This is a genomic window from Desulfovibrio sp. (genome assembly GCF_009712225.1).
In the GTDB taxonomy this organism is placed as follows: Bacteria; Desulfobacterota; Desulfovibrionia; order Desulfovibrionales; family Desulfovibrionaceae; genus Desulfovibrio.
Map to the genome: position 1 here is coordinate 433,700 of NZ_WASP01000003.1, position 57,671 is coordinate 491,370.

Genomic DNA, 57,671 nt, shown 5'->3' on the forward strand with positions numbered 1-57,671 from the left:
CCTCCCCCCCCCCCCCGCCGCGCCTTTTCTGCCGTCTTGCAAGCCAGGCTATCTACTATATTTTTCCTGTTTGAGAACAGATAGTTATTAAGATGTATAAATTAATACAAAAAAAATTTAATTTATTTCAGCGTGTTAAAAATTGAATTTGAAAAGTAATTTCATTTTTATTGACACAAATCTCTGCCTGTGCCAGTGTACCGCCATGCACATTCAGCCAAGCGGAGAAAAAAATATGGATCAACATCCTGTAGTTACCGATAACGCTGGACTTTCCCACCGATTCAGCCACGACAACCTGCACATATCCGTTTCATCCCGCTTCGACCCGCCTCAGGCCAACGCTCTCATTGAACTTCTTCAGTGCAATCAGGCAAGCTGCAAAAGAATTTTCATCGATGTACGGCACGTAGCCGATCCTCACCCCTCCGCTGTTGACGCCCTCAAAACATCTCTGCTGCTGGGCGGGCTCAGCACAGAGCGTATTGTTTTCAAGGGCAAGAGCGGCTTTGACATGGCCGTCACCGGCAACCGCGTGCTTATCGAACAAAAGAAAAAGCATGTGTGCAAGGGCAACTGCGCCAACTGCAAGTGCGGACACCACAAACATCACCACCACGCGGAAAACTGATCAACCGTTGTCACGGGGCCGCAGAAGCATCGGCAGGGTGCTTCTGCGGGCATGATCTGCCGCACGCATAAAAACGCGCGCAGTGGTCGGCTGTGGCCGCCACTGCCTGCGCACAACCCATTACGGAGGAGCAAGGAATGAGTGCAAAAGAAAGGAATGGTCTGAACCGCTTCAAAAAAATGTGCATGGTCACCCTGCTGGCAGCGGGCATGATCATGGGCGTGGCCGGGGGGGCCAGGGCTGTTGAATTCAAGGCCAAGGGCGAATGGCTCGTTGGCTTTGGCGTGGGTGACGGCAACCTCACCAAAAATACCAGAGACAACTCCGGCGCCAAGACCAAGACCAACAACGAAGATCAGTTTGGCGCTTCACAGCGTATTCGCCTGCAGCTTGATGCCGTGGCCTCCGAGGCCCTTTCCGGCACGGTGTTCTTTGAAATCGGCGATCAGCACTGGGGCAAGGCCGACGAGGGCGGCGCGCTTGGCGCGGATGGCCGCGTTGTGGAAGTGAAAAACGCCTACATCGACTGGCTGATTCCCCAGACCGAAGCCCGTCTGCGCATGGGCATTCAAACCACCACCCTGCCCAATGTGGCGGGCGGCTCTGCCGTGATGGATGCTGACGCCGCGGCCCTTACCGCCAACTACAAGTTCAACGACAACGTGGGCCTCACCTTTATGTGGGCACGCCCAGTCAACGACAACTTCAACGGCAGCTACATCGACCTGGCCAATAACAAGTCCAGCACGGAAAAAGCAAACTATCTCGACAACCTCGACCTGTTCATGCTTTCCATGCCCCTGCATTTTGACGGTGTGGATGTAACCCCCTGGGCCATGTACGGCATGCGCGGCAAAAACGCCCTGCGCGGCCTTGAGGCGGTGAACAATGCCGAGCCGTGGTCAACCAGCGACGGCAACCTTGGCCTCACCCTGCCCGGCCTTACCCCCGGCTTCAATTACGCCGGCAGCACGCCGCTTACGGCTTCGCCTACCAGCAAGCAGTACGGTTCGCTGTTCTGGGCGGGTTTGCCTGTCGCCCTCACCATGTTTGACCCGCTGAACATCGAATTTGACATCAACTATGGCTATTCCGAAGCCATGGGCCGCTTTGATGTGCTCAAGCGCGGCGAAGAAACCGTGCGCGGCAGCACTGGCCGTCAGGGCTGGCTGGCCAAGGCCCTTGTGGAATACAAGATGGACTGGGCCACCCCCGGCATCTTTGGCTGGTACGCCAGCGGCGACGACGGCAACGTAAAGAACGGCTCCGAACGCATGCCTTCCATTGCCGGTGCGGGCAACTTCACCTCATTCGTGGGCGACGGAAACCTTTCGTGGAGCCCGGTTGCCAATGCCTGCGACTGGAACATGAGCTATGCTGGCACGTGGGGCCTCGGCGCCCAGCTGAAAGACATGAGCTTTTTGGAAAATGTCACGCACACCTTCCGTTTGGCATACTGGGGCGGCACCAACTCGCCCTCCATGGTCAAATACATGAAGGAAGCCTCTTCGTGGCGTGAAGGCTACGGCGGCGACGGCCCCTACCTGACCACCAACGACGGTCTGCTGGAATTCAACCTCGTGAATACCTGGCAGGCATACGAAAACCTGAGCGTGAATCTTGAACTTGGCTACGTGGCCAACATGATCGACAAGGACACCTGGAAGAAGAACGGCTACAACAACGGCGCTGGCAACGGCAGCTTTGACAAGCAGGATGCCTGGAAAGCCCAGGTTGCCTTCCAGTACAGCTTCTAATCCAACATACCGTTAAACGCGCCGTTCCCCTTCCCGGCGCGTGCACTTCGCCGCTTCTGCCAGCCGGAAGCGGCGTTTTTTCATTGGTCCTGCTATTTACCGGCGGCATCCCAGGCAGCAAGGCCGCCTTCAAGGTAACTCACGTCAAATCCTTTGGCGGTCAACGCGGCATGCACCGACTTGCTCACCGAGCCCCCGCGCACACAATAGATGGCAACTGGTCTGTCTTTTGGCAGCTGCCCGGCCCACGCATCCACAGCTTCAGGATTATGCCACTCTGCCCCGGCAATGGTTCGCGGGTCTGCCTGATAGTCCACCTCGCGGCGCACATCGCATACCGTTGCGGATTTGCTGTCCAGCAGCGCCTGAAGTTCCTGCGGAGTAATTGTTTCACCCATATTGCCCCCTGCAGATCAAGATTGTTGGTTATTCAGACAAATTGCCACAACAGGCCAGCCAGCCCACTCAGGCTCACCAGAGCGTGCATGGAAAGCTTGAAGCGCACCAGAGCCACCAGCGAAACAAGCGCAATCACCACGGCAAAGGCGTCAAAACCTGTGGCGGGAAAAAACGTGTTCACCGCAAAAAACACACCAATCTTGAGTACCACGCCCACCACTGCGCCAGATATGCCCGTAAGCGCTGCGTTGAGCTTTTTGTTGGCGGTAATGGCCTCTATGTAGGGCGCACCGGCAAAAATGAACATGAAGCTGGGCAAAAAGGTGGTAAAAGTGGTGAGCAGACCGCCCACAATACCTGCTGTTAGCGGCGTGAGGTTGCCCGGCTGGTTCCAGGCGGTGATGAAGCCCACAAACTGCGTTACCATGATCAGCGGGCCGGGAGTTGTCTCTGCCAGGCCAAGGCCCAACAGCATTTCTTTTTCGGTCAGCCAGCCAAGGTTCACCGCATGCTCAATAATGTAGGCAAGCACCGCGTATGCCCCGCCAAAAGTCACAAAGGGGGCCTTGCTGAAAAAGATAGATATCTGGGAGAGAATGTCGCCCATGCCCCGCCAGGCAAATACCGGCACGATCACTGCCAGCCAGATCAGCACAAAAATGCCAACTACACGGAAAAGATGCGACAGCCGAGGCAGGTTGGTAAACGATTCCGGCCCTTCAACCATACATTCGTTTGTGCCCGGCTTTTTCTGACAAAAAATGTCTGGACGCAGCCTGCCAAGAATCACACCGGCCACACCGGCCAGCAAAACAATGGCGGGGAACGACACGCCAAAAAACTGCCCCAGCACAAACGAGCCGCCCGCAAACGCATACAGGGCCGGGTGCCTGAGCGATTTTTTTGAAAGCCGTATGAGCGCTTCAACGACAATGGCAACCACTGCGGCGGCAATGCCGTGAAAAATTCCGGCCACAAGAGGTACCTGCCCCTTGGCGGCGGCCAGCCACGAGAGAAAGAGCATCAGGAACACCGAGGGCAGCAAAAAGCATATCCCGGCAATGGTTCCGCCCCAGTATCCGTTGAGCCGCCAGCCTATGTACACAGCCAGCTGGTGCGCCTCTGGCCCCGGCAAAAGCATGCAGAAGTTGAGCGCCCGCAAAAAAACTTTTTCGCTGATCCAGGCCCTGCCGTCCACCAGATTTTTGTGCATCATGGCGATCTGCCCTGCCGGGCCGCCAAAATTGATGAACCCCAGCTTGAACCAGTACAGAAATGCGTCCCGCAATGAGACCTGAGGCGTGGGGTCGTTTTCGCTCATGAAATTTCCTTTGCCTGTCAGGCAGGTTCTACAGCAAACCCTCTGGCCGTCGCAAAATAGCGGCATCTGGAAACCTGAAAACACCTTACGTTCTGCGCAATGCCAGATCAATCCGGTTCTGGCACATTGCGTAAGAATACGGGGATTGCCAAAAAAACAAATACAGCCAGAAGGGGAAAACTCACCTGATACCCGGCCCAGCCAATGAGCAGGCCCGCGCAGATTGAACCTGATGCGTGTCCGACATCAAAGATTGTTCCAAACGCACCCATGGCCGAACCAAACCGCTGGTCACGGCACATATCTGCTACCAGAGCGGCAGAAGAAGATGTAACCAGAGCCTCACCCATGCCGAATACAAGACAGGCAGCCAGCAGGGGGAAAAAGTCATGCAGAAAGGGTATGGATGCAAGTGCCCCGCCGCACAGCAGCAAACCCACAACAATAAGCCCGCGCCTGCCGCGTGCGTCCGACATCCTGCCCAGCAGGGGTTTGCTGAGCATGGTTACAAATATCTGCACACCCCACAGCAGACCAGCCTGAAATTCCGACAAACCCACCGCCGTCACCGCATAGATGGGCAAAAAGGCCTCAAGAGCTCCCATGCCAAGGCGTTGCACCCCCTCAACAGCAGAAGCCGTAACCAGCCGCCGGTCAGAAAGCACCTGGCCAATTCCCTGGCGAAAGCGCTGCAGACCAGAGCCTGTCGCCCGCTCCGGTTCAGACGGTGCATCGTGCCCCAAGGTTTTAAGGCCCAGTAGCAGGGCTGCCATGCCAGAAACGGCACTGAGGGCAAAAACCATACGAAACTGCCACAGCACCGGCCCGCCGCCAGTACTCGCATCGAGCACCAAACCGCCAATGGGTGCGCCCAGCAAGGTTCCAATAATCCCCACCGACGAAAACCACGAAAGCAGCTCACCACGGCGCGAGCCAGCCACTTCGGCCACCACGGCCATGGCCACAGGGCCATAAATGGCGGTCGCAAGGCCGTGCAAAAAGCGCACAACAATAAGCGATTGGTATGAATCAATAAAAAAATAGGCAAGGGGTATGAGCCCAAACACTATCAGCCCCGCCAGCATGGTGCGCCTTCTGCCCACCACGTCTGAAAGTGCGCCAGCGGGAAGCTTGAACAATATGCCCGTAACAGTAGAAACCCCCACTGCCAGCCCCACTGCCTCAGGCGCGGCCCCCAAAAAAAGAGCAAAGAGCGGCAGCATGGGATTCTTGGTGAGGGCATACGAAAAGCGGGCAAGAAATGCCACCGTGCACAGATTGTTGAAATCCTTCATTACAGCCTCTCAGGGCGGCGCACTGGGCAGCCCCGTAAATGCTCACTAATGCTTGGGCGCAGATCGGTCAAAAAAAATGGATTTTCCGTAAAAGCCCACAGGGATGCCCATGACGACCTCTGCATCAATAAGGCCCAAGTGTTTTGCCGCTGCACCTACCCGCTGCTGTATACGGTTATCAAGATTAAGCAGACTGGCAGTTTTGGCCGCTGCAACCAGAGCCGCACCCACGTCCATCATGCGCAGGGCGCAGAAGGGGCCGGAGTAACCCATTTCTGTCTCATCCAGTTGCCTTTTGATCATAAATTCCGCACAGGTGGGGTAACCACATGCGCCGCAGTCATAGCCGCCGCAGGCACAGTTTTTCAGCCCCACGAGCAAGAGCGCCTGGCATTTTTCTATATTGTCGGCATCGCGCAGCCAAAAGGCCTCGTTGGTGCTTTTGGGCGCATGAGCCTTCATGGTCTGGGCGATCTTGTGCAGCTCCTCATCGTCATGAATAACGCCGATCTCCAGAAAATCCTTGCCGCCAGCCTTGGGGGCGGTTCGGGCAGAAGCGGCCATAAGCTGCGCAACATGGATTGCAGTATCTTTCATCTTACGCTCCTGTGGGTGAGGCTGGGGTGTACGAGGCAAGCAACGTGTCAAAAAACGCAAGGGCCAGCTCTGTGCGCAGATGGTCATCGTCATTGGCTGCAACCAGCCCGTCGAGCATGCGTTTGATGCCTGGGGTTTCAACCGGGGCGGCATCCAGTTCTTCAAGGTCAATAGCCTTTATGACCTTGCGCATTCTTTGAGGAATACGCGTAGTCAGGGCAAATGCCTCGGCAATAACCTCAAAAGTGATGAGCCCGCCCACATGCGTAAAATCGGCAGGCGACATATCAAAAGAAACAACGTCAGGTCCGCTGGGAACAGCATCCACATCTTGCAGAAACATGATGCTGGCCGCGGGATCTACGAACCTTTTGATCAGCCAGAATGATGCAAGCCTGTCTACATAGGGGTTGGCGCGGGTAACCCAGGTTCTTTGACGGTAGCACGCGACGTCTGCCCGCGGAACAACGGGATGCCCCCCCGCTGGCGCATGCAACGCCTCATCCAGCAATTTTTGCAGGCTTGCGCCCTTGCCACTGGGGAAAAAGTCGATGGTGCTTATGGCTTCCAGGCGCTTTTCAAGCTTGCGCAGCGAGGTCAGCCGCTCTGGTGAATCGAATTCTGCCACAACAGCGCGAATCTCTTCACCAAGGGCAAGATAGTCCTCGTCGCGCGCCCTGGTGAAAGTGGCAACCACTTGCGAATCGGCAATGTTCAGCAGACTGCCGTTGGCAATAACCAGCGATTCACCGCCCTGCTCGTCCGTCTCCTTGCCCATCCAGATGAGATGCTCCTGCATCTGCTGGTTGGCGGGCAGCACATAGATGGAATTTTTGATCTGCACAGCACCCAGGGCATTGAGTTTGCGCCATATTTTTACGCGAAACCCCTGAAGCCTGGACGGCACAGAGAATGAAAAGAAGAGCCATTTATTGTTATTCATATAACTTTTTTAGCTACAATCATAACATTGTCAACTGAAAAGTATGTTCGCATGCGCTTTCAAACTCTAAGCTTCCAGAATTTTGAAAAATAAAAGGCTGGTTACACCAAGGGTATAACCAGCCTTAAAAAGACAGAAACGGTTTGTCAGTCAGCGCTGCATGAGCGGCAATCGCGCCCTACAAGGCATCAGCCTCTGTATCGCGCACCACCTCAAAAATGGGCGGCAACACGCGTATGGCCTCGATAAGCTGATACAGCTGGGTGGCGTCGCGCACCTCCACGGTAATGCGCAGCTTGGCGCGGCCATCCACCTGATTGTCCATGTTGAGGCCAATAATGTTCACATTGTTGTGGGCCATCACTTCGGCAACCTTGGCCAGCACGCCCTGCTCGTTTTTGGCGATAATGAATATGCCAGCGGCGTAGGGCTTTTCTTCCATGCCGTCCCAGTGCACGGAAATAAGGCGCTCTGGCTCCATGTTTGCCACATTGGGACAGTCGGCGCGGTGCACGCTGATGCCAAGGCCACGGCTGATGTAGCCGATGATGGGATCACCCGGCACGGGATTGCAGCACTTGGCAAAGCGCATAAGCACGCCATCCACGCCAGATATGCCAACGCCCTCGCCCTTGCGCGAGGCGGCCTCCTTGCTTTCCTTTACCGTAGGCGCGGCCGGTTCGGCGGCGGTGGCGGCCTCTGGGTGCAGCACGGCATACAGCCGGTTGAGCACCTTGCGTGGTGTTGTGTGGGCATAGCCCACTGCGGCCACAAGGTCATCCACGCTGTCAAAATTCATTTCCTGGGCTACAATGGCCAGGTGTCCATCCTTGGTGGCCCTTGCCACGTTCAGGCTGACCTTGCGGCCTTCTTTTTCAAGCAGGTCGCGGCCAAGAGCCACAGCATGGGCGCGCTCTTCGGTGCGCAGGTAGTGCTGGATGCGGCTGCGCGCCTTGGCTGTCTTGACGATCTTGAGCCAGTCGCGGTTGGGATTGCGCGCCGGATCAGTAAGAATCTCGACAACATCACCGTTTTTCAGCTCTGTACCAAGAGGCATGAGACGGCCATTGATTTTTGCGCCGCTGCAGTGCTGGCCCACCTTGGTATGGATGATAAAGGCAAAGTCGAGGGGGGTTGCGCCTTCGGGCAGTTCCTTTACATCACCTGCGGGGGTGTAGACGTATACCTCGTCCTTGAACAGATCCATCTTGAGCGAATGCATGAATTCGCGTGAATCTGTCTCTTCACTCTGGCGCTCAAAAATTTCGCGCAGCCAGGCAAACTGCTCAAGGTCTTTGCTGTTGACACGGCCTTTTTCCTTGTACAGCCAGTGCGCGGCCACGCCGTGTTCGGCCTGCCGGTGCATGTCTTCGGTGCGTATCTGAATTTCAATACGCTCGCCTTCCGGCCCGATGACCGTTGTGTGCAAGCTCTGGTAGCCGTTGGTCTTGGGCATGGAAATATAGTCTTTGAAACGCCCGTGCACGGGCCGCCACTGCGAGTGCACAAGCCCCAGCACGGCGTAGCAGTCCTTGATATCCTTGACCAGCACGCGAAAAGCCATGATGTCGTGCATTTCATCCAGAGTCATGGACTGGGCCTGCATCTTTTTGTAGATGCTGTGCTTGTGCTTGATGCGCCCGTAAACCTGCCCCTCAATGCCGTTTGATTCCAGCAGATCCTGAATGAGCCCCACAACCTTGCTGATGATCTGCTTTTCAACCACCTGATGGTTGTCGAGCCAGTGGTCAATCTGGTTGTAGATGTCGGGGCGCATGTATTTGAAGCTCAGATCTTCCAGGTCACGTTTCATCACGTACAGACCCAGCCGGTTGGCCAGGGGCGCGTAGATGTCCATGGTTTCCTGGGCAATGCGCTTCTGCTTGTGGCTTTTCTGAAAATCAAGCGTGCGCATGTTGTGCAGGCGGTCGGCCAGCTTGACCATGAGAACCCGCATATCGTGGCTCATGGCCAGAATCATCTTGCGGATATTCTCTGCCTGGGCTTCTTCTTTATTTTCAAAGCTTATCTGGCTGATCTTGGTGACGCCGTCGACAATATCGGCCACTTCTTCGCCAAAATTCTCGTCCAGCTCTTCGATGGTGGCCTTGGTGTCTTCCACAGTGTCGTGCAGCAGACCGGCAGATATGGTGGGCTCGTCAAAGCCCATCTCGGCCAGAATACTGGCCACAGCCAGCGGGTGGGAAAGGTAAGGTTCGCCCGAGAGGCGGGTTTGACCCGCGTGGGCGGTGGCCGCAAACACATACGCCTTCTGGATCAGCTCCAGATCGGCGTTGGGGTTGCCTGCCGAAACCTTATCGAGAATTTCCTGAATACGAATCATGCGTAACGTCCACCCACAGCGTAAAATAATCTTTTCACCACTTCTGCAACTATGTTCCGACAAGAGCGGCCTTGTCAACGCTGCAAAGCGGCCAGTGGCACGAATACTGCCGCCCTGCGCCACACCGCAGCCGCCCGAAGGGAGCAGGGCATCCATCACGGCATGACGCGCACAGTCAGTTTGAGGGCCTTGCCCCGCAACGTGCGAAACAGGTTACTGATGACCAGAAATGGTCAGAAAAACTTAGGGTTGCATTTGAGATTTCTGCAATGCCTTGGGAATCCACCACTTTTCAAAATTATACATAATACCCGCCAAGGCAGGTTCTATGCCCTGAAAACGCCTCTGCACCACCGGCAGGGCGTAGGGCACAAACAAAAAGCAGTACGGCTGTTCGGCGTCAAAAATTTCCTGAATCCGATAATACAGCTCGGCCCTTTTTTTCTGGTCTGGCGTTGACTGCGCCTCTTCAAGCAGCTTGTCCACTTCTGGGTTGCGATAGTGCGTAAAATTCAGGCCGCCCTCAAAGGTCTGCGACGAATGCCACACGGAATAGAGATCCGGGTCCTGCGGAATTGTCCAGCCCAGCAGCACGGCGTCAAAGCGCCCCTTGTTGACAAATTCGCGGATAAAGGCCGCCCACTCCACCGTGCGGATGCGCACGTCGATGCCGATTGCCTTTAACTGCGACTGCATTACTGTGGCGGTAAGAATGCGCTGTTCGTTGCCCTGGTTGGTCAAAATGGTAAAGGCCAGAGGCAGGCCGTCGCGGTCAAGCATGCCGTCACCATTGTGGTCGGCAAAGCCCGCCTCTGCCAGCAGAGCGCGGGCCGCGGCAACATTTTGCGGCATGGGCTTGAGGCCCGGATGGTACGGCCACGAACCGGGCTTGAACGGCCCAAAGGCCGGAACCCCCTGCCCCAGCAGCACGCCGTTGATGATGCCCTCGCGGTCTATTGCCATGGAAATGGCACGCCGCACGCGCACATCCTTGAAGAACGGATGCTCAAGATTGAAACCAAGAAAAATATACACAGACGACAAGTACCGGAATTTGTGAAACCGGTTCTGCCATTCCTGGCCAGAGGTTTGCCGCAGGTATTGCAGGGGCGAAAGATCCATCACATCCAGCCTGCCTGCCCGCGTTTCCATAAACATGGTGGCATTGTCGGGTATGATTCTGTACACCACCTCGTTGATGTGGGGCTTGCCCGCAAAGTAGGTGGGTGAGGCCTCAAACACCATACGGCTACCCGCCTCCCACGACTTGAGACGGTACGGCCCGGCCCCCATGGGCTTGCGGGCAAAGGGCGTGGAGCGGATGTTCTGCCCCTCAAGAATATGCTTGGGCAGGATGGGGTTCATCCACGTTGAAACGGCCCGGGCAAAAAAATGTTCGTACTGCACCTCAAAGGTATAGCGGTCGATGACGCGCAGTTCCTTGATGCGCAAAAAATCTTCGGCATAGGGGCTGCCCGTGGCCGGGTCTGCCGCCAGCTTGCAGGTAAAGGCCACGTCTTCGGCTGTCAGCTCCTGCCCGTCCTCCCACAAAATACCCTTGCGCAGGGTAAAGCGCATGCGGCGGCCTTCGTCCTCCATGCTCCATGATTCTGCAGCCCAGGGCTCTGGCTGCAGATCCTTGTTGTAGCGCAGGGGCGATACGTACAAGAGCTCAGCCACTTCGTGCGAGGCCGAATCGGACGTGAGGTAGGGAATAAGGTTTGAAGCCTCGCCAATGGTGCCGAAAAATATGCTGCCGCCGTCGGCAGGCGGACCAGCCTGGGCTGTGTTTTTTTGCGGCGCATCCACAGCCGATTCTTCAGGCAGGTCGCCAGGAATGGCAGCGCAAAGGGCGGGCAGAGCCCAAAGGCTTAGACACGCACACAAGATAATGCCAAAAAAATTTACATTTTTTGCGCAAAAAACCCTGTCACGGCAGTATGATATTGAGTCCAACATATTGATTGCGCGCTCAAAATTTATTTTTTTCATAAAAGTCATGCTTCATATTGCTTTCGCCCCCCAACCTGTGCTATTTATCGCAAACGTCATAACATCTCTCCGTTTCTGGAATTTTCCAGAAATTTCAACGGAGTATTTTGGGGAACCCATGAGTCGATCTGAACAGAGCGTCGTTCGCGAAATGTGCCAAGCTTTTCTGCACGATAGCGTGCCGGAATATATTCGCGACGCCGCCTACTATATCCTGTCCGAAGGTGAGGTGCAAAAAATAAATATTCAGGAGGGCGAGACCTGGGACGTACAAGGCGTTATCCAGGGCGATGACCTGCAGGTCTACACGCCAAGCCTGAGCCTCACCATCACGGACCGCAGCACCCGCCATCAGTGCAACTGCTCTGACGCGTTCACTGGCATTTGCCGCCATGTGGCCGCTCTGGCATTACGCCTGGTGGAAGAACTGCGCAAGGAACAGGGTGACCCGGAAGAAACACCGCCCCCCAGCACTGACTGGAAACAGAGCTTTCGCAACTTTTTTTCCACAGACATGGAGCCCGAACCGGGTCGCCACTATCTCATATTTCGCTTTGAACCGGAACAGGGCCGCCTGCTGGTTTCCTTTTTTCGTGGCAGGCAGAACAAATCGGGCCTTTCAAGTGTTCACAACGAGGTAACGCTCGAGCAGATCATCCAGAACCCCGACTGGTGCGAATTTTCGCCCCAGTTGCCGCACGTTGCCCGCCAGATAGGCCAGCACCTTGATTATTACGGCCACCGCGTTGAAATTCCTCAGGGTCTGACCTCGTGGTTTTTCTGGTCTGTGCGCAAGGAATATTATCTGCTGTGGAAGGATACGGACAAACCCTGCCGTATTGAAAGCACACCCTTTGCCCTCAAGCTCAAGCCCATTCTCGATGATGCGGGCTTTCGCTTTGAGGTGCTGCTCAAGCGCGAGGGTCGGCCCCCCCTGCCCATTCGCGCCGGCCGCAGCAATCCCAGCGACCGCAACCAGCCCGAAAGCACCTCGCCAGAAGACGCGCCCATCACCTTTCATGGGCAAATGCCCCTGTGGGTGTGCTATCAGCACAACTTCTACCCGGTGCAGACGGGCCTTTACCCCTCGCTGGTGCGCAACCTCATTTACGAACGCCCGGTTGTGCCACACGAAGAAATTTCCGAATTCCTCGACCGCGTGTGGACCCGTCTGCCCGCCTCAGAGCTCTACGAACCTCAGCAGTTCCTCAAGCTCATGGAGCCGGTCTTCCAGCCTGCCACCTACAATCCCAAGCTCTTTCTTGATGAAGAAGGCAGCCTGCTGACGCTGGAAATCGACAACATCTACGAAACCCGCCACGGCGAATTTACGCTCAACGGGCCCAACCCCGACTTCCAGACAGGCAGTTATTCGTACGACGGGCAGACCTATCTGGTGCGCCGCCATCAGGACGAAGAAGCCCTGCTGATGAACGAACTGAGCGGTATGGATTTTCAGGCCCGTTCAAGCAAGCTGTGGTTCCTTGAACCGGAAGAAGCCATTGCCTTCCTGCTCGATTCATACCCCAAGCTGATCGAAACCTACCGCGTCTACGGCGAAAAAGCCCTCTCGCGCTACAAGGTGCGCACGGCTTCTTCCAACATCACGGCGCAGGTTGTGAGCAACGAAAAGGAAAAGTGGTTTTCGCTCGACATCAACGTGGAGTACGAAGGCCAAAGCCTGCCCCTGGAAAAAATATGGAAGGCATGGACACGCGGCAAGCGCTATGTGCAGCTGAAAGACGGCTCGTACACCAGCCTGCCCGAAGAATGGCTGGAAAAGCTCTCTCACAAGCTCACGGCCCTTGGGCTCGACCCCTCCAAGCCCCCGCAGCAAAAGTTCAAGCAGTTTGAAGCCCCGGTGCTCGACAGTCTGCTTGAAGACCTGCCCGGCGCGGCCACAGACTCGTTCTGGAACAACCTGCGCGAAAAAATCCGCTCGTTCCGCGAGGTGCGGCCCATTGCACCGCCCAAGGCGCTCAATGCCAACCTGCGTAGCTATCAGGTTCAGGGCCTTTCGTACCTCAACTTCCTTTCGGAATACGGGTTTGGCGGTATTCTAGCCGACGAAATGGGCCTTGGCAAAACCGTGCAGACCCTGGCCTTTATCCAGCACATGATAGATGTGCACCACGAAGGGCCCAACCTTATCGTGGTGCCCACCTCGGTGCTGCCCAACTGGGAACGCGAAGCAGAAAAGTTTGTGCCCGGCCTCAAGCGCCTGACCATTTACGGCACACGCCGTGAGGGAATGTTCAAACACATTTCAAGCTCAGACCTCATCATTACCACCTACGCACTTTTGCGGCGCGACCTGGAGGAAATGGAGAAGTATGAGTTCAACACCGTTATTCTTGACGAAGCCCAGAACATCAAGAATCCCAACACCATCACAGCCCGCGCCGTGCGCCGTATCAATGCCCGCATGCGCCTGTGCCTTTCGGGCACGCCCATCGAAAACAACCTTTTCGAGCTGTGGTCTCTGTTCGAGTTTCTCATGCCGGGCTTTCTGGGTTCGCAGCACGCCTTCCAGCGTGGCATTGTCAAACCAATCAAGGACGGCGACGCCGAAACCCTCGACTACCTGCGCACGCGCGTGCGCCCCTTTATTCTGCGACGTACCAAGGCAGAGGTTGCCAAAGACCTGCCGCCCAAGGTGGAGAGCGTTACCTGCTGCGCGCTGGAAGACGCGCAGGCCGAGCTGTATTCGGCCCTGGCCCGCAAGCTGCGTGCCCAGGTTCTGGCCGATGTGGACGAAAAAGGCCTTGCAAAAAGCCAGATGTCCATTCTCGACGCCCTGCTCAAGCTGCGCCAGATCTGCTGCCACCCGCGCCTGCTCAAGCTCGACATGCCCGGCTTCTCCAACAACCTGCCTTCGGGCAAGTTTGACGCATTCAAAGACATGGTTATGGAAATTGTGGAAGGCGGCCACAAGGTGCTGGTATTCTCGCAGTTTGTGCAGATGCTGCAGATCATCAAGCAGTGGCTTGAATTTTCGCAGGTACCCTTCTGCTACCTCGACGGCGCAAGCAAAGACCGCTTCGAGCAGGTGGACAGGTTCAACAATACCCCGGAAATTCCCATCTTCCTTATCTCGCTCAAGGCTGGCGGCACGGGCCTCAACCTGACCTCGGCAGACTACGTCATCCACTACGACCCGTGGTGGAACCCCGCCGTGGAAAGTCAGGCCACTGACCGTACCCACCGTATCGGTCAGACGCGACAGGTCTTTTCGTACAAGCTCATCTGCCAGAATACGGTGGAAGAAAAGATACTCAAGCTGCAGGAAGCCAAGCGTGGCGTGGCCGAGGCGATTATTCCCGGTCAGGACACCTGGAAGTCGCTTACGCGCGAAGATCTGGAAATGCTCTTCGAAGTGTAGCACGCAGCGCTGCCATACTATACCAACAGCAGGGCCCTCTGGCGACAGGGGGCCCTGCTTGCGTCTGGGACACGCGATGATGGGGCGTAAAAAAACCGCCCACGAGGGGCGGTTTGAAAACAGACAAAACAGCAATGAACTTTCGGCGCTATGAAAGTACTGCCTTGGCCTCGGCCACACGGGCTTCTTCCTCCCGCCCAAGCTTGCGCAGGGCGCGGGCAAGTGCCTGCCATGCCTCTGGCCTGTCATGCAGACCGGCGCTCTTGCGGGCCAGTAGTTCTGCCATGGCGGGGTCTTCGTTGCTGTCCAGATAGATATTGGCCAGCATGAGCATGGATGCAGCATCCTGTGGATTGCGCACAAGGGCCTCGTGCAGCAGTTCGCGGGCCTCGCTGCCCTTGCGCTGACGCACCGCAACCCGGGCCAGATGCCTGCGGGCGAGGCTGGGCGCGCCGGGGCGCGCGTCCTCAAGGGCGGCGGCCTTTTCATAAAAACGCTTGGCCTCGGCTCTTCTGCCGCCCAATTCACACAGCTGCCCCAGCCGGATGTGGGCAAACTGGTGTTCGGGCGAAATTTTTACGCACTGGCGGTAGTACTGCGCTGCAGCCCGCTTTTCACCCAGCCCCTGACAGACGGTTCCAAGATTGTAATAAATCTGCTCGGCCAGAGCGGTATCCGGCCCGTGACGCAGTGCTTCCATGAAGTGCCGCCGCGCCTCGTGCTGCCGCCCCAGCGCCGCCATGCACACCCCCAGAGAATTCCAGGCCATGGCATTGGCCTCGTCGGCCAGCAGGGCGAGCTTGTATTCCTCCACCGCGCCAAAAACATCGCCGAGACTGTAACGCCGGTCAGCGCTGATGTTGAACGCCAGCGAATTGCACACCCCAACCTTGGGATCAGGCAGGAGCAGGGCATATTCCAGCGCCTTGAGAGCGCATTCGGGCATTTCTGCACGGCTGTACTGAAGGAGGGGATAGCCCGCGAGCCCGGCGGCAGCCAGAATACCCCGGCTGTTCAGCTCGTTGCACACATCCTGGTACAGGGAAACAAGAGTCTGGGCGTCCACGTCGGGATGAAAAAATACCAGACTGTTGCTGCCGTAACGGCCTGCCAGGGGCTGTGGGTGCCCTGTCGCCGAGCCTTCGGGCTGGCCGGCCTGCATCTTTTCCAGCGCCTTATCCTGGGCCGCACGCCAGATGCCCAGTGCGGTTTCCACAAGCCCCTGCAGGCTGGTGACATCGTGGGCAGCATCCAACGGGGCTGCCGCTGCCTGCTGGCCCTCTGTGTTGCCCGGTTCAAGACGCAGCAAACACAGGGCGAAGCGGCTGCGCCGTTCTGCCTCAATGCCAAAGCGGTTCAAAAAGTCGCCGTGGCCACACAGGCCTCCCACGCATTCAGGCTGCGGTTGTGCCTTGCCTGTGGCGGCACCGTCTGCCCGCGCTCTTCCGCCTGTTGCCACGGGCATGCGCCCGCCAGAAAATTCCTGTTCGTCAAGGTCGGGGCTCAGCACCGGGGTTTCACCAAGCAGGGTAAGCCTGTCGCCCACTTCGGGCTGGCAGGTCACATCCTCAAGGTGCAGGGCCTCGGCCACAGAATCCGTATCGCGCGTGTGCAGCAGAACCAGCTCGCCCTTGTAGCGCGCCGCGCCGCTCTCGGTTCTGCCCCACAGGGCAAAACGCATGCCTTCGCGGGCCTTGGCCTGACGCCCGATACTCAGGCGCAAACGCCCCAACGGCAGGATTTCAAGCACCATACCACCCTCTTGCAGAATGCGCGCAAAGGGCATGATGCGGCTTTCCACGGCATCGGCGCCTTCTGCCTCCTGCCCCGCCACATTGGCGGCCATGCGTGCGCGGTCCATGCACATGCGCGCCTGATCGTACATGGCAAGGTGCAGCTCCGTGCCGCGCATATCCTGAGGGTACAGCGCGTGCCCGGCACACAGCCGGGGGTGTACCACCTTGGTCATCACGGGATAAGGCATGCGCACCGCTTCCATACGCGTAAGGGCGGCCCGGGCCAGCTTGTGGCACGCGCCGCGACCACTGGCTGGGAAAAGCAGAGCTATCTCCCACCGGCCAACGCGGGCGGCCAGCACGTCCGAGGGCAGAGCCTCGCGGCAGGCGTCGGCCAGAGCCTTGAAATACGCTTCGGCAAAGGCGTGACCGCCACGCCGTACGATGGAATCGCCGTTGCCAAGCCGCAACAGCACAAGCCCCATGCACAGCCAGTGCAGGGGGGCGGGGCCGCTTTCTTCCGCGTTGGGCTCTTCAAGATAGGCACGCAGTCGCTCGGCGGCGTTTTCCATATGGGCAAAAAGGGCCTGCTCGGTAGCAATGCCTGTCACCGAATCAGTGCGCATTGCCTTGGCCCTGGCGAGATTTTCCAGCCCCAGATCAACAATGGCGGGCAAAAATGGCAGCAGGGGGCGCGCTTCACGCGCCTTTACACCGTGCAGCATAAATACGCCCAGGAGGCGGTTTTCCCGCCGCAGCGGCAGCAGCAGTCTGCGCTCGCGCGTCAGAAGCTGCGGCTCTTCGGGCGCGCGGCTGGTGGGAAAATACAGGGCATGCCCTGAAAAAGACAAAAATGAAGACAGTTGCTCACACAACAGGCCTTCCATTTCCATGAGGTCTTCACGCGCAAGGTCGAGCGGCGGACGGTTTTTTTGCATCTTTAAATTGTAGTGTGGCACGCTCCGCTTGTCTAGAAAATTTCAAGACTGTGCGCGGGGCTTTTGCGCCCAGCGCGGGCCAGCCAAAAGCGCCTGCCATGAGAGCCCGCAATGACTGCACGCACCGGGCGCACCCCACCCGGCTTGATTTTGCCATCCTGTCCGGCTATCGCTCTTCAGGAAGGCAAAAAACTTTGCCACAAGGCCGTTACAGCCCTGGCACACTCTTGCCTGTAAAAAATATCCACGATAGACTATCCAAAGTCGAAATTAGTGCGTGTCATCACACAATACGCGCACCATATCGACAAACCAAAGGAATTTTTATGCCTGTTGCCACTTTTCCTCTCGGCCCCCTGCAAACCAACAGCTACCTTATCCACAGCGGCACGCAGGCCGTAGCCGTGGATGTGGGCGGCGATCCGGAACCCATGCTGGAATATCTGACCACGCACGGGCTCAAGCTGGCGGCCATATGCATTACCCACCGCCACTTTGACCACGTGTACGGCGTGGCGGAACTTCAGAAAGCAACAGGGGCACCCGTGTACATCAGCGCTGACGACGACTGCCTCGAAGGCACAGAATCAGCCCAGGGCGGCCTGTGGGGTTTCCCCTCGGTTACCCCTTACACAGCGCAGCCCATTGCAACGGGCAAAACCACCTTTGGCGGCATGGACTGCGAGGTTCTGGTCACTCCCGGGCACACACCGGGGGGTGTTTCGCTGTTTTTCCCTGCTGAAAACCTGGTCTTTACGGGCGACGCGCTGTTCTACCGCTCCATTGGCCGCACGGACTTTCCCGGCGGCGACCACGAGGGCCTGCTGCGCTCGGTTTCGCAGGTGCTCTTTGCCCTGCCCGAAGACACGGTCGTGTATCCCGGCCACGGGCCATCGACCACCATCGGCGACGAGAAAAAAAGTAACCCTTTCTGCGGTGAATTTACTCTATGAGCAAAATCCTTGTGCTTCAGTGCAGCCCGCACGCGGGCGGCGTGTCCGACTCTGTGGCCGACCTTTTTGCCAAAGGCATGTCCGAAGCGGGTGCAGACCTGCGCACTGTAGCATTGCGTGATTATGCAATTTCGCCTTGTACGGGTTGCGGGGCCTGTTTCAGACCGCCGCACAACTGCGTTCTGGCCGGGCGACCCCTTCCCGGCCAGAACGAAAGTTGCACCTTGCGGGACCAGACAGAGGAAGTTTTTCAGCTCATTGCAGAAGCCCAGCTGATCATGATTTCTTCCCCCATCTATTTTTACTTTCTGCCTGCGCACTTCAAGGCACTTATCGACAGAACCCAGCGCTTCTGGGCCCAAAAGGGCGGCGAGGAACGCATGCCCCTACCGCTCTCGCGCACCAAGCCCGTGCTTGTGGCCATGACCGCAGGCAGGCGGCGCGGCAACCTGCTTTTTTCGGGTTCGCTGCTTTCACTCAAGTATTTTCTGGCGCCGCTTGGTGCGGGTATTCGCGAAACTCGCCTGCTGCGCGGCCTTGAATCGCTCAAGGACCTGCACGAACGCCCCGCCGTCATGGCAGCCCTGCACGCCTGGGGGCATGACTGGGGTCACAGGCTTGCCACGGAAAATGGAATTGGAAGCTCGCAGGAATCCCCCATTTACGAGCTGCCCACGAGCGTTTCCCCGCTGCAGAATCCTGACAGCGCAAAGTCCTGACAGCACGGGATTGGCCGGGCTTGCACAGGCCGCATGACCGCCGTACAACCTTCGCATGGCAGGGCTCCTATCCACCATCATATTCAGCCTGACCAGCCTGCAAAGCAGGCTGGGGCTGGCCCAGAATCGTTGCGTGCACTGTCTGCGCCCGTTTTCTCCTGCATCCGGCACGAACTCTCCCGCACATTTTTTGGCAGGTACCATCGCGCGACCTTCTGCACATTGTGCTGCCGACGCTCTGCTCTGCCCCGCCTGCTCCGCCCTGCTTGCGCCCTATACAGGGCCGCGCTGCCCCCGCTGCGGGCTGCCACCGACAAACCCTCACGAGGGCAGCACCGTGTGCGGCGCGTGCCTGCAAAATCCCCCGCCATGGAGCTCCGTGGCTTTTCACGGTCTTTATCAGGATTCCCTGCGCCACACCCTGCTGCGCCTCAAGTTTGACGGCCACCTGTACCTGGCACCGCTGCTGGGGGGCTTCATGCTTGATTCCGTTGGCTGCCTGCCCTGGCCAGACCTGATAACCGCCGTTCCCCAGCATCCCGGCCATTTGCGGCACAGGGGCTACAATCAGGCGCACGAACTGGCAAAAGTCCTGCACAGAAATCTGGACGTGCCGCTGGCAACACAACTGCTCACGCGCCCCGTTCCCGGCAAGGAACAGGCTCGGCTGGGCGCTAAAGCGCGGCGCAGCAACGTGCAGCACAGCTTTAGCGCTTCACCTGCAGCCAGCGGCCTGCGCGTGTGGCTGGTGGACGATGTGATGACCACAGGCAGCACCATGGCCGCCGCCACCAGGGCACTACTGGCGGCGGGCGTCACGCGGGTGGATGCGGTTTTTGCTGCCAGAACACCCCGCAATACCCCAAATTAACCGGAAAAACGCAATTTTAGCGGCCATGTTGCGCAAGCACCACATGACAAGCACATACTCTTGAGCTATACACAGGACACATACAACAGCGCCTGCACGTTTTTTACGCGAAACAGGATATGCCAGCCCGCTCACGCGGGATGCGGGCGCAGCCAGGAGTTTTCATGCCCAGCGCACACCGAGCTTGTCATCTGGGGTTTTTTGAGCACAAAAATGCAGCTGTAGCCGCGCTATGGACATTTTTATCCTGCCTGATTTTTGCCGCCAGTGCACAGGCACAGGTTACCCTGCTCGTGCCGAGCCAACCCAGCGTTGAAGCTCCCGCCCCTCGCCCCAAGGCGGAAGCGCCTGCCAAGCGCGAGGAAAAAAAGGACGAAAAACGCCCGCAGGATGCCAAGGCCCCTGCCGCCAAGGCAGACCAGCCAGTTGATGCCGCCGCAAAGCAGCCGGAGCAACCCGCAGCGGAGCACAAACCCGCAGCCAATGGCGATGCCGCCCCGGCTGAAACGCCCACCAAGGCCGATCAGCCCGAAGCTGCGGCTCAGGCCCATGCCGAGCCGCAGATCGATGAAGAACTCGACGTTCTCATAACCATGATGCGCCCCTTCCAGTATGAAGGGCTGGTCATGGACATGCCCCAGATGTTCGCGGTGCTGCGCTACGACAGCGCAACCCCGGTCAAGGACGGTGTGGCCCAGCCCGAAAGGCGCGACCTCCTGGGTGATCTGGAAGAAATCCGGTATCTTAACCAGAAAGCCTGGGGGGCCAACGTGGCCCTCACCAAGCCGGGCCTCTACCAGTTTATCATCGAGGGCCGCCCTTGGTGGGATGCCGCCCACGGTCGCTATCTGCAGCACTATGTAAAGACCACCTTGCCGGTTTATGGGGTAGAACGTGGCTGGAGCCTGCCCGTGGGGCAGCGCTTTGAAATTGTGCCGCTTTCCCGTCCCTTTGGCCTTACCGCACCCGCCATCTTTTCGGGCACAGTGCTTATGGACGGCAAGCCGCTGGCTTCCGCCTCTGTACGTATGGCCCGCATAAATACGGAAAAACGCACCGTGCCCACCTCGTGGCACGAGGATATTGCCGCGCGCACCAACAACAAGGGCGAGTTTTCCTTTGTGCTCAACCAGCCCGGCTGGTGGTGCTGTATGGCAAGTATCCCCGGCGACCCGCTCAAAGGTCCCGATGGGCAGCCCAAACCCCTGCAAATGGGTGCGCTGTTCTGGCTGTATGTGGACAGTCTTTCCAGTGAGCCACGCAAGCGCTAGCTACAAAAAAAGTTGATTGAATTTCCCCGGCCATGAAAAAACGTGGCCGGGGATTTTTGTTTTTTGGGTCTGCCCGGCAGGGGCTGATTATTTTTACTGCCCTGCGGGCATGGGGTTTCGCCCTCCGGCGAAGTTTGGGACGCCTGTGCGGTGCGCGGCAAGGCGGGGCCGGTTATGGGGCTCCGCCCCCTTCGCGGCCCCCCTTGCATCCCCCCGAAGCACCCCAAAGAGCGTTTTCGATTGCCACAAAAAGGCGAGGGCACGCGTCTTTTGCTGCGGGAGCTTCCCTCACTCGCTTCCCTCACTCGCTTCGCTCGCTCAGGTGATCTCTCTCCGCGACGCGTAAATGCCAGAGTACTCTTTTGCTTCGGGCAAAGTCTGCTTCAGCCAACTACCGCCAACAAAACTGACCGTTAAAAAAGCATTACCCCGCTTACCAACCGCTTTTGCATTTCTGCTTTTCAGCGCCCGCCATCAGAGGCAGGTCGTGGGGTCACCTTCCTTAGACTCGCCAGAGCGGAGCGCAGGCGATGGCTGGTGTTGGGCGAATTTGCAAAATACGAATTTTTCGGTCTGGCAAGGCAAAATCCTGCTTTTGAGCCCAGCGCACTCATGTACGTGAGCATCAAAAACAGGATTTTAACGCCGTCAGGCCGAAAAATTCGGTTTGCGTAAATGCGGCTGACAGATTCTTGCCCCCGAAACAAAGTCAAACTCTTTTTGCCTCTTCAGCCTTCTCCTATCCGCGCCGCCGAACTTCCCCAGCCTTTTTACTTTCCATCCCCCAGCTTGGACAGCAAGGTCTTGCGGTTGATGCCCAGCCGCCGCGCCGCTTCGCTCTTGTTGCCGCCAACCTGTGCAAGAGTATCCATAACCGCCAGACGCTCAATCTCCTCAAGCGTCATATTGGCAAAATCCAGCCGTGTGGACGCGCTGCTTTCCGCCTCCTGTCCGCCAATGGTAGGCGGCAGCTCGCGTTCGCTGATATACTCGCCCACCAGCAAAACCACCGCCCGCTCCACGGCATTTTCCAGCTCGCGCACATTGCCGGGCCACGCGTGTTTCAGCAGACGATCCATGGAAGTGGGCGTAAATCCCTTCACCGTCTTGCCGTTGCGCTCTGCAAAAATCTTCATAAAGTGCATGGCAAGCAGGGGAATATCCTCACCCCGCTCCCTCAGCGGCGGCAACTGCAAGGCCACCACATTGAGGCGGTAGTACAAGTCCTGCCGAAAGCGCCCCTCCTCTACCTCGCGGGCAAGATCCTTGTTGGTGGCGGCCAGGATGCGCACGTCCACCCGCACGGTCTGGTCACCGCCCACGCGCTGCAGCTCACGTTCCTGAATGACGCGCAGCAGTTTGACCTGCATGGAAAGGGGTATCTCGCCAATTTCATCCAGAAAAATCGTTCCCTTGTCGGCCGCAAGAAAACGCCCCTCGCGGCGTTTTTCCGCCCCGGTAAACGCGCCCTTCTCGTGCCCGAACAGCTCCGATTCCAGCAGGGTTTCTGTGAGCGCGGCGCAGTTCACCGCCACATAGGGGCCGGTACGACGGTTGCTGTTGGCGTGGATAAGCCGGGCGACTACTTCCTTGCCAGTGCCGGATTCACCCGTAACAAGCACCGTGGCCTCAGAGGGCGCAATGGCCGAAACCATCTCCAGCACCTGCCGCATGGCCGGGCTTTGCCCTATGATGTTGCGGGCGTCTATGCCCTGTGCCAGCTCATGACGCAGGGTGCGCACCTCGTGCCGCAGGTTGGCGTGGTCGAGCGCGCGCTCCAGGGCAAGTTTGAGTGCATCAAAGGCCAGAGGCTTGGTAAGATAGTCGTAGGCCCCGGCCTTCAGCGCCTCCACGGCGCTGGAAACATCTGAATATGCCGTCATGATGAGAATGGGGATAGCGGGATTGTAGGCCTTGATGGCCCGCGTGGCCTCAATGCCGCTCATGCCACCCATGCGCACGTCCATGAGAATAAGATCAAAGGGGCGCTGACGGCAGAGCTCAAGCGCCTCTTCACCGCTGGCGGCTCCGGTGGGGGCGTACTCCCACTCTTCAAGCAGGGCACGCAGCATTTCCCGGTGGTTGCGATCGTCATCCACCACCAGCAACTGTATGGCGGTATTTGCAGTCATTATATTTCCTCAAAAAGCAGCCCGGCTCATGCGCCAGCGAGTGGCGCGAGCGTCAACGGGGCTGGCAGAATCCTTATTTTTTGCCTTCTACCGGCAGGGTGAGCGTAAATTCAGCGCCCTGCCCAGCGGCATTGCCCACGCTCACACGCCCGCCGTGCCCCTCGGCAATCTGGTAAACAATGGCGAGGCCAAGTCCTGTTCCAGACGGCTTGGTGGTAAAATAAGGCGTAAAGATGGAAGCCTGAATCTCTGGCGGAATGCCCGGCCCCGTGTCGGCCACGGTTATGCTGAACATGCCGTTGGGCAGGGTGCGAGCCGAAACGCGCAGCGTTCCGCCTTGGTCCATGGCCTGAACCGCGTTGAGAAAAAGGTTCAGCAGTGCCTGGGTAAGCCTTTCGGGGCTGATATTGACAGTGGGGAAGCCGGGCTCAATTTCCTGCACCACGGCAATGCCCTTGGCCTTGATATCGGCTTCGACGAGCCTGAGAGCGCGACCAAGGATCTCGGCCAGATCAGCCTGCACGGTTTCAAACGAACCGGGACGGGCAAAATCGAGCAATTCGGAAACCACGCGGTCGAGGCGCTCAACCTCGTCGATCATGCGCTGCGCGGCTTCTTCCTCTCGCCCGCCAAGGGGCATACGACGGGCAATGTACAGGGCAACACCCTTGATGGTGCTGAGCGGATTGCGGATTTCATGCGCCACACCCGCCGCAAGATGCCCAAGAGCGGCCAACCGGTCATTGCGCTGGGCATCGACCTGCAGGCGCTTCATTTCTGTAATGTCGCGCAGCACAAAAGCATTGCCCAGCAACACGCCGTCTTCATTGCGCATGGCCGCGCCGCCAAGGCTAATCACCAGTGGCTTTGCCCCGGCGACAGCAAGCGTCGTTTCCTGTTCAAGAATACGCGCCCCACCCGCCAGCTTGTCGGCCAGCGTTGCCCATTCCAGCCCCGGCAGCTCGTCCAACGGGCTGGGGCCACGGGTATCCGGTCTCCGGTTGCTTCCCGCGCTGTCGGCCTGAGATGTAGTGGCATCGGGCGCAACAGCAGTGGCAACTTCGTGGCGTTTTTTACCAAACATGCCAAGGGCCGTATCGTTGATCATGGCAATGCGCCCGGCAGGATCGCTGATCACAAGCCCCAGAGGCAGGCTGGCCACAACCTCTGCAGCCATGGCTTGCTGGTCGCGCAAAATACGCCGCCAGCGCCGGGTGTTATGCATCCAGAACAGTGAAATAAAACCCGCCAGACCTATGGCCGCGGCCAGCGCTGCGGAAAGTAGGTTATTACGGGAATCCTGGGCAAGAGCGTCTTCAAAGGGGCGCGCGTCAAAGCCAACAAGGGCAACACCCACTACCTGACGCGGCGCTTCCGGGCCGGGGCGGCCTGCAAGCGGGCCACGGGGCGGGGGGCCATCGGGAAAGGCATCGCGCGGGTCCGGTTCGTCCGGGCCGCCCATCATGCCCATCATGCCACCGCCCATTCCTCCCATCATGCCCAGGCCGTGGGGGCCGTGCCCCATGTGTTGCCCGTGGGGCCTGCTCAGCGGGGCAAAAGCCCGAAATACCTCAAAGACCTCTTGCCCGTCGCGATTGCGAACCCGCCACATGGGCCGGTCTGAAACCAGGGGCAGCGGCGGAATCTCCTGCGCCTGCACCACAATGGAGGGAGTGCCTGAATCACCCGAAAAATCTGAGGGGGCACCTGGAGGCGGCGGATTATCACCGCTTTGGGCCAAAATGGCACCGTTGGTGTCGGTAACGGCCATATAGAGAATACCGGGCTGCCGGGCTGTTTCCGACAGCAGAGGCCGCAGTCCAAGCACAGCGCCGGGGCTGAGGCGCAGCCCGGTACGGGTTCCGGCCTCAAGCGCCCAGATAAGAGCCTCAGCCCTGTCTGTAAGGTTATGGATCATAAAGGCCCGCTCGCGCTGGTTGCTGCGAACGGAAAGCCCCGCCAGGATGAGCCCGAGAATAAGGGCCACCCCCAGCAGCATCCAGGGCGAAAGCCCCATGCCCGACAAACGGCGGGACAAACGGCGGGTCATACGACGGAATGATGAAGAACGGGAAAGATTCATGGCAGGATCCTTAACGGCGCATCATCATAATTATGTATTTTTTACTCACTGCGCAAGCCCCCCGGTAAAAATTGGATAGCCCAATACGAGTCTGAGTAAAAAACGGACACTTTTCTATTACCCCACCACTGGCCCTTTTTCGCTAAAATTAAAATAAATAAATAATTTCATAGTATTACTATTTTTTGCAGCACTTGGCACGCCCTTTGCCTATACAGTTGCAAATGGCGCTGAACAAAACGCAGCAACCATCAGAAAAATAAACAACAACTGACGGCGCAACGTCATTTAGAGGAAACTGATATGTATGGCTGCGATATAGGAAGCGTAATGGGATGGGGAAACGGCATGACTCACCTTATATTCATGATCCTGATCGTTTCCCTTGCGGTTGTTTTTATCAGCAGAATAATGTCGCAACAAAAAAAGAACATGGACAGCACAGATTCCCTGTCCATACTTAAAAGACGACTCGTCTCGGGTGAAATCACGCTTGAGGAATACGAGAAACTCAAAAATGCCATCTGAGTGGCAAGGCCACGGATGACAACCGTCGAGGAGAATGTATGAGCACCCCCAAACTTGCCCTGATCTTTGCTTCACTGGCTCTGGCCCTTGCCTGGGCTGTAACAACCCCCGCCGCCAACGCGGCTGAAATACAGCCGCAGTCATCCTGGTGCGGCGGACAGCAGTCGGGCCCGCATGGCCCCCACGGGTACGGTTCCGGCCATTAATACACCCTGACAGTAGTGATCAGGCACAAACAGCAATCAAATTCATTCAAAACATAAAGGACACACATCATGAAGACTTCCAAGTTCGTCACCTCTGGCGCGGCTCTTACTCTTGCTATCTTTCTTGGTATCGCGGGCGTTGCTTCTGCCCAAAACGGCGATGGCCGTGGCCCCGCCAACATGGGCCCCGGAACGGGCATGGGTATGGGCATGGGACCCGGCATGGGCATGGGCATGACCAGTGAACAGATGACCGCCATGCAGCAGATCCATCAGAGCTTTGCAGAAAAAATGCAGCCCACCCTCCAGCAGCACCATATCAAGATGGCCGAGCTGAACAACCTCGCCGCCGCTGGCGTGAAGCCCGACGATGCTCGCGTCAAGGCCGCCCAGAAGGACCTGCGCGAAATCGACGCCAAGCTGTATTCCGCCCGCGCTGAAATGCTCAAGCAGATGTCTGACAAGGGTATCCCCTTCATGGGCGGTCACGGCATGGGCATGGGCCGGGGTATGGGTCACGGCATGGGGCATGGCATGGGCCACGGCATGATGGGCAACGGCATGATGGGCAACGGCGGCTGCCCCGGCATGGCTGGCATGACCGGCATGGCTGGCATGACCGGCATGGCTGGCATGACCGGCATGGATGGCTCCACAGGCAACGCCGCTCAGGCTGTCACCACCGGCAACAAGTAAGCACACACTTCCCCGGTGCGGCCAACTGCCAGGCCCGCGCCACAACGCCCCCGCAGCCTTGAGGTTACGGGGGCGTTTCTGCATGATGGCTGTAAAACGAAAAAACCGCCCGCTCCTGAAAAGCAGACGGCCTTGCCATTAACAAAAACCGCCGCGAAACCCTGATCTCGCGGCGGTTTTTTCTGGCGGCTAGCTGTTGTAGTCGCCCCTGTTAAACTTGAACTTTTCCGTCGCGGTCATCACGTCAAGCTCGTTGACCAGTGAATCAAGACCTTCATTCTGGCCGCGCACAGCAGCAGTGTTGGTCTTGAGTGCAGAAACCTGCCCGTCTATTCCCTGCAAGAGAGAATAGGCTTCGCGCAGTGATCCACTCTGCCCCGACGAGCCCAGGGCATTAACGTATGAATCCCACATATCCAGAGTACCAGAAGCCTGACTGAAGGCGCTTTGAATAACGTCTTCATCAATATCGGTCGATTCAGTCTGGGTGGTGCCCAGCATCATCTGGCTGATCATCGAAGCCTGCGAGGCCTGACCCGATGCAGAAGTGGGAAACGCTGAAGTTGCGACGGCATTTTCAAGGCCCAACTGTTCGGTCAGGGCCGCCTCAAAACCACTCCCCTGCGCTGATTGCGCACGGGATGTACTTGAGGTTTGGCTCTGCTGACGTAACAGCGCCTCAAGTTGATCGTTGGTAACTTTCATGTCGCCTCCAGGGTTGGCGTACTGCCGTTGCAGAAAATGTGCAAAAAACCTGCCACAACAGCACACTGCCGTAACAGACTGATTTTTCACAGCCCAGGCCAAAGCTGCGGGAAAAAATTTCCCTGCCCCTTTGCGGCGTTAGGCAAAATGTCTTGTCTATTGTGATGAAAAAAACTACCATTTAATCTAGGTGAAGGCAAAGGATAAGGCTGCAACACCATAATTACCACCCCTCTGCCAGCCCCCCATTCAGCCGGTCCGTTTATCAATCTGCCATCGAGGGGAACAGGAGTTTGCCATGAAGGAAATCAAGAAGATTCTTTGCGCGGTAGACCTTTCCGAACACAGCAAGGAAGTTGCCGAATACGCGGTGCTTCTTGCAAAGGGCCTCAAGGCCAGCGTGCTTGTTGTGTACACCGCCCCTTCCCTGAGCCAGTATGTGGGCTTCCACGTGCCGCCCAATACTATTGAAAACTTTGTGGGCGAAATTGTCACCGGCGCGGAAAAGTCCATGGAATCATTTGTGGCCGAAAACTTTGTGGGCGTCGAAGCCAAGGGGCAGGTGCTCATTGGCTATGCGGCAGAAGAAATTCTTAACCGCGCCCGCGAAGAAAAGGCTGAACTCATTGTCATGGGTACCCACGGACGCAAGGGCATCGACCGTATTCTGTTCGGTTCCGTTGCCGAAAAGGTCGTCAAGAACGCCGATATGCCCGTGCTGACGGTACGCCCCACCGAGGCGGCCGAATAGCACGCCAACCCCGACAGCGCACAGCCGCGCAACACACTGTTTTTTATCTTTTTTCAGCCAACAAGCCGTTGCAATGCAGCGGCTTGTTGGCTGAAACATATTAGTGTAAACAACCAAGCCATATTGCGCTCAAGCGCTGCCCTGAAGCTTCGCCCGCCGGGCGATACTGGTGGAGAAACCATGTCCGAGATCAGTGTGCGCCAGGAGATCATGGCCCTCAAGGCCTATGTTCCCGGCCTTTCCATTGCCGAAATCCAGGATAAGTACAACCTGCCCCAGGTCATCAAGATGGCCAGCAATGAAAACCCGCTTGGCATGCCGCCTCTGGCCCGCGAGGCCGTGGTGCGCCATGCGGCCGGGGCGTTTCGTTATCCGCAGGGGGGCAACCCCAGGCTGGCAAAGGCACTGGCCCGGCGACACGGCGTGGACGAACGCCGCGTTGTCATTGGCAACGGCTCGGACGAAATCATTGATCTGCTCATCCGCATTCTGGCAGTGCCCGGCACGCACAACATTGTGTGCTTCAACCCCTGTTTCAGCATCTACCCCATTCAGGGACGTATCTGCGGCATCGAAATACGGCGACAACCCCTTGAAAAGGATTTTTCGTTCGACTTTGCCGCACTGCTGGATCTTGTGGATGCAAACACACGCATTGTTTTTGTGACCACGCCAGACAATCCATCTGGCTACTGTCCGCCCCGCAAGGCTGTGGAAGACCTGGCCCGCGATCTGGCGCAGAAGGCCCCCGACTGCCTGCTGGTGGTGGACGAAGCCTATGTGGATTTTGCCGACGACGAAAAGGCGGCATCCATGATGGCGGACGGCATCATGCCGCACAACACGGCGTTTATGCGCACGTTTTCCAAGAGCCTTGGCCTTGCGGGCATGCGCGTGGGCTACGGCATTTTGCCCGACCACCTGGCCGATTATCTCTGGCGTGCGCGGCTGCCTTTTTCTGTCAATATTCTGGCAGAAGAAGCGGCTCTTGCTGCGCTGGAAGACCAGACATTTTATGATGCCACGCTTCAGGCCGTGCGCACTGGCCGCAAAGAGCTCTCTGACGGTTTGACCGCCCTGGGCTGCAAGGTATGGCCGAGCCAGGCAAACTTTTTGATGTTCGGCATGCCAGAGGGTGCGCCCACCGCTGCGGAATGTTTTGAGAACCTGCTCGCGCGGGGCATCATCATTCGTCCGCTCAAGAGCTACAGCCTGCCCGACCTGCTGCGCGTAAGCATTGGCAACGAGCAGGAAAACAGGGCCTTTCTTGCCGCCATGGCAGAAGTACTGGGGGCAAAGCCGGCCAAAGGCGGAGCAAAAGCATGAGCGCCAGACTGCCCGTAGTAACACTGGACGGCCCCGCAGGCGTGGGCAAGACCACCCTTGCGCGGCGCGTGGCCGAAGGCCTGGGCCTTTCCTACCTCGATACCGGTGCAATGTTTCGCTGCATGGCGCTCAAATTGGGTGCGGGTGCAGAAACCCTGCCCGAGGAAGAACTGCGCAGCCGTTGCGCGCAGTGGAAGTTTACCCTTTCGGGTTTTGGTCAGCAGTCCACCCTGTTCTGCAACGGCGAAGCCGTACGGGGCGAGGTGCGCACCGAGGCCGTGGGCATGCTTGCGGCCCGCATAGCCACCGTGCCCGTGGTACGCGAAATTCTGCGCGCCACACAGCGGGCCATTGGCGAGCAGTCGCCGCTGGTGGCCGAGGGCCGCGACATGGGAACCGTGGTTTTTCCCGAAGCACGCTTCAAGTTTTTTCTTGATGCCGCGCCAGAGGTACGAGCCATGCGTCGCCTGCACGACCTTGAAGCACGCGGGCAGAACGCCGACCTTGCAACCCTCACCGAGCAGATCCGCCAGCGCGATGCCCTTGACCGCAACCGTGCGGTGGCCCCGCTGCGCCCGGCGCAGGATTCGCTGATTATTGACACCTCGCACCTGGATATTGAAGGCGTGCTGGGCGTCATGCTGCACCACATAAATGTACATGGCGGAACGCAGAGCCTGCGCACCGCCTGATAATACCAGCCACCCATCATCTCAGGCCGGACCGTTTACACGGTTCGGCCTTTTTTTCTGCCGCCTGCCTGACCTCGTGCATCATTGCGCCGTGCGGCAAGATTTGCCTGCAGGGAAAATCCTGCCTCCAAACCGGCCCTGCCTGCCAAGGCTTTGGCACTTTGCAGGCCCACCGGGGCTTCTACGCCGCGCAAATTTTGCAATTTAGCCAATCACTGGGCTGAATTTATTGCACTCTTTTACTATTGGCACGCTCAGTGCATATAACTGGACAAGTCAGTGGCGCATACAGCGCTCGACCACAAACCAGCCTCAGTTGGGGAGGATACCATGAGCAATCAACTGGATTACGAAATCAATAAGGAATTGGGCGAGTGCTACCTTTTCATGGGTGACTTTGACAAGGCCGAAGAATACTACCGCAAGGCCGCCAGCAGCAACTCGCAGAGCGCGGCTCCCTTCCTGGGACTGGCCACTGTGGCCGTGCAGCGCTCCGACCTGGACAAGGCGCTGGTGCTGTACCAGAAGGCCGCCGCTGTGGAAGAAACCGACAAGGCTCTGTGCGGCATAGGTCTTGTGTACATGGAACAGGGCGAACACCAGCTGGCCTTTGACCACTTTGCCCTTGCCCTGAAGAAATCCAGGGAAAACATTGTGGCCCTGAACTGCCTTGTTCGCGAATCTTACCAGCTTGGCTGCGTTGAAAACGCGCTGCCCTATCTGGAAGACACCCTGAAGGCTGGCGTTGAAGCCGAGGCCGTGCGCGTTACCCTGGCTGGCTGCCTGATTTATCTGGGCCGCGCCGAAGAAGCCCGTCAGCACCTTGAAACGGTGCTGGGCGCCAACCCCACCAATATCAACGCCAAAGAACTTTTTGACACCATGGCTGCCTAAGTCTGCCGAGCAGACTGTAGCCTGTACATACTCCCCTCCCCACATGATTTTCCGGCCCCTGGCAGGTGTCGGTGGCCGGAAAATCATTCCATGAGGGAAGCCACGCGCCGCTGCCGCCATGGTTTGCCACTGGCAACCAGGCCCGGCGGCACGGAGCGACGGAAAAACCCCTGAAGCGATTCAGGGGTTTTTATGTTTGCGGCCGTATGCGCCACAATTACGGCGGCACGCCCGTGCCGCCGTCTTCAGGCCTAAAGCCTGTCGCGTATTTCATCGTAGCTTTCACGCAGTTTGACAACCTGCGGTTCGTTCAGGGCTTGCGTGCCGTAACGCGCCACTGCGCACATGAACAGCAGGGCTTCTTCTGCATCAGACATGCTGTTGCAGACGATGTCGTAGTATTCGGTCTTGTTGGCGGGGTCTATTTTTTTGGCGCTTTCTGCCGCCTGCCGAAAGGTTTTGATAAAGACCTCGCACCGCTCGTGGCGGTGTATACGCCGCCCAAAAACCGGCAGCAGCGGTGTTTCGGTCAAGGTTCCGGCAAGCACCCCTTCCACTTCTCTGACCAGCGCCTGCCCGGCCTCTGAGCTTCGCGCGTTGAGCGCGGGCACGTCACACAGGCATTCGCGCACCACCAAGCGTACATCAGCTATGGTAAGCCGGTGCTCTCGCGATTTTTTCAGTTCTTCCATCAACAGAAGAAACATGCGCTCCCGGTGGTACACCTGAGCGGCTTTTTTCTGTTTTTGCAGTTCCTTGCGCTGCTCGCGCATTTCGTCGTTCTGCATCTTGACTGTCACGATGATGCCCGCAAAGGCCAGACCGGAAAACAGCGTGTTGAGCACGCCAAACGAATCGCCAAACGTACCCGATTTGCTGAAATCATTCACAGTAAGAACAAGCATCAGGGCCGATGCGGCCCAGATAATTGTGACCAGCAGGGCTGCCTTGAGAAACAGCGACCACGTAACCCTGTCGGGTGTGGATTCTGCCCCGTTGGCATGACCATGCGACCCGTTGGCCGAATTCATTTTTTCGCTGTCAGCATCCTTAGCGCGCGGAGAGCGTGCCGCCATATGTAATCCTCCATGGTGACTGCGGCGTATGGTAGCGCCACAACCACAACATAGCCTCAAGCCCCGGCCTGCGCAAACCGGGGGCACAGGTCGGACGCGTTTGCCCCGGGCGCAGCCAGAGATGTTGACGAGCCAGACAGCAGCAGATAAGTGAATATGCTCCTGTGCAACCTCTTCCGGCCTGCCAAGCGCCTGCCCTTGCGACCGCCCACGGATTCCATCATGCAGATTCCTGTTCCTGTGAGTACTGTAGGATTACTGTTCTGCTCCAATCTTTTTATGACCTTTGCATGGTACGGCCACCTGCGGTACAGAAGCACGGCCCTGCCCATTGTTATCATCGCAAGCTGGGCCATTGCTTTCTTTGAATACGTCTTGCAGGTTCCTGCCAACAGGATAGGCTACGGCTATTTTTCTGCCGCAGAACTGAAAACCATTCAGGAAGTTATTTCGCTGACCGTCTTCATGGGGTTTTCGGCGTTCTGGCTGCATGAACCGCTGAAATGGAACCATCTGGTGGGCTTTGGGCTTATCGTGTTTGCAGCATGGGTTATATTCAAGGAGTGGTAGCGCGATGGATCTTGATTTCAGCCTGCTCACCTACGCCGTCGGCCTGGCTGCCGCATTTGGCGGCGGATTCATAGATTCCATTGCTGGCGGCGGCGGCCTTGTGACCATGCCCGCCCTGCTGCTCTGCGGCGTACCGCCGCACCAGTCGCTCGGCACCAACAAGGTCAGCGCCTGCCTTGGAACCTGTGTGGCCCTTGGCAACTTTGCGCGCAGTAACCTGGTGTTGTGGCGTGTGGCGCTCGCGGGCATCGTTTTTTCGCTTCTGGGATCATGGGCGGGCTCACGTCTGGCCCTGCTGCTTGACGCGGCGGTGCTGGGCAAAGTGCTGGTTGCCCTGCTGCCCATTGGCATGTGCGCCACACTGCTGCCGAAAAAGGAACACAAGCAAACGCCCCTGCCGCACTCCGGCCCGCGCTTCTGGATTCCCGTTGCCTTTGTCTGCCTTGTGATGGGCGGATACGACGGCTTTTTTGGCCCCGGTACCGGCAGCTTTCTGATTCTTGCCTTTCACTGGTTTTTGCGCATGGGACTTATGGAAGCATCGGCCACATCCAAGGTGCTCAACCTTGCCTCAAACTTTGCGGGAGCGGTTGTTTTCATCCTTAACGGCGTTGTGGTGTGGAGCCTGGCCCTGCCCATGGCGGCGGCCTGCTGTCTCGGCAACTGGCTGGGCAGCCGCATGGCCATACGCATCGGGCCCGCGGCGGTGCGCCGGTTTTTGACCGTATCGCTCAGTCTGCTGCTGGTTACCCTGGTGTGGCAGTATTTTCTCGCACCTACCCTGCGCTAGGTTGCGGTCCTCACACCCTTTCCATAAAAGCGAACTCCCCGGAATGTAACATTCCGGGGAGTTTTTATGTATTGGGCAGTTGCGGGTTAGCCGCGCTTCATTTCTGCAATCAGCTCACTCATGCGCTCTGCCTGACGGGCCAGCTCATTCACGGCGCGAGTGGCCTCGCCCATGGCCTGTGCCGTCTGTCCAGACATTTCGTTGACGCGCACGATAGACTCGTTGATCTCTTCGCTGGCTGCCGACTGCTGTTCACTGGCCGTGGCAATGGCGCGCACCTGATCGGCCGAGGCCTCGACCTTGCTCACAATTTCCTGCAAGGCATCACCAGACTGTTGAGCCAGATCGGTGGCGGTTTCAACCTCGACGAGGGCCTTTTCCATGGCCTGCACGCTCTGCCCCGCGCTGCCCTGAATGGCTGCAATGGCATTGCCCACATCGTTGGTGGAGGCCATGGTCTTTTCGGCCAGCTTGCGCACCTCGTCGGCCACCACGGCAAACCCGCGCCCGGCTTCACCAGCGCGTGCGGCCTCGATGGCAGCGTTGAGGGCCAGCAGGTTGGTCTGGTCGGCGATGTCCGAGATCACGTTCATGATCTGGGTAATTGCCTGTGCATGCTGGTTGAGCGTGGCCATGTCGTTTTTGAGCGCCATGGAAACCTTGTGCACCTGACCGATGCTCTGCAGGGATTTTTTCACTATGCCTGCGCCGCTTTCTGCATTGGCGCGGGTTTCGGCAGAAACGGCCGAGGCAGAAGAAGCATTGCGGGCCACTTCCTGCACTGTGGCGTTCATTTCATTCATGGCGGTGGCGGCTTCGGCCAGACGCTGTGAAGATTCCAGGGCGCTCCTGTCCGACTGCTCGATCTGCGCCGCAAGCTCGGTCGATGCGGCAGAAATGACGCTCACCACTTCTTCCAGCTGGCCAGCGGCGGCAAGCATGCCTTCACGCTTGGCGCTTTCGGCCTGACGGGCGGCTTCTTCCGCTCTGGCGGTGGCTTTTTCCGCTTCTTCTGTGGCCTGCTGGGCGGCCTGTGTTTTGTTCTCGCTTTCGTTCAGCAGATGCCGGATGCTCTCAACCATGCGGCGCATGCCCGCCGCAAGCGTGCTGAACTCATCTCCACGCTTTTCGGCAGCGTCAAACAGGGCGCGTTCCTTGTCATTGGTTTGCAGACGCCCGCCAGCAACAGCCTCGGCCACGCCAGAGATGCCACCAAGCATGCGCACAATGCCATGTGCGGAAATAAAAATCATGGTTCCCACAATAAGAGCGCAAACCAGGGTGAGCAGGCTGGCGTTGGTCAGCAGATCACTGATAGGCTTGAATATTTCGCCCCGGTCAAACTCCACGCAAATGATCCAGCCTTCGTGGGGCAGCGCCTTGTAATACAGGCCCTTACTTTCACCCTTGTCATTCACAAAACGGGTGCGGCCATCCTTTTCCTTGAGCAGCTGCGCCACCTGGGGCAGCTTGCTGTCGTCACGACCAAGTGTAGAGCTGTCTGGATGCAGAACAACGTGCCCGCTCATGTCGTACACATACACCAGGCCCTTTTGGCCAACCTTGATCTTGTCGGTGGTATTTTTGCTCAGAAGCTTGTTGTCTATGCCTGCTACGAGTACTGCCACTGTTTTGTTGTTCAGTATCAGAGGCATGGAAATAATGGTGGCGAGCTTGCCGGTAGTCGGGCTTTTGAGACCCACTACGCTGGGTTGGCCATCCTTGCTTTTCTGAAAATATTCGCGGTCAGAAAAATCGTCGCCGATGAACTTGCTTGGGCCTTGCTGGTCTTCCAGACGGTGCCCAAGAACCTTGCCGTCAACAGCGATTATTCCTGCATGGTAGACGGTCTCATTGCTGGTTACAAAGGATTCGAGGGCACGGTCTGATCTGGCGAACAGCGAACCTTCAAATGCCTCTTGTCTGCCCTGCGCGTAGGCCTCTACCTGATCCTTGATGCGCTGGTTTTCGGTCATGGTTTTCAGGCCCTGTTCAAGCCCGCTAAAAACAGCGTCCAGGCCAATGCTCTGACATTCGAGCAGTGCGCCCATGTCGGTAGCAATCTGCTCCCGCAGCATTTCTTCGGACATCTTGTAGCAAACCCCGGCCACAAGCATAAGCCCGACAATAGCGGGAGTCAGGATGGACAATCCCATCCTGGCTAGCAATCCAATTTTCATCACAACCCCTTTTGTGCGGCGTCAACGCACGTATGCTCTAAAGCTCTTCCCCTTTTGAAAATATAAACAACTTCAGCAGGCTCTGCGGACTCTACTGATCCGCCTACTTTATCGGCAGACATTCAGACTTCTATATATCAATTATACTTATTTTCACAAGTCATTAATAGAAAGATACTAGGAATACTTATCATATGATTTCAGTATGGTGTGCCCATTCCATGCCCATCAGCGCTTCTGATATCAGATATCCATGCAAAAAGATGTACGATTCGATGCCATTATGGAACCCCATACAAATCCGTATACATGAATATGCAGCCCTTATGACTTTGCGGCGGGATCATTTAAATCTGGCAGAGCTCCGCCTGCCACGGCCCACAAATACAGGCTGGCCACAGAACCATAGGGGCTGAAACGACGCCGGTACATCTCAAACCGCTCGCGGCTCACAACCTTGTGACGGTAGACCATGCGCAGGCCCCTGATAATGGCCAGATCACCAAAACTGAAAACATCTGGACGCTGAAGAGAAAAAAGCATGAGCATTTCCGCCGTCCAGACCCCAACCCCATCAAGTTTGCACAGCGCCATACTTACGCTCCCGTCGTCCATGTGCCGCAGGGTCTCCACATCCAGCTCGCCCTGCAACACCTTGCGGGCAGCACCCTTCATGTAGCCCACCTTGCGGAAGGAAAGCCCCAGCCGCTGCAGGGCTTCTGTCTCCATGCCGTCCACGGTAGCGGGGGTAACCCGGCCAAGGGCCTGCACCAGACGCCCCCAGATCGTTTGTTGAGCCTTGGTGGCTATCTGCTGCCCCACTATGGAGTGCATGAGGGCATCAAACAGGTCTGGTCGAACCTCGCGCCTGATGGGGCCGATGCGCTCAATCACGCTGGCCAGGCGCTTGTCCTTGCGGGCAAGGTAGTCGGTTTCCTTAGCTCCGTAGGCAAAATACTGGGGCATGAGGCCTCCTTCACAAAAGATTCAGCTGTAACCCTAGCGCAGAGCTGGCAATAAAAAAAGCCGCTGACGCGGCGTGGCAGACATAAAAAACGGCGCGAAACCCAAAGGATTTCGCGCCGCAAAGTGGTGCAGTAAGGACTAGTTCTTGAGGCTGTGGATGGGGGCAGGAATGCGCCCGCCAAGCCCGATGAAGTCGGTCGCATCGCCCTTGGGCACGGCCATAATGGCCGCCTTGCCCAGCAGGCCGCCAAAAGAAACCTCTTCGCCCACGCCCTTGCCGGGAACGGGAATGAGGCGCACGGCCGTGGTCTTGGTATTGATGACGCCAATGGCCATTTCGTCGGCAATGATGCCAGAGATGGTCGAAGCGGGCGTATCGCCGGGAATGGCTATCATGTCCAGGCCCACGGAGCACACGCTGGTCATGGCTTCGAGCTTTTCAAGGCTGAGCAGACCAGAGGTGGCGGCAGCCTCGATGCTGGAGTCTTCCGACACCGGAATGAACGCGCCGGAAAGGCCGCCCACAGAGGAAGAAGCAAAGGCACCGCCCTTCTTGACGGCATCGTTCAGCATGGCCAGCACGGCCGTAGTGCCGGGTGCGCCGATGCTCGAAAGGCCCATGCTCTGGAAAATTTCGCCCACAGAGTCGCCAACCGCGGGGGTGGGTGCCAGCGAGAGGTCGGCCACGCCAAAGGGCAGACCCAGACGGGTGGCAACTTCGGTACCGATCATTTCGCCCACGCGCGTAACCTTGTAGGCGGTACGCTTGATCACTTCGGCCATGTCCAGCAGGGTCAGAGGGCCGCCCTTGCCGTTGTGACCAGCCTCGCGGGCGCGGTCCAGGGCTTTTTTGACCACACCGGGGCCGGAAACGCCCACGTTGATGACCACATCGGGCTCGCCAACGCCAAGATAGGCGCCAGCCATGAAAGGAACATCCTGCGGAATGTTGGCAAAAACTACCAGCTTGGCGCAGCCAAGACCGCCACGGTCGGCGGTGGCATCGGCAACCTTGAGGATCTGCTGACCCATCAGGGCCACGGCGTCCATGTTGATGCCGCTGCGCGACGAGGCAACGTTGATGGAGGAGCAGATGCGGTCGGTTTCGGCCAGAGCCTGGGGCAATGCTTCAATAAGGGCGCGGTCGCCGTTGGCAAAGCCCTTTTCGACCAGGGCAGAAAAACCGCCCAGAAAATCGACGCCCGCTTCCTTGGCGGCTTCGTCAAGGGCCTTGCACACGCGCACCATGCCGTCGGGACCAAAGGGAGCGCCCACCACGGCAATGGGGCTGACGCTGATGCGCTTGTTCACCACGGGGATGCCGTACTTGTCGCCCACTTCGTTGCAGACGCGCACGAGCTGCGAGGCGTAACGGTTCAGCTTGGCCTTGACGTTGGCGGTAAAAAGCTCGAGGTCGTGGCTTACGCAGTCAAACAGGCTCACGCCGAGGGTGACGGTGCGCACGTCAAGATGCTCGTTGCGGAGCATGTTCAACGTGCTGATAACTTCGCGTTCTGAAAGCATGGAGGTCTTCCTGTATTTTCGGTCAGCTGCGGTCGCATGGCTGCGCTGTCCGGAAGGCGGTTTGTTCCCCGGCGCAATGACTGCGGCCAGGAATTGTGCATCTGGTCAAACCCGGTACGGCTGGTGCTCGACCCAACCGGGCTGTTGCCGCTGCGGCACATCGGTTCCGCGTTGCGCTGGTTGGTGCTGCCGCTACGGTATGTTCCTAAAAGGAATTGACCCGGTGCACGGCCTCAAAAATGTCGCGGTGCTGGGCGCTCACGCGCAGGCCGCTCTTCTGGCCTTCGCAATCAAGTTCGCGGCGCAAACGGCCCATGTCAACGCTGTTGGGAACCATGACCTCAAAAACAAAAAGCGCATGGTTGGTGCCACCCTCGCCCAGAATGGCCTTGAGGCTTTCGATGTTGACGCCGTGGCGCGCAAAAACGCGGCTCATGGCGGCGATCAGGCCGGGCTTGTCCGGGCCGTCTGCGGTAACCACAAAGGGTTCGCAGTGCAGGTCTGTGCCCCACTGGCCCTTGATGGCGGGGCGCACCAGAACGGAAAGATCCACCTTGGAGGCTTCAAGACCGGCGCTCAGCTTGGCGCGCAGACTTTCGGCATCGGTTTCGGGGGCGGCAACCACAAATATGGCCGCAAATTCGCCAGAAAGAATCGTCTGGGTCACTTCCTCGATGTTGCAGCCGCTTTCTTCAAGAATTCGGCTTACAGAGGCCACCACACCGGGGCAGTCGCGCCCCAGAAAGGAGGCTGTAAATTTTTGCATGACACTGTCCTTGAAAAAGCCACCAGCAGAATACTGGCGGCGGTTGTATCGTGTAAAAGAATTTTATACACGCAAACAGGGCAAAACTTCAAGTGGGCGAAGGAGCAGAATTTGCGCCTGCACTGCGCCTCTGCGGCCAAATAATTGAGATACCTGGGTGGGGTAATTTCTGCATTCAGCAAAGAAATGCTCTACGCGTATCTGCAACAGGCCATGTACGTGGCATGAGAGGCAATCTTGACGCCTATGCGCTAATGGCATACCGTAACGCTCCTTTCAGGTATGGGCCATTCAGGAGTCGTTAAGTGGATAATCGGGAAAAGAAAAACAGCAAGCCTGCCGTCAAGTTGGGTACAAAGTCGCAGCATGCGGGCTATTTTATGCCCATGCTGGAAAGTTTCGCCGCGCGCGAAGGTCTCAACGAAGTTGTAAAAAACCGCGTTGTCAAATCGTGCGATCTTTTGGACGCGGGCGTACCGCTTTTTCCCAACGACTTCCGCAAGGAACACGACGTCGCCTGGGTGCTGGACAAATTTGGCGAGCTTGAAGGCGAAGCCCTGGACAGCCAGGAAGACGTCTTCGCCATCGCGGGCCGCATAGTCTCCCTGCGTTCGTTCGGCAAGGTGGCCTTCTTCCATATTATGGACCAGAGTGGCCGCATCCAGTGCTATGCCTCGCGCGAGCACATGGACGAAGCCGGCTACATGGTGGTCAAAAAGCTCGATATCGGCGACATCGTGGGCGTTTCAGGCCACCTGTTCCGCACCAAGACGGGCGAACTCACCATTGCCTGCTGCAAAATCAAGCTAATTACGCGCTCCATGCGCCCCCTGCCCGAAAAATACCACGGGCTTACAGACATGGAAACGCGCTACCGCCAGCGCTACGTTGACCTTATCGTCACGCCCCGCGCGCGCGAAATTTTCTTTAAGCGCAGCCTGATCGTGCGCGAGTTTCGCCGTTTTATGGAAGACCACGGATTCATGGAAGTGGAAACACCCATGATGCAGCCCCTTGCGGGCGGCGCTGCGGCCAAGCCCTTTAAAACGCACCACAACGCGCTTGATCTGCCCCTGTTTTTGCGCATTGCGCCAGAGCTGTACCTCAAGCGCCTGCTTGTGGGCGGCTTTGAAAAGGTGTTTGAGCTCAACCGCAACTTCCGCAACGAAGGTATCGACACGCGCCACAACCCTGAATTCACCATGTGTGAATTTTACTGGGCCTACGCCACGTTTGAAGACCTCATGGACTTTACGGAACAGCTTTTTGCCCACATTGCCATGGCTGCCTGCGGCACCACCGTTGTGCCTTATCAGGGCGAGATGATTGACCTCACGCCCGGCAAGTGGACACGACTCAGCTTTTACGATTCGCTTACTCAGATCGGTGGGCACTCGCCGGAATTTTATAATGACTATGGCAAGGTCAAGGCCTACATCCGCTCGCGCGGTGAAAAGGCCGCCGACAGCGAAAGCCTGCAAAAGCTGCACGCCAAACTTTTTGATCTGGATGTGGAAGGCAAGCTTGTTCAGCCCCATTTTATTTATCACTACCCCACGGAAATTTCGCCGCTCTCGCGCCGTAACGACGAGCACCCCGAACTGACCGACCGCTTTGAGCTGTTTATGACGGGTCGCGAACTTTCCAATGCTTTTTCTGAGCTCAACGACCCTGTTGACCAGCGTCTGCGCTTTGAAGACCAGGTGCGTGAACGCGATGCTGGCGACGACGAAGCCCACAGCATGGACCAGGACTACCTGCGCGCCCTCGAATACGGCATGCCCCCGGCAGCAGGCCAGGGCATTGGCATCGACCGACTGGTGATGCTGCTGACCGACTGCGCTTCCATCCGCGAGGTCATTCTCTTCCCGCTGTTGCGGCCTGAGGTATAGCCACAGTCGGCAATATACAGCCACCCGCGAGTTACAATAACACAAGAAGCGCTGCCCTGGGGCAGCGCTTCTTTTTTTAAACAGCAACTATGATTTAAATTGCACGCACATTCAAATCAACACACATAGTTATGGCGTATCAAGGTTTATATTTTACGCTATTGCAAACAACATAACTTTATTTCAATATATATTTCTCACAAATCTAGCATATATTTAATTTTAAGCAGTTGTATTTTTAAATTATCAACAAAAAACTACAAAAATCTATTTACTATTTTGGATTAAGTATTCCTTACAAGCCAGCAGATTTCATAATCCAACAATTTCCGGTTGCATTTTTACACTACCTTGTTAAACAAAAATTTCTTTGCGATATGTAAAAAAACACCTAACATTAAAACAAATTCTGCCAAATGGCATATACTGTTACCAGCTTTTGCCGATAACACTACATGACCTGATAAGAATAAATAATACTTAGCTTACTTTAACGCTCTGATCGCATTGGAACATGGGGAACGCGAGGAGGTCTTTATGAAATTGGGGCTGCTGAGCAAAATGCTGCTGTCTATTCTGACTCCGGCAATTGCGGGCCTGCTGCTTGTGGCGGGCGTAAGCTACAAAATGTCTGAAGACATTCTGAGTGACCAGATAGTCAGCGATGCCAAGGCCCTCTTGCGTTGCCAAACCATTGGTCTGAACGCCATGCTAAACGTAATGGAAGAATCACTTTCCATGGTTGCCGCAGACAACCGGGTGCTTCTCTACCTTGATGCAGTCAACGACAAGATGCCCGAAGTCATGACGCGCACCCTTTTTGCAGATGCAGATGCCGCACTGAACAGCTTTGTGACGCTCAACTCAAAGTTTGAATTTTGCGGAATTGCAGGCCTTGAAGGCAAGGCCATAGCCCATCACCTTGCTGGAGAAAAAGGCCCCAGCAAATCAGTTGGGGTAAGCTTTACCGACCGCTTGTATTTTCAGCGCGGCATGCAGGGCCAAAAAACTGTTGTTGGCGTTGTGAGCAAAACTACTGGTAAAATTGCCACCATCATGGGCCTGCCCATCATACGAAACGGCAAACCTGCGGGCATAGTATGGTCTGGCGTTGACAACGAAGACATGGCCAAAACAACCACAAACCAGATTGATTTTGGCGCGCGCGGCGGTATATACGCCTACGACACCAAGGGTATAGTTATGCTGCACCGCGACCTCAAGGCCTTTGGCCGCGACGACAGCAAAAAGCCCTACATGGTCGAGGTGCTCAAAAACCCAGAGGGCATCGTCCACTTTGTTGGCGAAGACGGCCGCAATAAAACCATTTTTTACAAATCCATGCCCGAAGTGGGCTGGGTGCTTTGCCTCGAGATGGACCGGGACGAAGTGTATACAGCAACACGCGTGATGCTTGGCAACTCAATGATGCTGACCCTTGCCAGCGCACTGATTGTTGGGCTGATCATCATTCTTGCCGCACGTGCCATTGCACGGCTGCTCAGGGGCATTTCGGGCATAGCCGGAGCAGTGGCCGAGGGCCGCCTTGAGGCCAATGCCAGCGAAAAAGCGCTGCTGGACGCGGCCACCAAGCGCCACGACGAATTCAGCACGCTGGCCGCTGGCATGGAAAACATGATTGGCAACATCAAAAATCTGCTGGCCGAAAGCGAACAGAAAGCCAGAGACGCACAACAGGCGACCGAAGAGGCCCAAATTGCCACAACCCGTGCGGAAGAAGCGGCCCACAAGGCAGAAATCGCCAAGCGCGAAGGCATGCTGGCCGCTGCCGGGCAACTGGAAGAAGTAGTGGCCATCATTTCCACCGCCTCCAGCCAGCTGGCTTCACAGATTGCGCAGTCTGACGAAATTGCTGTCCAGTCGGCCCAACGCCTTGCCGAGGCAGCAACAGCCATGAATGAAATGAACTCCACCGTGCAGGAAGTGGCCCGCAACGCCTCGGCGGCATCTTCGGTTTCTGCAGAGACGCGCAGTAACGCTGAAAGCGGCGCAGGTATTGTTGAAAACGCCCTCAAGAGCATCGGGCAGGTACAAACCGTTTCGCTGGCTCTCAAGGACGACATGACCCGACTGAACCAGCATGCTCAGGCTATCACCCAGATCATGAACGTGATTTCGGACATCGCCGACCAGACCAACCTGCTTGCTCTCAACGCCGCCATTGAGGCTGCACGCGCAGGTGATGCGGGTCGCGGTTTTGCCGTGGTGGCCGACGAGGTACGCAAGCTGGCCGAAAAGACCATGGCTTCCACCCACGATGTGGGCAACGCCATTGCGGCGATTCAGCAAAGTGCGGCACAGAGCGTCGCCGCCATGGACAATGCCCTTGTGGAGGTCAACACCGCCACGGAGTTTGCGAGCCAGTCGGGCGCGGCCCTGAGGGATATTGTGAACAATGTGGAGGCCACCGCCGATCAGGTCAGCGCCATTGCCACGGCCAGTGAACAGCAGTCTGCCGCAAGCGAAGAGATCAACCACTCCATCGTGCAGGTAAACGCCATGTCAGGGCAAACGGCCCAGGCCATGGGCGAAGCCACAAAGGCCGTAGCCGATCTCGCCCAGCAGGCACGCCGACTTAGCGAACTCATTAACGCCATGAAGCACAGTTAGCCTGACGACGGCAGGCGCGCCCAAGCTCGCCGGTTGCCACGAGAACTGACTGAAAAACCGTCCCCCGGCAGGTTCCCCGAACCGCCGGGGGATTTTGCAAACAAAGCAGCCTCATGCCCAGCACACCGCCACCAGCACACACAAATCTGCACGCAATTTTGCCGCGGTTTTTCTGCCAGTTGCGCTCATGGACAATGCTGGCAGTACGTTGGACATCCCCCCCGCCGTTTCATACGCCAATCGGGCTGACAGAGGGCAGCTGCACCCTCGGTGGTGGCAAGGGCGGGCTCAGACAAATGCCGCAATATCTAAAATATCTCTTGAATATCCGGGCAAGGTGGGACAATATGCGGCAAATGTCATTCGAACTATTTGTCGCCCTGCGCTACCTCTTTTCGAGGCGAAAGCAGACATTCATTTACATCATATCCATCATGTCCATTCTGGGCGTGGCTATTGGCGTTGGCGCGCTGGTAGTGGTGCTTGGCGTATACAACGGCCTCACCACCGACATGCGCGACAAAATTCTGGGGGCCAATGCCCATGCCATTGTCATGTCCTATATTCCTTCGGCCTTTGAGAACCGCAGCGATCTGCTTGACCGCGTGCGTTCTGTCAAAGGAGTGACCGGAGCAACCCCCTTCATCTACACCGAGGTCATGCTCTCTGCCGGTGGCGGGGTTAAGGGCGTAGTGTTGCGCGGTATCGACCCGCAGTCGGCTCCTGCCGTGCTCTCCATGCTGCGCCAGATGCGCACGGGTACTGCCGCAGACCTTGAACGCGAAGGCACACCGGGGCTCATTATTGGCGAGGAGCTCGCCAAGCGTCTGGGCCTTGGCATGGGTAGCCGCGTCAATCTGCTCTCGCCATCCGGGCAAAAAACCACTTCGGGCTACGCTCCGCGCGTGCGCCCTTTTGAGGTGGTGGGCATTTTCAAAACCGGCATGTTCGAGTACGATTCGTCGCTGGGCTTTGTTACCCTTGGCGCCGCACGCGATGTACTGGGTCTGCCCGAAAACTACCTTTCCGGCGTGGAGCTGACGGTAGACGACGTATACAAGGCCGACAAGATTTCGGCCCTTGTTTCTACCGAACTGGGCTCGCCCTTTTATGTGCGCTCGTGGATGGAAATGAACGCCAACCTCTTTGCGGCGCTCAAGCTCGAAAAGATCGGCATGTTCATTCTGCTGGCCATGGTGGTGCTGATTGGTTCATTCTCCATTGTCACAACCCTGGTCATGCTGGTCATGGAAAAAACGCGCGACATTGCCATCATGATGTCCATGGGCGCAACCAGCAGCATGATACGGCGTATTTTCATGTTTCAGGGAACCATTATCGGCGTTATTGGCACGCTGCTTGGCTATGTGCTGGGCCTTTCGCTCGGCTGGCTGCTCAAGCGCTACCAGTTCATCAAACTGCCCGAAAATGTCTATACACTGGATCATTTGCCCATTATCATCAGCCTCTCCGATGTGCTGATCATTGGAGCCAGCGCCATGCTGCTGTGCTTTCTGGCCACCCTTTACCCGGCCCGCCAGGCCTCGCGCCTGCAACCGGCAGAAGCCCTGCGCTACGAATAGCCATGTCAGCACTCTACACTTTTTCAAATGTGGGCAAAAAATTTGCCACGGCCAGCGAAGATATCGAGATTATCAAGGATATCAGCCTGGTTGTGGAAGAAGGCGAGATGCTCGCCATAGTCGGACAGTCCGGTTCCGGCAAGAGCACCCTCTTGCATCTTATGGGTGCTCTTGATACTCCAAGTTCGGGCGAGATATGTTTTGAAGGGCGCAACATGGCGCTCATGAGCGCTGACCAGAAAGCGGCTTTTCGCAACAAAACTCTGGGCTTCGTTTTTCAATTTCATCATCTGCTGCCGGAATTTTCTGCTCTGGAAAACGTGGCAATGCCGGCTATAATCGGCGGTGCGAGCCAACGCTCTGTCATGACCCGTGCGCGAGAAATGCTTGATCGCGTGGGCCTTTCGGCGCGTATGGACAGCAAGATTGCCACACTCTCGGGCGGTGAACGCCAGCGGGTTGCCATTGCACGCGCGGTTTTTATGCGACCGCGCGTTCTGTTGGCTGATGAACCCACCGGCAATCTGGATGAAGTTACCGGAGCGCAGGTGGGCGAACTGATGAACGAACTCAACCGTGAATTGGGCATGACCCTCGTAGTGGTTACACACAACCGAGAGCTGGCCGCAGGTATGGGCAGAACCCTGGAACTGAAAGCGGGGACCTTGTATGAGAAGAATTTTGAATAACGTGCTGTGCAAAGCTCTGTGCCTTGCCCTGCTGGCCTGCGCCACCCTGGCGCTTTCGGGTGGAGCCATGGCGGCGGAAGGCCCCCTTGTGCTTGTTTTGCCCTTTCAGGTGAATGCCGGGCCAGAACTGCCCAACGCTTCACAAGATCTGCCGCAGATGATCGCCGATCAGCTGGGGCAGAACGGCATGCGTGCCGTGCCCATGGCTACGGCGCGCCAGTTGCAGCGCAGCAGTGGTGAAACACTGGATATTGCCACCGCGCGCGAGCTTGGCCGCAAGGCCGGTGCCCGCCTGGTCATTTACGGCAAGTTTAACCAGCTTGGTCAGGGCTTCTCCATGGACACGCGCATTGTGCCTGTCTACTCTGGTGATGCCGTACCTGCTGGCTTTGAGCGCAATTCGCTCACTGCCCTGAGCGAATGTACCTCCGCCCTTGCCAAGCGCGCCTCCGAGGTTGCCAACCCCGCCACTGCTGCAGAGGCGACTCCCAAGAAGCCCGACGGTCCCGCCACTCTGGTTCCCATGGGTACGCCCACTTCTGCCCACGGCGGCCTGGCCGACGTGCAGGTGCGCGGCATGAAGGTGCTTGATCCCGATACCGTGCTCATGCGTCTTACCATCCGCAAGGGCGACACCCCCGATGCCACGGCCATCAACGAAGAAGTCAAACGCATCTGGGATATGGGCTATTTCAGCGACGTTCAGGCTACCCTTGAAGGCAACGTGCTTGTCTTCACTGTGGTGGAAAAGCCCCGTATCGACAATATCGTGATTGAAGGCTCGGACAAGGTCAGCAAGGACGACGTGCTTGCTGCCATGGGCACAAAAAGCGGTAGCGTTCTGAACGAACAGGTGCTCTCGGACGACCTGCAGAAGGTCACCGAACTGTACCACAAAGAAGGCTTCTACCTTGCCAAGGTGAACTACCGCCTCGAAGACCGCCAGGGTGGTCGTGGTGCGGTACTTGTGCTCAGCGTCAAGGAAGGCAACAAGCTTTACATCAAGGATGTCAAGATCGAGGGCATTTCCAAGCTCGACCGTGGCGACCTTGACAAATACATGGCCCTCAAGCCACGCGGCATTTTCTCGTGGCTGACCGGCACGGGCGTGCTCAAGGACGAATACCTCGAACGCGACACCAACGCCATCGCCGCCTACGGTCTTAACGAAGGCTACGTTGACATTCAGGTGGCAGCGCCCACTGTTGATTACCGTGATGACGGTATCTACATCACCTTCAACGTGCATGAAGGCCCGCGCTACAATGTGCGCGACGTGGTCTTTGCCGGTGATGTTATCGACAGCGAAGACAAGATGCTTGAAGTTGTCCAGATGGACGACTGGAAGCAGTCCGACAAGCATTTTTCGCTCACCGTCATGCAGGAAGATTCCAAGCGCCTGACCGACTATTATGCCGACTACGGCTATGCCTTTGCCGAAGTGGACACCAAGGTGGTCAAGGCTGACGACGGCAGCGATCAGGTGGATGTGGGCTACATCGTCACCAAGAAGCAGAAGGTCTTCATTCGCCGCCTTTCTGTTGAAGGCAACAACAAGACCCGCGACAACGTCATCCTGCGCGAAATGCGTCTGGGCGACGGCGACATGTACGAAGGCGCCAAACTGCGCCGCTCCAACGAGCGCCTCAACCGCCTGCGCTTCTTCTCTGCTGTGGACATGGAGTTGATCCCCACTGACAAGGAAGACGAAGTCGACCTGAAGGTGAAGGTCAAGGAAACCAACACCGGCGCTATCATGGGCGGTATCGGTTATTCCTCATACTATGACGTGGGCGTAACTGCCTCCATCATGGAACGCAATCTCTTTGGTCGCGGCTACTGGCTGCAGCTGCAGGGCTTCTTCTCCTGGCGTCGCACATCGGGCGTGCTGTCCTTTACCAACCCGCGCCTGTACGACACCGAGCTTTCTATCGGTAACGACCTGTACTACACCCACGATTACTGGGATAACTTTACCAAGGACACCGTGGGCGACACCATCCGCCTTTCGTACCCCCTTGGTGAATTCACCAGCATTGGCGGCGGTTACCGCCTTGAACGCTACACCCTCTATGATGTGGACGACAACTCTTCGCCCTATATCCGCGATTACAAGGGTGTCAACTGGACAAGCGCCATTTCGGGCCGTATCCTTCGTGATACGACTGACTCAAAGGAACGTCCCACCAAGGGTACCATTGCCCGTCTGTGGGGTGAATACGGCGGCGGCGGCCTTGGCGGTACCGACAACTTTATCAAGACTGTAGCCGACTGGCAGGGCTTCTGGTCCTTCAACCCGCAGAACACCGTGCATGTGCGTGGCCGTCTCGGTGGCGTGTTCCAGAATACCGACTCCAAGGTGCCTGTGTTCGAACGCTTCTGGGTTGGTGGCATGGATACCATCCGCGGCTATTCGTTCTCCGACCTTTCGCCCCGCGACTACAAGTACAACGGCGACCAGATCGGTGGCGACCGCATGGGCGTTGCCAACTTTGAATACATCTGGACCTTCCAGAAGGATCTGGGCCTTGCCCTGGTTCCCTTCTTTGATGCCGGCTACAACATTGACAGCAAGACCATGGGCGGCAAGCTCGACAAGTACATCGTGTGCTCCACAGGTCTTGAACTGCGCTGGCGTTCGCCCATGGGCGACCTGCGTATCGCCTACGGTATTCCGCTTGTGCAGGACTACGACAAAGAACGTGAATCCGGTCGCGTAGAATTCAGTATGGGCCAGTTCTTCTAGTACTTGGCTCAAAGCCGCTGCGGCGGTTCATATTCGGCGCGCCGGAAGCACAGTTGATGTGCATCCGGCGCGCTGCCTGTTTACTGGCAAAGGTTTAAACGCATGTGCATGAGCCGCTGCGTATCTGTGGCATGCAATATGCTAAACATTCACCGTCAGCATCATTAGACGTCAAATTATTGTCACAACCAGGCAAAAGGAAATACCGTGGCCGGAAAATCACCCCAGCCCAAGGCTTCCGAAAAAGTTGGCAGCAACAACATGCGCAGGCTTGCACCTCCGCTTGCCTTTCTTGCTGCCCTGTGCCTGATGGTGGTGTGTTTTTACGATTCCGGCTACACATCGCTGCCCCCCACGGGCAAGCGTTATGATCTGGCAAAGGCCAGCATTGATACACTGCGACAGGATGAAAAGCGCTCCGGGCAACGTGAACCATGGGAGAATCTGGCGGCGGAATTCCGCGCCATATACGATGCCGACCCCGGCTGGCCCAACCGCCCTGCCGCCTTGTTCCGTGCAGCAGAAAGCCTTGAGGAACTGGCCCGTCGCTCTTTTGCCAAAGCCGACGCCAAGAAGGCCATTGAATGTTACGAGGCCGTTGCCCAGCGCCATGCAGACAGCCGCCTTGCCGACGACGCCCTGTTCCGTGCTGCCAAGCTGCGCGCCGCCTGGCTCAAGGACGACAAGGGCGCCCTGGCCCTGCTGGAACGCATAAAAACGCAATATCCCAAGGGCGACATGCTCCCCGAGGCACTGGCACTCGAAAAGACCCTTCAGGCTGCTGCCAACGGTCGCACTGCACCAGAAGCGCGCCAGGTTTCCAGCACTGACGGCAAGGAGCCCAAGGACGAGGCCGCCCCTGCCAAATCTGCCCCTACCGCTGCCAATGCACAGAACAGCACAGCAGATACAGCTGCCGCCCAGATTGCCAAGGCCAGCGCCCAGCAGCCACTGCCTCAGGCCGATCTGCTGCCCCGCTACCGCGACGCCAAGGCCAAGATGGAAGCCCTGCGTACAGACAAGGTTCGCTCATGCTGGCGGCAACCGTGGGAAGAGCTCACGGCCGAATTTCTCCGAATCTATCTGAGCCGCAAAGACTGGGCCATCTCGCCCGGAGCATTGTACCGCGCAGCAACAAGTCAGGAGGCTCTCTCCGACTGTTCCCACCTTTCGGATGAATACCGTCAGGCGCGTGACCTGTACCTCAAACTGGCGCAGGAATTCCCCAAGAGCGCTCTCGCGGACGACGCCCTGCTACGCGCCGCAACCATCGATGCCGACCATCTCAACCAGCAGGGGGTGGCTCTGGAATTGCTGGACGCCATCATGGCCTTGTATTCTGGCGGGGATAAAACCACAGAAGCCCAGGCACTGCGCAGCCGTCTTACAGGTGCGCCAGCTGCCACCCCAACTGCCAACGCAGGTGCCGCGCAGACCCCAGCAGACAAGACAGCTGCCCAACCAGTTGCCAAGCCTGTGGTGCAGGCTCTCTCATGGAATTCGCTGAGCAAGAACAGCGTGGAGATCGTGCTGGAGTTGAGCGCGCCAGCCCGCTACACCGCCAGGCTCAACGGTTCTGACTCAAAGGCAAAAAACAGGATAGGTCAGGCGTCTCTCCAGTTGGCGCTGGAAAATGCAACAGTTGAAAAAGATGTACGCAAGGGTGTGAACATACGCGGTAGCCTCTTCAAGGGCATGAGCGTCAGCAGCGGCAAGAGCGGCGAAACAGTGCTCAACTTCAATTTTCAGGATGCGCGCCGCTTTGACACCCGCGTGGAATCAAACCCCTGCCGCATCATTGTGCGTGTTGCCAGTGGATCAACCCAGTTGCCTCCAGTCAGCAACAGCAAGGCCGGGTTTGCCGAAAACCAGTCCGACGACCAGAACCAGCAGTCTGTGGCCAGCAACGGCACTACACCTGCCGAGCCGCCTTCTCCCCGCCTCGTGCGCGACATGGCCCGCCAGCTGGGTCTGACAGTACGCACGGTATTCATCGATGCCGGACACGGTGGACGCGACCCCGGTACCAACCACAACAATGTGCTTGAGCGCGCCGTATCCCTTGATGTGGCCCTCACCCTTGGCCGCCTGCTTGAGGCCAACGGGCTTGATGTGGTCTACAGCCGCACTGCCGACAAAAGCGTTTCGCTGCGCGACCGCACCGCCATGGCCAATGCCGCCGGTGCCGACCTGTTTGTTTCCATACACGTCAACGCCAACGACGACGCCTCGGTACAGGGCTTTGAAACATATTATCTCGACATTGCCAGCAACCCTGAAGCAGCTCGTCTGGCCACGCTTGAAAACGCCGATGGCGAGCACAGGCTCGGCGATATGCAAAAAATGCTGGCCGATGTCATGCTCAACGCACGCGTGGATGAATCGCGCCACCTTGCACAGGATATACAGCGCCTTGCGCAGTTCCGCTTTAAGCGTCGGCAGTTCGAAACAAAAGACAACGGCATCAAGTCTGCACCCTTTCTTGTGTTACTTGGCGCGCAGATGCCTGCCGTGCTGGTGGAAATTGGCTATTGCACCAACAGGGAAGAAGCGGCACGGCTGCTCACACCCAAGTATCGCATGACCCTGGCCGAGGGGCTGGCCGAAGGCATCCTGGCCTACAAGGACAGGCTTCTCAAGCGCCGGACAGTCCAGAATTCCTTGACGCAAGAAGGCGCTGGTGCTATGTGAGGCAAGTAATTTCAACTACGTGTTTTTAGGCTGTATCATAGCAAATAACTGTTTATTCGCACTCCGCAGATAGTTATGGCTGTTTTGCAAAATGTAGTACATAGTTGCAGACAGCAGAGGCATCTTCTCTTACGGCGCGCGGGTCATCCCAGTTCCGCAAGGACGACATAACAAATCAGCATTGGGGAAGGAGAACTTTCATGCGCAAGGTTTTGATGACGGCTGTTGCGGTTGGCTTGTTGCTTGCCGGACAAGTCTATGCTGCTGACGGCGGCGCCGTGCCCGCAGCCAAGATCGGTGTTGTTGACATGCAGACCGTGGCGACGCAGAGCGTCCCCGCGCAGGCCGCCAAAACAACAATGGAAAACAAGTTCGGTTCTGAACGCAACGAACTTGAAAAGCAGGGCGAAGCGCTGAAGAAAAAGGCCGAAGCTCTGAAGAACCCCAAGGCCAGCGAAGAAAAGAAGCTGGACTTCATCCGTTCCAAGCAGGATCTGGACCAGAAAACCCGCAATTTCCTGCGCAAGGTTGAACAGGAAGAAGTGAAGCTTCGCCAAGACATGGTTACCCTTGTCTTCAGCGCCACCTACGAAGTCGCCCGCGCCAAGGGCTTCAACTTTGTTGTGGACGTCACCGCCGGTGGCGTGCTGTACGCCGACCAGTCCATGGACCTGACCCAGGACGTGCTGGCCGAAGTGAACAAGATCTACAAAGAAAAAGCCAATGAAAAGGGCGGCAAAAAATAACGCCCTCTGCCGGTAAATTCTCAGGCCTCTCAACCCGGAAGGGCCGAGAGGCCTTTTTTTTATACCGCGTGCGCGGTCAAGCACACCATATTCAGGAGACCTCATGCAGGAGACTACCCCCCAAACCGTGAGCATGGACATACAGCGCATATTGCACCTGCTGCCCCACCGCTATCCTTTTTTGCTGGTGGACAGAGTGGTGGAATGCGTACCGGGCTCACACATCCGCGCCTATAAAAATATTACCTTCAATGAGCCTTTCTTTCAGGGGCACTTTCCCGGTGCGCCCATCATGCCCGGCGTGCTCATTCTTGAGGCTCTGGCCCAGACGGGTGGCCTGCTGGCCGTTTCTGGCATGGAGAGCCTTGACGACAAGCTTTTTCTCTTCACGGGTCTTGACGGCGTCAAATTCCGCAAGCAGGTAGTTCCCGGCGACAGGCTTGACCTTGAATGCAGCAACCTGCGCATGAAGCTCAAGCTCTGCAAGATGGAAGCCCGTGCCTTTGTAGACGGCAAGCTGGCCGCAGAAGCCGTGATTACCGCGGCTATAGGCGACAGGCCCAAGGGCTAGCGCATCAGCCAGACGACAACACCGCACAAGGGGAGGGGATTTTTCAATTCCCTCCCCTTGTGCGACAAAATATGCAGTATGGAGTTTGGCTGCGGGCTGTGACTTCGCAATCACCTTCTTATCCGGCTACAATGCAGCAAGACTCCGCAAGGCGTCTTCCACATCTTCCACTGGCAGTGAGTCAAGACAGAGCTTGTGTGGCAAAGGGTATTCAAAGCCCAGATTCAGATAGGCATACGGCCCCTTGTGCGGCAGCAGAGAACGTACGTGCCTGCCCACAGGTCCCCAGCGCAGGGGGTTGGTGGGGCCGTGCAGGCCCACCGTGGGCGCGCCCGCTATGGCCGCAAGATGCATGGTACCCGTATTTACCGAAACCACAGCGGTCGCACGGTTGAACAGCCAGGCAAGGCCAGGGAGCGAAATTCTGCCCGCAAGCGATATGGCGGGGCACTGCGGATAAGCCCGCAAAAAGGCGTCATTGCGCGGGGCATCGGCGGGTGCGCCGGTCAGGTACACCTCACAGCCCTTTTCGCTCAGGGTGCGGGCAAGAGCATCCCAATGATCCGCGGGCCATTCCTTGAGCCAGGCATTGGCGCCCGAGGGCCACATGTGCAAAAACACCCTGCGGGGCAGCGCGTCGCCCACATCGCCGGTGGGTTCAAGCCTTGCGCACAGTTCTGCGGGCAGGTCGTCGGGTGGCGATTGCGGCAACAAAATGCCTGGCACACCAAGCAAGCCCGGATACAGAACCCGCCCCAGTTCCAGAAAATTTTCCACCTCATGCCGGTCGTTGCGGTGCTTCACCGCAAAGGAATACCCAAAAGCGCGGTGCTGACCATCCGTATCAAAGCCCACAGTTGTACGCGCATTGGAGAGGTTGCACAGCAGTGCTCCAAGGCGCGCCCACTGGGTGCTGTCAATCAGCACATCCAGCTTTTGCTCGCGCAGCCACGCCGCCATGGCGGCAACCTCGGTCACCCCAAATGACGCGCAGTTGTCAATACCGGGAATCAGACTGACAGTTGCGGCATTGGCGCGCGACGTGAGCAATACAAAGTGCGCGTGGGGCAGGTGCTCGCGCAGGGCCGCAACAAGCGCAGAAAGCAGCAAAAGATCACCAATGGCCCCCAGGCAGATAAACCCCACCCGCTGGGGGTCGGCAACCGGCTTGCTCCCCTTGCCCACACGCAGCACAGAGCTGCAGGCCGCCAGAGGGATACCGACGAAACGGTCCAGCAGGCGGTTGAAACTGTTACCCCTTTCGCCCATCAGTACGCTCCGTACCCCGTTATGACCACGGGAATCGTCTTGGCAAGAATCCACAGATCCATCCAGACAGACCAGTTGTTGATATAATAGTGGTCGAAAGCCACACGTTCGGCATAGGAGGTATTGTTGCGGCCAGAAATCTGCCACAGCCCCGTTATACCCGGACGGACCAGGCAGTATTCTTCGTAAACCGGACCATATTTTTCAACTTCCATGGCCACAATGGGGCGCGGCCCCACCAGGCTCATGTCGCCGATAACCACGTTGAGCAGCTGCGGCAGCTCATCCAGGCTCACCTTGCGCAAAAAACGCCCCACGCGGGTAACGCGCGGGTCATTCTTGAGTTTGTGGTCTTCGTCCCACTCAGCCCGCAATTCCGGGTCGCGCTCAAGAACCTTCTTGAGCACCTCGTCGGCATTTTGCACCATGGTGCGAAACTTGAAAATCCGGATTTCGCGCCCCCCACGGCCAATACGCCGCTGGCGGTAAAAAACCGGCCCCCGGCTGTCCAGGCGAATGGCCAGCGCCAGAATCAGCCCCAGAGGCAGCAGTACCACACCACCCATGGCGCAAAGCAGCACGTCCATGAAGCGCTTTACCCGCAGGCGACGCCTGTCACGCAGGTTCTGGCGCACCTGTAGCCCCACAGTCGCACCCAGGTCTCGCGGTGTCAGCCAATGGGCTCGAAAGCCATCGTTAAACGAAGGCACAATAAGAATGCGCTCAAAGAACCTGCTTGCTTCCGTAATATAATCAAGGTGTTGACCTTGATCTGCTTTTTGCAGGATCATGGCCATGGCCTTGGGGTTTGCTTGCGAGGTCTGGGCAAAGAGCTTGCGCACTGCCTCGGCATCGGTAGGCAAAGCAAACATGGAGACCGGGCGCAAGCCGCGTTCTGGCCTGCGTTTGAGATATCGCCAGAAATCGCGCCCGGCGTTGCCGCTGTCAAAAATGATCAGGGGCCGCCCCCACCAGCGCTGGCGCACAAAGAGGCGACGGCACAGGCTGCGCGTTATGGGTAGCACAAAAACAGTGGCCAGCCAGCTGCCTGCAATGACAATGCGCGAGTAGGCATCGCCCGTTTTTGAAAGAAACAGCACGGCCAGAATAATGCCGTACATGAGGCTGGTGAGCTGAAACAGGGCCTTGAGTTCACGGTGCGGGGGCAGGCTTATGGTCTGGTAAAGCCCCAGGCCAGCCGCCATTACTGGCCCCATGAGCAGCAGGGGCAGTGCCCAGTGGTACAGGTTTGACTCCACATTGCCAAATGCGGCACGCACCAGAAAAACCGCAATGGCCGTTCCAAGAATGGCCATGAGGTCAAAAAGACAGAGCATCGATTTTTGCGGGGAAAGGCCGCAAGCCAAAAGCGCCCTGACCCAGAAGGGATATTGTTTCATGCTAAGAGGCGCTGTGCCGATGGCCGGCACTACGTTTGAACGCGGCAGGCCGCGCTGTTGTGAAAGGGCTCAGACTCAAACGTCATAATGTTATGCTCTTTCTCCACAAAGCACAAGAATTCCACAAGGGACATGGCTATTACGACCAGCGGCCACATCGCCCTCGCCAGCCGCATTTCCCGGCCACACTTGCCCACACAGGGGCACTGTCGCAAAGGAGCATCCGCCACCGGCCCGTCACCCGCATTACCATTCCCCTGGCCGCAATGTGCGCTGACAAAACCAGACGCTGCTGTGCACGCCCCACGCGGGCTCAGCGCCCTGCGCCCTTGCGTAGCAATCTTCCTTCTGTTACAGAAAGACTTTGTTTTTAGTGGCCGCGCGGTGTCGGCCTCTGGCCCACCGTGCAAGGATGCGCAACAGTCGCCCCTCGGGCGATTGCGTGGTCGCATGTCCGTCCTGTCTTTTCCGAAGGGGAAATTGAACATGAAGAAGCTTTTCGTCTGCGCCCTGCTGGCCACCGTGCTGGCTGCCGTACCCGCATTTGCCAAAAAAGCCTATGTTAACGGCATCGACCCCGACTATCCTCCCTTCGCCTATGTTGACGAAAAGACCGGCCAGCCTGCCGGTTTTGACGTTGATTCCATGAACTGGATAGCCAAAACCATGGGATTTGAAATTGTTCACAAGCCCATGGCGTGGGACGGCATCATTCCCGCCCTGCTTGCCAAGCAGATCGACATGGTTGACTCTGGCATGAGCATCACCGCCGAGCGCGCCAAGGTTGTGCAGTTCTCCAACCCATACTGGACCGTCTCGCGCGTGTTTGTTGTGCCTGCCGACTCCAAGCTGACCCCCGCCGACATTCTGAGCAAGAAGATCCAGCTCGGCGTGCAGCGCGGCACCTCTGAAGCCAACGACATCAAGAAAGAGCAGGAAGAAAAGAAGTATCCCTTCGAACTGCGCTTTTACGAATCCTCGCCCCTGGCCGTCACCGACCTGCTGAATGGCCGCATTCAGGCTGCCCTGATGGACGAACTGCCTGCCAACAACGCCATCGAAAACGGCCGCGCCGTCAAGAAGGCCGGCACGCACGGCGAACCCGACCAGTTTGGCGTTGCCATGCGCAAAGAAGACAAGGAACTGCAGAAGCTGGTGAACGAAGGCTATAAGAAGCTTATGGCCGATCCTTACTGGAAAGAACTGCAGCAGAAATACCTCAGCAAATAACGGACGCGCACGCGCCCACACGTCAAGCGCGAACCGCCTGCTAACCGGACGGTTCGCGCTTGCGCGGAAAAGGCCTTTCCATTCATGAATTCTCTGCTTGTGGTATACAACGCCCTGCCCTCCATTCTGTCCGGCAGTCTGGTTACGGTGGGTAATGTCACCCTGTCGCTTACCATGGGGCTGCTGCTGGGTGTGCCTATGGCCGTGGCCCAGGTTTACGGTGGGCCGTGGCTGCGGCGTCTTGTGGCGTTGTATGTGTGGTTTTTCCGGGGCGTGCCCATCTTGGTACTGCTTTTTCTTTGCTACGGGCTTTTTATCAGCCTTGGTATCACCCTGGACCCGTTTTTTATCTGCTGCATCGTTCTTGGCAGCACCAGCACGGCCTACCAGTCGCAAATTTTCAGGGGCGCTATCGAAAGCCTGCCCCGTGGGCAGCTCAATGCCGCGCGCGCCCTTGGCATGCGCGAAAGCACCGGCATCTGCTCCATCATTCTGCCGCAGGCATTGCGGCTTTCCATCCCTGGCTGGGCCAACGAATTTTCCATTCTGCTTAAAGATTCGGCCATCTGCTTTGTGCTTGGCACGCAGGACATCATGGCCCGCACTTCGTTTGTGGCGGCCAGAACCCACGAGCATCTGGCCCTGTACGCCACGGCGGGCGTGCTGTATTTTGTGCTGACGCTGGCAGTGCTCAAACTGTTGCGTTGCCTGGAACAAAAAGTCCATGTGCCCGGCTATTCCTCTGGAATCGGCATGGAAGGCATGGGTATGGGATAAGCATGAGCGTTGACCAACAAGCGGTATTGCAGGTTAAGGGCATTTCCAAGATGCTGGGCGGCAAGCCCATTCTGGACAATTGCAGCCTTACGGTTAACCGGGGAGAACTGAAGGTTCTCATCGGGCCTTCTGGTGCGGGCAAGAGCACCCTGCTCCAGAGCATCAACTGCCTTATCCCTCCGGATTCTGGCGAAATATATCTCGAAGGCCAGCTGCTCAACCGGGCCGACAAGGCAGCCCTGTGCGCTTTTCGCGCGCAGGTGGGCATGATCTTTCAGGATTTCAACCTGTTCGATCACCTCACCGCCGAAGAAAACGTGGCCATTGCCCTGCGCAAGGTGCGCGGCATGTCTGCCACCGATGCCCGCAAGCGCGCACAGGAAGAACTGGCCCGCGTTGGCCTCGCCCGCCG

The 57,671-nt window shown here is 57.4% G+C and carries 45 protein-coding genes (1 of these 45 cut by a window edge); 27 read left to right on the forward strand and 18 right to left on the reverse strand.

Annotated features, from left to right (window positions below; translation table 11 throughout):
* Positions 1–235: 235 nt before the first annotated feature.
* The gene (locus F8N36_RS03135) at positions 236–631 is read left to right on the forward strand and encodes a squalene cyclase (RefSeq protein ID WP_291331279.1); all 396 of its coding nucleotides are present in this window, start codon (positions 236–238) and stop codon (positions 629–631) included.
* Positions 632–768: 137 nt separating this feature from the next.
* Entirely contained in the window at positions 769–2,388 is a 1,620-nt protein-coding gene (locus F8N36_RS03140; RefSeq protein ID WP_291331280.1) for an outer membrane homotrimeric porin, read from the forward strand.
* A gap of 92 nt (positions 2,389–2,480) precedes the next feature.
* On the opposite strand, the gene F8N36_RS03145 is transcribed toward F8N36_RS03140, so the two are convergent.
* The 7 genes from F8N36_RS03145 to F8N36_RS03175 form a co-directional block, all read right to left on the reverse strand.
* The gene (locus tag F8N36_RS03145) at positions 2,481–2,786 is read right to left on the reverse strand and encodes a rhodanese-like domain-containing protein (protein ID WP_291331281.1); all 306 of its coding nucleotides are present in this window, start codon (positions 2,784–2,786) and stop codon (positions 2,481–2,483) included.
* Positions 2,787–2,818: 32 nt separating this feature from the next.
* Positions 2,819–4,108 carry a chromate efflux transporter gene (gene chrA, locus F8N36_RS03150; RefSeq protein ID WP_291331282.1) on the reverse strand — a complete coding sequence of 430 codons (1,290 nt, stop codon included), beginning with the start codon at positions 4,106–4,108 and terminating at the stop codon, positions 2,819–2,821.
* 107 nt (positions 4,109–4,215) lie between these two features.
* Positions 4,216–5,403, reverse strand: a complete 1,188-nt coding sequence (locus F8N36_RS03155; RefSeq protein WP_291331283.1) for an MFS transporter — start codon at positions 5,401–5,403, stop codon at positions 4,216–4,218.
* 45 nt (positions 5,404–5,448) lie between these two features.
* Positions 5,449–6,000: a DUF2148 domain-containing protein gene (locus F8N36_RS03160; RefSeq protein ID WP_291331284.1), complete on the reverse strand. Its 552-nt coding sequence runs from the start codon at positions 5,998–6,000 to the stop codon at positions 5,449–5,451.
* 1 nt (position 6,001) lies between these two features.
* On the reverse strand, positions 6,002–6,943 hold the full coding sequence (locus tag F8N36_RS03165; protein ID WP_291331285.1) for a chromate resistance protein ChrB domain-containing protein: 942 nt from the start codon (positions 6,941–6,943) through the stop codon (positions 6,002–6,004).
* Positions 6,944–7,121: 178 nt separating this feature from the next.
* Complete coding sequence (locus tag F8N36_RS03170) at positions 7,122–9,287, reverse strand: bifunctional (p)ppGpp synthetase/guanosine-3',5'-bis(diphosphate) 3'-pyrophosphohydrolase (RefSeq protein ID WP_291331286.1); 2,166 nt, start codon at positions 9,285–9,287, stop codon at positions 7,122–7,124.
* 243 nt (positions 9,288–9,530) lie between these two features.
* Positions 9,531–11,180, reverse strand: coding sequence for a peptide-binding protein (locus F8N36_RS03175; RefSeq protein WP_291331394.1), 1,650 nt, complete (start codon positions 11,178–11,180; stop codon positions 9,531–9,533).
* Positions 11,181–11,397: 217 nt separating this feature from the next.
* Here F8N36_RS03175 and F8N36_RS03180 point away from each other — a divergent pair, with 217 nt between their 5' ends.
* Positions 11,398–14,661: a DEAD/DEAH box helicase gene (locus F8N36_RS03180; protein WP_291331287.1), complete on the forward strand. Its 3,264-nt coding sequence runs from the start codon at positions 11,398–11,400 to the stop codon at positions 14,659–14,661.
* Positions 14,662–14,809: 148 nt separating this feature from the next.
* On the opposite strand, the gene F8N36_RS03185 is transcribed toward F8N36_RS03180, so the two are convergent.
* Positions 14,810–17,335, reverse strand: a complete 2,526-nt coding sequence (locus F8N36_RS03185) for a tetratricopeptide repeat protein (RefSeq protein WP_291331288.1) — start codon at positions 17,333–17,335, stop codon at positions 14,810–14,812.
* A gap of 326 nt (positions 17,336–17,661) precedes the next feature.
* Between F8N36_RS03185 and F8N36_RS03190 the strand changes: the two genes are divergently transcribed.
* From F8N36_RS03190 to F8N36_RS03205, 4 genes are all read left to right on the forward strand, one after another.
* A complete protein-coding gene (locus F8N36_RS03190) occupies positions 17,662–18,288 on the forward strand; it encodes an MBL fold metallo-hydrolase (protein ID WP_291331289.1) in 627 nt (208 codons plus the stop codon).
* Complete coding sequence (locus tag F8N36_RS03195; protein ID WP_291331290.1) at positions 18,285–19,007, forward strand: flavodoxin family protein; 723 nt, start codon at positions 18,285–18,287, stop codon at positions 19,005–19,007. The genes F8N36_RS03190 and F8N36_RS03195 overlap by 4 nt, the downstream gene beginning before the upstream one ends.
* A gap of 55 nt (positions 19,008–19,062) precedes the next feature.
* Positions 19,063–19,878 (forward strand): ComF family protein, encoded by an 816-nt coding sequence (locus tag F8N36_RS03200; RefSeq protein ID WP_291331291.1) that lies wholly within the window; start codon positions 19,063–19,065, stop codon positions 19,876–19,878.
* A 164-nt stretch (positions 19,879–20,042) separates the two neighbouring features.
* Positions 20,043–21,149: a DUF4198 domain-containing protein gene (locus F8N36_RS03205; protein WP_291331292.1), complete on the forward strand. Its 1,107-nt coding sequence runs from the start codon at positions 20,043–20,045 to the stop codon at positions 21,147–21,149.
* Positions 21,150–21,919: 770 nt separating this feature from the next.
* On the opposite strand, the gene F8N36_RS03210 is transcribed toward F8N36_RS03205, so the two are convergent.
* Both F8N36_RS03210 and F8N36_RS03215 read right to left on the reverse strand, forming a co-directional pair.
* Positions 21,920–23,281: a sigma-54 dependent transcriptional regulator gene (locus F8N36_RS03210; protein WP_291331293.1), complete on the reverse strand. Its 1,362-nt coding sequence runs from the start codon at positions 23,279–23,281 to the stop codon at positions 21,920–21,922.
* A 73-nt stretch (positions 23,282–23,354) separates the two neighbouring features.
* A complete protein-coding gene (locus tag F8N36_RS03215) occupies positions 23,355–25,364 on the reverse strand; it encodes an ATP-binding protein (RefSeq protein ID WP_291331294.1) in 2,010 nt (669 codons plus the stop codon).
* Positions 25,365–25,712: 348 nt separating this feature from the next.
* Between F8N36_RS03215 and F8N36_RS03220 the strand changes: the two genes are divergently transcribed.
* The 3 genes from F8N36_RS03220 (at position 25,713) to F8N36_RS03230 (ending at position 26,794) form a co-directional block, all read left to right on the forward strand.
* Positions 25,713–25,892: an SHOCT domain-containing protein gene (locus tag F8N36_RS03220; protein WP_291331295.1), complete on the forward strand. Its 180-nt coding sequence runs from the start codon at positions 25,713–25,715 to the stop codon at positions 25,890–25,892.
* A 38-nt stretch (positions 25,893–25,930) separates the two neighbouring features.
* Positions 25,931–26,098, forward strand: coding sequence for a hypothetical protein (locus F8N36_RS03225; RefSeq protein ID WP_291331297.1), 168 nt, complete (start codon positions 25,931–25,933; stop codon positions 26,096–26,098).
* 69 nt (positions 26,099–26,167) lie between these two features.
* Complete coding sequence (locus F8N36_RS03230) at positions 26,168–26,794, forward strand: periplasmic heavy metal sensor (protein WP_291331300.1); 627 nt, start codon at positions 26,168–26,170, stop codon at positions 26,792–26,794.
* 189 nt (positions 26,795–26,983) lie between these two features.
* Here the strand turns inward: F8N36_RS03230 and F8N36_RS03235 are convergent, their stop codons facing one another.
* Positions 26,984–27,499 (reverse strand): hypothetical protein, encoded by a 516-nt coding sequence (locus tag F8N36_RS03235; RefSeq protein ID WP_291331303.1) that lies wholly within the window; start codon positions 27,497–27,499, stop codon positions 26,984–26,986.
* 298 nt (positions 27,500–27,797) lie between these two features.
* Between F8N36_RS03235 and F8N36_RS03240 the strand changes: the two genes are divergently transcribed.
* The 4 genes from F8N36_RS03240 to F8N36_RS03255 all read left to right on the forward strand — a co-directional run bounded on the left by F8N36_RS03240 (position 27,798) and on the right by F8N36_RS03255 (position 31,162).
* On the forward strand, positions 27,798–28,250 hold the full coding sequence (locus tag F8N36_RS03240; protein WP_291331305.1) for a universal stress protein: 453 nt from the start codon (positions 27,798–27,800) through the stop codon (positions 28,248–28,250).
* A 180-nt stretch (positions 28,251–28,430) separates the two neighbouring features.
* Positions 28,431–29,576, forward strand: a complete 1,146-nt coding sequence (gene hisC, locus F8N36_RS03245; RefSeq protein WP_291331307.1) for a histidinol-phosphate transaminase — start codon at positions 28,431–28,433, stop codon at positions 29,574–29,576.
* Positions 29,573–30,268, forward strand: a complete 696-nt coding sequence (gene cmk / locus F8N36_RS03250) for a (d)CMP kinase (protein WP_291331309.1) — start codon at positions 29,573–29,575, stop codon at positions 30,266–30,268. The genes hisC and cmk overlap by 4 nt, the downstream gene beginning before the upstream one ends.
* Before the next feature lie 330 nt (positions 30,269–30,598).
* Positions 30,599–31,162, forward strand: a complete 564-nt coding sequence (locus F8N36_RS03255) for a tetratricopeptide repeat protein (RefSeq protein WP_291331311.1) — start codon at positions 30,599–30,601, stop codon at positions 31,160–31,162.
* Positions 31,163–31,413: 251 nt separating this feature from the next.
* Here the strand turns inward: F8N36_RS03255 and F8N36_RS03260 are convergent, their stop codons facing one another.
* The gene (locus tag F8N36_RS03260) at positions 31,414–32,238 is read right to left on the reverse strand and encodes a hypothetical protein (protein ID WP_291331313.1); all 825 of its coding nucleotides are present in this window, start codon (positions 32,236–32,238) and stop codon (positions 31,414–31,416) included.
* Positions 32,239–32,394: 156 nt separating this feature from the next.
* Between F8N36_RS03260 and F8N36_RS03265 the strand changes: the two genes are divergently transcribed.
* Together F8N36_RS03265 and F8N36_RS03270 are read left to right on the forward strand one after the other, a co-directional pair.
* On the forward strand, positions 32,395–32,808 hold the full coding sequence (locus F8N36_RS03265; RefSeq protein ID WP_291331315.1) for a DMT family protein: 414 nt from the start codon (positions 32,395–32,397) through the stop codon (positions 32,806–32,808).
* A 4-nt stretch (positions 32,809–32,812) separates the two neighbouring features.
* Entirely contained in the window at positions 32,813–33,598 is a 786-nt protein-coding gene (locus tag F8N36_RS03270) for a TSUP family transporter (RefSeq protein WP_291331317.1), read from the forward strand.
* Positions 33,599–33,684: 86 nt separating this feature from the next.
* On the opposite strand, the gene F8N36_RS03275 is transcribed toward F8N36_RS03270, so the two are convergent.
* The 4 genes from F8N36_RS03275 to F8N36_RS03290 all read right to left on the reverse strand — a co-directional run bounded on the left by F8N36_RS03275 (position 33,685) and on the right by F8N36_RS03290 (position 39,034).
* Positions 33,685–35,778, reverse strand: a complete 2,094-nt coding sequence (locus F8N36_RS03275; protein WP_291331318.1) for a methyl-accepting chemotaxis protein — start codon at positions 35,776–35,778, stop codon at positions 33,685–33,687.
* Positions 35,779–36,102: 324 nt separating this feature from the next.
* On the reverse strand, positions 36,103–36,744 hold the full coding sequence (locus F8N36_RS03280) for a DNA-3-methyladenine glycosylase 2 family protein (RefSeq protein ID WP_291331319.1): 642 nt from the start codon (positions 36,742–36,744) through the stop codon (positions 36,103–36,105).
* A gap of 138 nt (positions 36,745–36,882) precedes the next feature.
* A complete protein-coding gene (locus tag F8N36_RS03285; RefSeq protein WP_291331320.1) occupies positions 36,883–38,268 on the reverse strand; it encodes a PFL family protein in 1,386 nt (461 codons plus the stop codon).
* 205 nt (positions 38,269–38,473) lie between these two features.
* On the reverse strand, positions 38,474–39,034 hold the full coding sequence (locus F8N36_RS03290; RefSeq protein WP_291331322.1) for an ACT domain-containing protein: 561 nt from the start codon (positions 39,032–39,034) through the stop codon (positions 38,474–38,476).
* A gap of 386 nt (positions 39,035–39,420) precedes the next feature.
* On the opposite strand from F8N36_RS03290, the gene lysS reads away from it, so the two are divergent.
* The 8 genes from lysS to fabZ all read left to right on the forward strand — a co-directional run bounded on the left by lysS (position 39,421) and on the right by fabZ (position 52,583).
* Positions 39,421–40,926: a lysine--tRNA ligase gene (lysS, locus tag F8N36_RS03295; RefSeq protein ID WP_291331396.1), complete on the forward strand. Its 1,506-nt coding sequence runs from the start codon at positions 39,421–39,423 to the stop codon at positions 40,924–40,926.
* A gap of 537 nt (positions 40,927–41,463) precedes the next feature.
* A complete protein-coding gene (locus F8N36_RS03300) occupies positions 41,464–43,557 on the forward strand; it encodes a methyl-accepting chemotaxis protein (RefSeq protein ID WP_291331324.1) in 2,094 nt (697 codons plus the stop codon).
* A gap of 356 nt (positions 43,558–43,913) precedes the next feature.
* A complete protein-coding gene (locus F8N36_RS03305) occupies positions 43,914–45,140 on the forward strand; it encodes a lipoprotein-releasing ABC transporter permease subunit (RefSeq protein ID WP_291331326.1) in 1,227 nt (408 codons plus the stop codon).
* A 2-nt stretch (positions 45,141–45,142) separates the two neighbouring features.
* Complete coding sequence (locus F8N36_RS03310; protein WP_291331327.1) at positions 45,143–45,829, forward strand: ABC transporter ATP-binding protein; 687 nt, start codon at positions 45,143–45,145, stop codon at positions 45,827–45,829.
* Positions 45,810–48,575 (forward strand): outer membrane protein assembly factor BamA, encoded by a 2,766-nt coding sequence (bamA, locus tag F8N36_RS03315; protein ID WP_291331329.1) that lies wholly within the window; start codon positions 45,810–45,812, stop codon positions 48,573–48,575. Before F8N36_RS03310 ends, bamA begins: the two co-directional genes overlap by 20 nt.
* Before the next feature lie 207 nt (positions 48,576–48,782).
* On the forward strand, positions 48,783–51,266 hold the full coding sequence (locus F8N36_RS03320) for an N-acetylmuramoyl-L-alanine amidase (protein ID WP_291331330.1): 2,484 nt from the start codon (positions 48,783–48,785) through the stop codon (positions 51,264–51,266).
* A 200-nt stretch (positions 51,267–51,466) separates the two neighbouring features.
* Positions 51,467–52,012: an OmpH family outer membrane protein gene (locus F8N36_RS03325; RefSeq protein ID WP_291331331.1), complete on the forward strand. Its 546-nt coding sequence runs from the start codon at positions 51,467–51,469 to the stop codon at positions 52,010–52,012.
* Between the two features lie 103 nt (positions 52,013–52,115).
* Entirely contained in the window at positions 52,116–52,583 is a 468-nt protein-coding gene (gene fabZ, locus F8N36_RS03330; protein ID WP_291331332.1) for a 3-hydroxyacyl-ACP dehydratase FabZ, read from the forward strand.
* Between the two features lie 126 nt (positions 52,584–52,709).
* On the opposite strand, the gene F8N36_RS03335 is transcribed toward fabZ, so the two are convergent.
* A complete protein-coding gene (locus F8N36_RS03335; RefSeq protein WP_291331333.1) occupies positions 52,710–53,852 on the reverse strand; it encodes a glycosyltransferase family 9 protein in 1,143 nt (380 codons plus the stop codon).
* Complete coding sequence (wbaP, locus tag F8N36_RS03340; RefSeq protein ID WP_291331334.1) at positions 53,852–55,189, reverse strand: undecaprenyl-phosphate galactose phosphotransferase WbaP; 1,338 nt, start codon at positions 55,187–55,189, stop codon at positions 53,852–53,854. Before wbaP ends, F8N36_RS03335 begins: the two co-directional genes overlap by 1 nt.
* A 549-nt stretch (positions 55,190–55,738) precedes the next feature.
* Between wbaP and F8N36_RS03345 the strand changes: the two genes are divergently transcribed.
* From F8N36_RS03345 to F8N36_RS03355, 3 genes are all read left to right on the forward strand, one after another.
* A complete protein-coding gene (locus F8N36_RS03345; RefSeq protein ID WP_291331335.1) occupies positions 55,739–56,482 on the forward strand; it encodes an ABC transporter substrate-binding protein in 744 nt (247 codons plus the stop codon).
* 84 nt (positions 56,483–56,566) lie between these two features.
* A complete protein-coding gene (locus tag F8N36_RS03350) occupies positions 56,567–57,259 on the forward strand; it encodes an amino acid ABC transporter permease (RefSeq protein ID WP_291331336.1) in 693 nt (230 codons plus the stop codon).
* 2 nt (positions 57,260–57,261) lie between these two features.
* Positions 57,262–57,671: the 5' portion of an amino acid ABC transporter ATP-binding protein gene (locus F8N36_RS03355; RefSeq protein ID WP_291331337.1), read on the forward strand. The gene runs 349 nt beyond the window's last position; 410 of the gene's 759 nt are visible here — the first part of the coding sequence; the start codon lies at positions 57,262–57,264; the stop codon falls past the right edge of the window.

Coding starts and splice junctions, on each gene's coding strand:
- F8N36_RS03135 (WP_291331279.1), top strand. CDS start 236: ATGGATCAACATCCTGTAGTTACCGATAACGCTGGACTTTCCCACCGA.
- F8N36_RS03140 (WP_291331280.1), top strand. CDS start 769: ATGAGTGCAAAAGAAAGGAATGGTCTGAACCGCTTCAAAAAAATGTGC.
- F8N36_RS03145 (WP_291331281.1), bottom strand. CDS start 2,786: ATGGGTGAAACAATTACTCCGCAGGAACTTCAGGCGCTGCTGGACAGC.
- chrA (WP_291331282.1), bottom strand. CDS start 4,108: ATGAGCGAAAACGACCCCACGCCTCAGGTCTCATTGCGGGACGCATTT.
- F8N36_RS03155 (WP_291331283.1), bottom strand. CDS start 5,403: ATGAAGGATTTCAACAATCTGTGCACGGTGGCATTTCTTGCCCGCTTT.
- F8N36_RS03160 (WP_291331284.1), bottom strand. CDS start 6,000: ATGAAAGATACTGCAATCCATGTTGCGCAGCTTATGGCCGCTTCTGCC.
- F8N36_RS03165 (WP_291331285.1), bottom strand. CDS start 6,943: ATGAATAACAATAAATGGCTCTTCTTTTCATTCTCTGTGCCGTCCAGG.
- F8N36_RS03170 (WP_291331286.1), bottom strand. CDS start 9,287: ATGATTCGTATTCAGGAAATTCTCGATAAGGTTTCGGCAGGCAACCCC.
- F8N36_RS03180 (WP_291331287.1), top strand. CDS start 11,398: ATGAGTCGATCTGAACAGAGCGTCGTTCGCGAAATGTGCCAAGCTTTT.
- F8N36_RS03185 (WP_291331288.1), bottom strand. CDS start 17,335: ATGCAAAAAAACCGTCCGCCGCTCGACCTTGCGCGTGAAGACCTCATG.
- F8N36_RS03190 (WP_291331289.1), top strand. CDS start 17,662: ATGCCTGTTGCCACTTTTCCTCTCGGCCCCCTGCAAACCAACAGCTAC.
- F8N36_RS03195 (WP_291331290.1), top strand. CDS start 18,285: ATGAGCAAAATCCTTGTGCTTCAGTGCAGCCCGCACGCGGGCGGCGTG.
- F8N36_RS03200 (WP_291331291.1), top strand. CDS start 19,063: ATGGCAGGGCTCCTATCCACCATCATATTCAGCCTGACCAGCCTGCAA.
- F8N36_RS03205 (WP_291331292.1), top strand. CDS start 20,043: ATGCCCAGCGCACACCGAGCTTGTCATCTGGGGTTTTTTGAGCACAAA.
- F8N36_RS03210 (WP_291331293.1), bottom strand. CDS start 23,281: ATGACTGCAAATACCGCCATACAGTTGCTGGTGGTGGATGACGATCGC.
- F8N36_RS03215 (WP_291331294.1), bottom strand. CDS start 25,364: ATGAATCTTTCCCGTTCTTCATCATTCCGTCGTATGACCCGCCGTTTG.
- F8N36_RS03220 (WP_291331295.1), top strand. CDS start 25,713: ATGACTCACCTTATATTCATGATCCTGATCGTTTCCCTTGCGGTTGTT.
- F8N36_RS03225 (WP_291331297.1), top strand. CDS start 25,931: ATGAGCACCCCCAAACTTGCCCTGATCTTTGCTTCACTGGCTCTGGCC.
- F8N36_RS03230 (WP_291331300.1), top strand. CDS start 26,168: ATGAAGACTTCCAAGTTCGTCACCTCTGGCGCGGCTCTTACTCTTGCT.
- F8N36_RS03235 (WP_291331303.1), bottom strand. CDS start 27,499: ATGAAAGTTACCAACGATCAACTTGAGGCGCTGTTACGTCAGCAGAGC.
- F8N36_RS03240 (WP_291331305.1), top strand. CDS start 27,798: ATGAAGGAAATCAAGAAGATTCTTTGCGCGGTAGACCTTTCCGAACAC.
- hisC (WP_291331307.1), top strand. CDS start 28,431: ATGTCCGAGATCAGTGTGCGCCAGGAGATCATGGCCCTCAAGGCCTAT.
- cmk (WP_291331309.1), top strand. CDS start 29,573: ATGAGCGCCAGACTGCCCGTAGTAACACTGGACGGCCCCGCAGGCGTG.
- F8N36_RS03255 (WP_291331311.1), top strand. CDS start 30,599: ATGAGCAATCAACTGGATTACGAAATCAATAAGGAATTGGGCGAGTGC.
- F8N36_RS03260 (WP_291331313.1), bottom strand. CDS start 32,238: ATGGCGGCACGCTCTCCGCGCGCTAAGGATGCTGACAGCGAAAAAATG.
- F8N36_RS03265 (WP_291331315.1), top strand. CDS start 32,395: ATGCTCCTGTGCAACCTCTTCCGGCCTGCCAAGCGCCTGCCCTTGCGA.
- F8N36_RS03270 (WP_291331317.1), top strand. CDS start 32,813: ATGGATCTTGATTTCAGCCTGCTCACCTACGCCGTCGGCCTGGCTGCC.
- F8N36_RS03275 (WP_291331318.1), bottom strand. CDS start 35,778: ATGAAAATTGGATTGCTAGCCAGGATGGGATTGTCCATCCTGACTCCC.
- F8N36_RS03280 (WP_291331319.1), bottom strand. CDS start 36,744: ATGCCCCAGTATTTTGCCTACGGAGCTAAGGAAACCGACTACCTTGCC.
- F8N36_RS03285 (WP_291331320.1), bottom strand. CDS start 38,268: ATGCTTTCAGAACGCGAAGTTATCAGCACGTTGAACATGCTCCGCAAC.
- F8N36_RS03290 (WP_291331322.1), bottom strand. CDS start 39,034: ATGCAAAAATTTACAGCCTCCTTTCTGGGGCGCGACTGCCCCGGTGTG.
- lysS (WP_291331396.1), top strand. CDS start 39,421: ATGCTGGAAAGTTTCGCCGCGCGCGAAGGTCTCAACGAAGTTGTAAAA.
- F8N36_RS03300 (WP_291331324.1), top strand. CDS start 41,464: ATGAAATTGGGGCTGCTGAGCAAAATGCTGCTGTCTATTCTGACTCCG.
- F8N36_RS03305 (WP_291331326.1), top strand. CDS start 43,914: ATGTCATTCGAACTATTTGTCGCCCTGCGCTACCTCTTTTCGAGGCGA.
- F8N36_RS03310 (WP_291331327.1), top strand. CDS start 45,143: ATGTCAGCACTCTACACTTTTTCAAATGTGGGCAAAAAATTTGCCACG.
- bamA (WP_291331329.1), top strand. CDS start 45,810: ATGAGAAGAATTTTGAATAACGTGCTGTGCAAAGCTCTGTGCCTTGCC.
- F8N36_RS03325 (WP_291331331.1), top strand. CDS start 51,467: ATGCGCAAGGTTTTGATGACGGCTGTTGCGGTTGGCTTGTTGCTTGCC.
- fabZ (WP_291331332.1), top strand. CDS start 52,116: ATGCAGGAGACTACCCCCCAAACCGTGAGCATGGACATACAGCGCATA.
- F8N36_RS03335 (WP_291331333.1), bottom strand. CDS start 53,852: ATGGGCGAAAGGGGTAACAGTTTCAACCGCCTGCTGGACCGTTTCGTC.
- wbaP (WP_291331334.1), bottom strand. CDS start 55,189: ATGCTCTGTCTTTTTGACCTCATGGCCATTCTTGGAACGGCCATTGCG.
- F8N36_RS03345 (WP_291331335.1), top strand. CDS start 55,739: ATGAAGAAGCTTTTCGTCTGCGCCCTGCTGGCCACCGTGCTGGCTGCC.
- F8N36_RS03350 (WP_291331336.1), top strand. CDS start 56,567: ATGAATTCTCTGCTTGTGGTATACAACGCCCTGCCCTCCATTCTGTCC.